Source organism: Leucobacter fengyongliangi, from assembly GCF_050971685.1.
Classification (GTDB): Bacteria; Actinomycetota; Actinomycetes; order Actinomycetales; family Microbacteriaceae; genus Leucobacter.
Genome location: NZ_JBPCEU010000001.1, coordinates 337,911 through 393,633 on the forward strand (window position 1 = coordinate 337,911; position 55,723 = coordinate 393,633).

51 protein-coding genes and 1 tRNA gene (2 of these 52 only partly in view) are annotated in these 55,723 nt (G+C 64.8%); 36 read left to right on the forward strand and 16 right to left on the reverse strand.

The window, feature by feature from the left end:
* The 4 genes from ACR0R4_RS01600 to ACR0R4_RS01615 all read left to right on the forward strand — a co-directional run.
* A protein-coding gene (locus ACR0R4_RS01600) for a substrate-binding domain-containing protein (RefSeq protein WP_433645577.1) crosses the window boundary here: on the forward strand, nt 1–359 show its 3' portion. 343 nt of this gene lie to the left of the window's left edge; only the last 359 of its 702 coding nucleotides appear in the window; its start codon lies off the left edge, out of view; its stop codon occupies nt 357–359.
* A gap of 108 nt (nt 360–467) precedes the next feature.
* The gene (locus tag ACR0R4_RS01605) at nt 468–2,462 is read left to right on the forward strand and encodes a M13 family metallopeptidase (RefSeq protein WP_433645578.1); all 1,995 of its coding nucleotides are present in this window, start codon (nt 468–470) and stop codon (nt 2,460–2,462) included.
* A 507-nt stretch (nt 2,463–2,969) separates the two neighbouring features.
* On the forward strand, nt 2,970–3,989 hold the full coding sequence (locus tag ACR0R4_RS01610; RefSeq protein ID WP_433645579.1) for a putative endonuclease domain-containing protein: 1,020 nt from the start codon (nt 2,970–2,972) through the stop codon (nt 3,987–3,989).
* Nucleotides 3,990–4,282: 293 nt separating this feature from the next.
* Nucleotides 4,283–4,888: a 1-acyl-sn-glycerol-3-phosphate acyltransferase gene (locus ACR0R4_RS01615; RefSeq protein WP_433645580.1), complete on the forward strand. Its 606-nt coding sequence runs from the start codon at nt 4,283–4,285 to the stop codon at nt 4,886–4,888.
* Between the two features lie 29 nt (nt 4,889–4,917).
* Here ACR0R4_RS01615 and ACR0R4_RS01620 read toward each other — a convergent pair whose 3' ends face one another.
* Nucleotides 4,918–5,979: a tRNA uridine(34) hydroxylase gene (locus tag ACR0R4_RS01620; RefSeq protein ID WP_433645581.1), complete on the reverse strand. Its 1,062-nt coding sequence runs from the start codon at nt 5,977–5,979 to the stop codon at nt 4,918–4,920.
* Between the two features lie 9 nt (nt 5,980–5,988).
* Nucleotides 5,989–6,771 (reverse strand): FadR/GntR family transcriptional regulator, encoded by a 783-nt coding sequence (locus tag ACR0R4_RS01625; protein ID WP_433645582.1) that lies wholly within the window; start codon nt 6,769–6,771, stop codon nt 5,989–5,991.
* Between the two features lie 223 nt (nt 6,772–6,994).
* On the opposite strand from ACR0R4_RS01625, the gene ACR0R4_RS01630 reads away from it, so the two are divergent.
* The 5 genes from ACR0R4_RS01630 (at nt 6,995) to ACR0R4_RS01650 (ending at nt 14,024) form a co-directional block, all read left to right on the forward strand.
* A complete protein-coding gene (locus ACR0R4_RS01630) occupies nt 6,995–7,555 on the forward strand; it encodes a YbhB/YbcL family Raf kinase inhibitor-like protein (RefSeq protein ID WP_433645583.1) in 561 nt (186 codons plus the stop codon).
* Between the two features lie 36 nt (nt 7,556–7,591).
* Complete coding sequence (hisC, locus tag ACR0R4_RS01635) at nt 7,592–8,653, forward strand: histidinol-phosphate transaminase (RefSeq protein WP_433645584.1); 1,062 nt, start codon at nt 7,592–7,594, stop codon at nt 8,651–8,653.
* Between the two features lie 116 nt (nt 8,654–8,769).
* On the forward strand, nt 8,770–12,597 hold the full coding sequence (locus ACR0R4_RS01640; protein ID WP_433645585.1) for an aldehyde dehydrogenase family protein: 3,828 nt from the start codon (nt 8,770–8,772) through the stop codon (nt 12,595–12,597).
* Nucleotides 12,598–12,738: 141 nt separating this feature from the next.
* A tRNA-Tyr gene (locus tag ACR0R4_RS01645) sits at nt 12,739–12,820 on the forward strand.
* 436 nt (nt 12,821–13,256) lie between these two features.
* Nucleotides 13,257–14,024, forward strand: coding sequence for a MerR family transcriptional regulator (locus ACR0R4_RS01650; protein ID WP_433645586.1), 768 nt, complete (start codon nt 13,257–13,259; stop codon nt 14,022–14,024).
* A 15-nt stretch (nt 14,025–14,039) separates the two neighbouring features.
* On the opposite strand, the gene ACR0R4_RS01655 is transcribed toward ACR0R4_RS01650, so the two are convergent.
* Nucleotides 14,040–14,369 (reverse strand): TFIIB-type zinc ribbon-containing protein, encoded by a 330-nt coding sequence (locus tag ACR0R4_RS01655; RefSeq protein ID WP_433645587.1) that lies wholly within the window; start codon nt 14,367–14,369, stop codon nt 14,040–14,042.
* A gap of 151 nt (nt 14,370–14,520) precedes the next feature.
* On the opposite strand from ACR0R4_RS01655, the gene ACR0R4_RS01660 reads away from it, so the two are divergent.
* A complete protein-coding gene (locus ACR0R4_RS01660; RefSeq protein ID WP_433645588.1) occupies nt 14,521–14,733 on the forward strand; it encodes a DUF5652 family protein in 213 nt (70 codons plus the stop codon).
* 28 nt (nt 14,734–14,761) lie between these two features.
* Here ACR0R4_RS01660 and ACR0R4_RS01665 read toward each other — a convergent pair whose 3' ends face one another.
* The gene (locus tag ACR0R4_RS01665) at nt 14,762–16,045 is read right to left on the reverse strand and encodes an NRAMP family divalent metal transporter (RefSeq protein WP_433645589.1); all 1,284 of its coding nucleotides are present in this window, start codon (nt 16,043–16,045) and stop codon (nt 14,762–14,764) included.
* A 118-nt stretch (nt 16,046–16,163) separates the two neighbouring features.
* Between ACR0R4_RS01665 and ACR0R4_RS01670 the strand changes: the two genes are divergently transcribed.
* Nucleotides 16,164–17,423, forward strand: coding sequence for a glycerate kinase (locus ACR0R4_RS01670; RefSeq protein ID WP_433645590.1), 1,260 nt, complete (start codon nt 16,164–16,166; stop codon nt 17,421–17,423).
* Between the two features lie 238 nt (nt 17,424–17,661).
* On the opposite strand, the gene ACR0R4_RS01675 is transcribed toward ACR0R4_RS01670, so the two are convergent.
* Nucleotides 17,662–18,162, reverse strand: a complete 501-nt coding sequence (locus tag ACR0R4_RS01675) for a GNAT family N-acetyltransferase (RefSeq protein ID WP_433645591.1) — start codon at nt 18,160–18,162, stop codon at nt 17,662–17,664.
* Nucleotides 18,163–18,273: 111 nt separating this feature from the next.
* On the opposite strand from ACR0R4_RS01675, the gene ACR0R4_RS01680 reads away from it, so the two are divergent.
* The 5 genes from ACR0R4_RS01680 to ACR0R4_RS01700 all read left to right on the forward strand — a co-directional run bounded on the left by ACR0R4_RS01680 (nt 18,274) and on the right by ACR0R4_RS01700 (nt 22,289).
* Complete coding sequence (locus tag ACR0R4_RS01680) at nt 18,274–19,044, forward strand: glycerophosphodiester phosphodiesterase family protein (protein ID WP_433645592.1); 771 nt, start codon at nt 18,274–18,276, stop codon at nt 19,042–19,044.
* A 171-nt stretch (nt 19,045–19,215) separates the two neighbouring features.
* Complete coding sequence (locus ACR0R4_RS01685) at nt 19,216–19,380, forward strand: hypothetical protein (protein ID WP_433645593.1); 165 nt, start codon at nt 19,216–19,218, stop codon at nt 19,378–19,380.
* 339 nt (nt 19,381–19,719) lie between these two features.
* On the forward strand, nt 19,720–20,541 hold the full coding sequence (locus tag ACR0R4_RS01690; RefSeq protein ID WP_433645594.1) for a thermonuclease family protein: 822 nt from the start codon (nt 19,720–19,722) through the stop codon (nt 20,539–20,541).
* Nucleotides 20,542–20,667: 126 nt separating this feature from the next.
* Nucleotides 20,668–21,888 carry an acetyl-CoA C-acyltransferase gene (locus tag ACR0R4_RS01695; protein WP_433645595.1) on the forward strand — a complete coding sequence of 407 codons (1,221 nt, stop codon included), beginning with the start codon at nt 20,668–20,670 and terminating at the stop codon, nt 21,886–21,888.
* Complete coding sequence (locus tag ACR0R4_RS01700; RefSeq protein WP_433645596.1) at nt 21,888–22,289, forward strand: PaaI family thioesterase; 402 nt, start codon at nt 21,888–21,890, stop codon at nt 22,287–22,289. Before ACR0R4_RS01695 ends, ACR0R4_RS01700 begins: the two co-directional genes overlap by 1 nt.
* A 69-nt stretch (nt 22,290–22,358) precedes the next feature.
* Here ACR0R4_RS01700 and ACR0R4_RS01705 read toward each other — a convergent pair whose 3' ends face one another.
* Both ACR0R4_RS01705 and ACR0R4_RS01710 read right to left on the reverse strand, forming a co-directional pair.
* On the reverse strand, nt 22,359–23,378 hold the full coding sequence (locus tag ACR0R4_RS01705; protein ID WP_433645597.1) for a dihydrodipicolinate synthase family protein: 1,020 nt from the start codon (nt 23,376–23,378) through the stop codon (nt 22,359–22,361).
* Between the two features lie 10 nt (nt 23,379–23,388).
* Nucleotides 23,389–24,402 carry an ornithine cyclodeaminase family protein gene (locus tag ACR0R4_RS01710; RefSeq protein ID WP_433645598.1) on the reverse strand — a complete coding sequence of 338 codons (1,014 nt, stop codon included), beginning with the start codon at nt 24,400–24,402 and terminating at the stop codon, nt 23,389–23,391.
* Nucleotides 24,403–24,506: 104 nt separating this feature from the next.
* Between ACR0R4_RS01710 and ACR0R4_RS01715 the strand changes: the two genes are divergently transcribed.
* The 7 genes from ACR0R4_RS01715 to ACR0R4_RS01745 all read left to right on the forward strand — a co-directional run bounded on the left by ACR0R4_RS01715 (nt 24,507) and on the right by ACR0R4_RS01745 (nt 32,193).
* A complete protein-coding gene (locus ACR0R4_RS01715; protein ID WP_433645599.1) occupies nt 24,507–25,883 on the forward strand; it encodes an aldehyde dehydrogenase family protein in 1,377 nt (458 codons plus the stop codon).
* A gap of 54 nt (nt 25,884–25,937) precedes the next feature.
* A complete protein-coding gene (locus ACR0R4_RS01720; protein ID WP_433645600.1) occupies nt 25,938–26,876 on the forward strand; it encodes a LysR family transcriptional regulator in 939 nt (312 codons plus the stop codon).
* Nucleotides 26,877–26,963: 87 nt separating this feature from the next.
* On the forward strand, nt 26,964–28,478 hold the full coding sequence (locus ACR0R4_RS01725) for a bifunctional 3-(3-hydroxy-phenyl)propionate/3-hydroxycinnamic acid hydroxylase (protein ID WP_433645601.1): 1,515 nt from the start codon (nt 26,964–26,966) through the stop codon (nt 28,476–28,478).
* Between the two features lie 9 nt (nt 28,479–28,487).
* Complete coding sequence (locus ACR0R4_RS01730) at nt 28,488–29,429, forward strand: VOC family protein (protein WP_433645602.1); 942 nt, start codon at nt 28,488–28,490, stop codon at nt 29,427–29,429.
* A gap of 31 nt (nt 29,430–29,460) precedes the next feature.
* Nucleotides 29,461–30,186, forward strand: a complete 726-nt coding sequence (locus ACR0R4_RS01735) for an ABC transporter substrate-binding protein (protein WP_433645603.1) — start codon at nt 29,461–29,463, stop codon at nt 30,184–30,186.
* Nucleotides 30,183–31,484 (forward strand): NADH:flavin oxidoreductase, encoded by a 1,302-nt coding sequence (locus ACR0R4_RS01740; protein ID WP_433645604.1) that lies wholly within the window; start codon nt 30,183–30,185, stop codon nt 31,482–31,484. The genes ACR0R4_RS01735 and ACR0R4_RS01740 overlap by 4 nt, the downstream gene beginning before the upstream one ends.
* Before the next feature lies 1 nt (nt 31,485).
* On the forward strand, nt 31,486–32,193 hold the full coding sequence (locus ACR0R4_RS01745) for an EthD domain-containing protein (RefSeq protein ID WP_433645605.1): 708 nt from the start codon (nt 31,486–31,488) through the stop codon (nt 32,191–32,193).
* Nucleotides 32,194–32,254: 61 nt separating this feature from the next.
* Here ACR0R4_RS01745 and ACR0R4_RS01750 read toward each other — a convergent pair whose 3' ends face one another.
* The 3 genes from ACR0R4_RS01750 to ACR0R4_RS01760 are packed head-to-tail and all read right to left on the reverse strand — an operon-like array spanning nt 32,255 to nt 35,744.
* Nucleotides 32,255–33,286 (reverse strand): ABC transporter permease, encoded by a 1,032-nt coding sequence (locus ACR0R4_RS01750; protein WP_433645606.1) that lies wholly within the window; start codon nt 33,284–33,286, stop codon nt 32,255–32,257.
* Nucleotides 33,283–34,242 (reverse strand): ABC transporter permease, encoded by a 960-nt coding sequence (locus ACR0R4_RS01755; RefSeq protein WP_433645607.1) that lies wholly within the window; start codon nt 34,240–34,242, stop codon nt 33,283–33,285. Before ACR0R4_RS01755 ends, ACR0R4_RS01750 begins: the two co-directional genes overlap by 4 nt.
* Nucleotides 34,239–35,744 carry a sugar ABC transporter ATP-binding protein gene (locus ACR0R4_RS01760; RefSeq protein ID WP_433645608.1) on the reverse strand — a complete coding sequence of 502 codons (1,506 nt, stop codon included), beginning with the start codon at nt 35,742–35,744 and terminating at the stop codon, nt 34,239–34,241. Before ACR0R4_RS01760 ends, ACR0R4_RS01755 begins: the two co-directional genes overlap by 4 nt.
* A gap of 125 nt (nt 35,745–35,869) precedes the next feature.
* Here ACR0R4_RS01760 and ACR0R4_RS01765 point away from each other — a divergent pair, with 125 nt between their 5' ends.
* Nucleotides 35,870–37,129: a substrate-binding domain-containing protein gene (locus ACR0R4_RS01765; RefSeq protein ID WP_433645609.1), complete on the forward strand. Its 1,260-nt coding sequence runs from the start codon at nt 35,870–35,872 to the stop codon at nt 37,127–37,129.
* 82 nt (nt 37,130–37,211) lie between these two features.
* On the forward strand, nt 37,212–38,195 hold the full coding sequence (locus ACR0R4_RS01770; RefSeq protein ID WP_433645610.1) for a helix-turn-helix domain-containing protein: 984 nt from the start codon (nt 37,212–37,214) through the stop codon (nt 38,193–38,195).
* Nucleotides 38,196–38,253: 58 nt separating this feature from the next.
* Here the strand turns inward: ACR0R4_RS01770 and ACR0R4_RS01775 are convergent, their stop codons facing one another.
* Nucleotides 38,254–39,861 (reverse strand): FAD-binding oxidoreductase, encoded by a 1,608-nt coding sequence (locus ACR0R4_RS01775; protein ID WP_433645611.1) that lies wholly within the window; start codon nt 39,859–39,861, stop codon nt 38,254–38,256.
* A 226-nt stretch (nt 39,862–40,087) separates the two neighbouring features.
* On the opposite strand from ACR0R4_RS01775, the gene ACR0R4_RS01780 reads away from it, so the two are divergent.
* The 6 genes from ACR0R4_RS01780 (at nt 40,088) to ACR0R4_RS01805 (ending at nt 46,332) form a co-directional block, all read left to right on the forward strand.
* Nucleotides 40,088–40,864, forward strand: a complete 777-nt coding sequence (locus tag ACR0R4_RS01780; protein WP_433645612.1) for an SDR family NAD(P)-dependent oxidoreductase — start codon at nt 40,088–40,090, stop codon at nt 40,862–40,864.
* A 161-nt stretch (nt 40,865–41,025) separates the two neighbouring features.
* The gene (locus ACR0R4_RS01785; protein WP_433645614.1) at nt 41,026–42,039 is read left to right on the forward strand and encodes a fumarylacetoacetate hydrolase family protein; all 1,014 of its coding nucleotides are present in this window, start codon (nt 41,026–41,028) and stop codon (nt 42,037–42,039) included.
* A complete protein-coding gene (locus ACR0R4_RS01790) occupies nt 42,036–42,644 on the forward strand; it encodes a cupin domain-containing protein (protein ID WP_433645615.1) in 609 nt (202 codons plus the stop codon). Before ACR0R4_RS01785 ends, ACR0R4_RS01790 begins: the two co-directional genes overlap by 4 nt.
* Nucleotides 42,641–44,626, forward strand: a complete 1,986-nt coding sequence (locus tag ACR0R4_RS01795) for an acetoacetate--CoA ligase (RefSeq protein ID WP_433645616.1) — start codon at nt 42,641–42,643, stop codon at nt 44,624–44,626. The genes ACR0R4_RS01790 and ACR0R4_RS01795 overlap by 4 nt, the downstream gene beginning before the upstream one ends.
* Nucleotides 44,627–44,683: 57 nt before the next feature.
* Nucleotides 44,684–45,277 (forward strand): TetR/AcrR family transcriptional regulator, encoded by a 594-nt coding sequence (locus tag ACR0R4_RS01800; protein WP_433645617.1) that lies wholly within the window; start codon nt 44,684–44,686, stop codon nt 45,275–45,277.
* Nucleotides 45,274–46,332: a fumarylacetoacetate hydrolase family protein gene (locus ACR0R4_RS01805; RefSeq protein ID WP_433645618.1), complete on the forward strand. Its 1,059-nt coding sequence runs from the start codon at nt 45,274–45,276 to the stop codon at nt 46,330–46,332. Before ACR0R4_RS01800 ends, ACR0R4_RS01805 begins: the two co-directional genes overlap by 4 nt.
* A gap of 8 nt (nt 46,333–46,340) precedes the next feature.
* Here the strand turns inward: ACR0R4_RS01805 and ACR0R4_RS01810 are convergent, their stop codons facing one another.
* Entirely contained in the window at nt 46,341–47,129 is a 789-nt protein-coding gene (locus ACR0R4_RS01810) for an isocitrate lyase/PEP mutase family protein (RefSeq protein ID WP_433645619.1), read from the reverse strand.
* A gap of 531 nt (nt 47,130–47,660) precedes the next feature.
* Here ACR0R4_RS01810 and ACR0R4_RS01815 point away from each other — a divergent pair.
* Nucleotides 47,661–48,803 (forward strand): glutamate--cysteine ligase, encoded by a 1,143-nt coding sequence (locus ACR0R4_RS01815; protein ID WP_433645642.1) that lies wholly within the window; start codon nt 47,661–47,663, stop codon nt 48,801–48,803.
* Between the two features lie 29 nt (nt 48,804–48,832).
* Here the strand turns inward: ACR0R4_RS01815 and ACR0R4_RS01820 are convergent, their stop codons facing one another.
* From ACR0R4_RS01820 to ACR0R4_RS01835, 4 genes are all read right to left on the reverse strand, one after another.
* The gene (locus tag ACR0R4_RS01820; protein ID WP_433645620.1) at nt 48,833–50,110 is read right to left on the reverse strand and encodes a Fic family protein; all 1,278 of its coding nucleotides are present in this window, start codon (nt 50,108–50,110) and stop codon (nt 48,833–48,835) included.
* A gap of 110 nt (nt 50,111–50,220) precedes the next feature.
* Nucleotides 50,221–51,453, reverse strand: a complete 1,233-nt coding sequence (locus ACR0R4_RS01825) for an aminotransferase class I/II-fold pyridoxal phosphate-dependent enzyme (protein WP_433645621.1) — start codon at nt 51,451–51,453, stop codon at nt 50,221–50,223.
* A gap of 3 nt (nt 51,454–51,456) precedes the next feature.
* Nucleotides 51,457–52,338: a PrsW family intramembrane metalloprotease gene (locus ACR0R4_RS01830; protein WP_433645622.1), complete on the reverse strand. Its 882-nt coding sequence runs from the start codon at nt 52,336–52,338 to the stop codon at nt 51,457–51,459.
* Nucleotides 52,335–52,952: a hypothetical protein gene (locus ACR0R4_RS01835; RefSeq protein WP_433645623.1), complete on the reverse strand. Its 618-nt coding sequence runs from the start codon at nt 52,950–52,952 to the stop codon at nt 52,335–52,337. Before ACR0R4_RS01835 ends, ACR0R4_RS01830 begins: the two co-directional genes overlap by 4 nt.
* 260 nt (nt 52,953–53,212) lie before the next feature.
* On the opposite strand from ACR0R4_RS01835, the gene mtnC reads away from it, so the two are divergent.
* The 4 genes from mtnC to ACR0R4_RS01855 form a co-directional block, all read left to right on the forward strand.
* Nucleotides 53,213–53,923, forward strand: coding sequence for an acireductone synthase (gene mtnC / locus ACR0R4_RS01840; RefSeq protein WP_433645624.1), 711 nt, complete (start codon nt 53,213–53,215; stop codon nt 53,921–53,923).
* Nucleotides 53,920–54,588: a methylthioribulose 1-phosphate dehydratase gene (gene mtnB / locus ACR0R4_RS01845; protein WP_433645625.1), complete on the forward strand. Its 669-nt coding sequence runs from the start codon at nt 53,920–53,922 to the stop codon at nt 54,586–54,588. The genes mtnC and mtnB overlap by 4 nt, the downstream gene beginning before the upstream one ends.
* Nucleotides 54,589–54,625: 37 nt before the next feature.
* Entirely contained in the window at nt 54,626–55,207 is a 582-nt protein-coding gene (locus ACR0R4_RS01850) for a 1,2-dihydroxy-3-keto-5-methylthiopentene dioxygenase (protein WP_433645626.1), read from the forward strand.
* Nucleotides 55,208–55,401: 194 nt separating this feature from the next.
* On the forward strand, nt 55,402–55,723 hold the 5' portion of the coding sequence (locus ACR0R4_RS01855; protein ID WP_433645627.1) for an iron chaperone. It continues 62 nt past the right edge of the window; 322 of the gene's 384 nt are visible here — the first part of the coding sequence; its start codon is at nt 55,402–55,404; the stop codon falls past the right edge of the window.

Sequence of the window (55,723 nt, forward strand, 5' to 3'; positions counted from 1 at the left end):
GCATCGGATACTCGACGGGCCCCAGCGGAACCGCGCTGGTGCAGATGATCGATGGCTGGGGGCTCGCGGGCGAAGTCGGCGATCGCCTGGTGCAGGCTCACCCCGGCATCCCCGTCGCGAAGCTGCTCGCCGACGGCGAGGTCGACCTCGGATTCCAACAGTTGAGCGAGCTCGTCGGGCAGCCGGGTGTGCGCATCCTCGGGGTGCTCCCGGCCGACTGCGCGATCGACACGGTGTTTTCGAGCTCCGTGGCGACGACCGCAGCGGATCCTGCGGCCGCGCAGGCGGTGCTCGACTTCATGGGCTCGGATGCCGCCGCGCAGATCAAGCTCGCGCACAGCTTCGGGGTGCCGCAGTAATCACGCGGGTGCGTGCGTCTCGCATGCAGCTGCGCGCGAGCATCGCTTGCACCCGCTGTCAGCGAACGCGCCGCCGCTCCGAGCGCGCCGCCCGTTAGTGTGGAACGCATGAGTGCTGACACCGTCTCCCCTGGCAATTACGGCCCCGCGGGCGTTGACCTCGCCGAACTCGACCCGGCGATCCGCCCCCAAGATGACCTGTTTCGGCACGTGAACGGGCGCTGGATCGCACGCACCGAAATTCCCTCCGACAAGGCGCGCTACGGTTCGTTCGCGGTGCTCGCCGAGAACGCCGAGGCCGCGGTGCGCGACATCATCACGGGCACCCCGGCACCCGCTGCCGGCGCCCTCGCCGAGACCGAGGCCGACAAGATCGCGGCGCTCTACGCGAGCTTCATGGACGTGGATCGCGCCGATGCGCTCGGGGCGCAGCCAATCGCGCCCGACCTCGCGCAGGCGCTCGGTGTCACTTCGATCGAGGAACTGGTACAGCTCGTCGCCGAGCGCGAGCGACAGGGCGGCTCAGGATTCGCGGGCCTCTACATCGACAATGACCCGGGCGACCCCACCCGCTACATCGTGTTCGTGATGCAGGGCGGCCTCGGGCTGCCCGACGAGTCGTATTATCGCGAGGACGAGTTCGCCGAGATTCGTGAGCAGTACCGCGCGCACATCGCGCGCATGCTGGGGCTCGCGGGGGTCGAAGGCGCGGATCGCCTCGCCGAACTCAGCTACGAGCTCGAGCGCCGCATCGCCGCAAAACACTGGGACCGCGTCGCCAGCCGCGACATCCAGAAGCTCTACAATCTCCGCACCTTCGCAGAGCTGCAGGAGCTGACCCCCGCCCTCGATTGGCGGGCCTACTTGGCCGCGGCGGGGGCACCCGAGTCGGCGTTCTCCGAGGTCGTCGTCGGGCAGCCCGACGCGATCGCGGGTCTGGCAGAGCTCCTCGTGCCCGAAGAACTCGAGGCATGGCGGGCGTGGCTCGTGTGGCAGATCGTGCGTGGATCCGCCGCCTTGCTCTCGCAGGAGATCTCTCGCGCAAACTTCGACTTCTACGGCACCGCGCTCACCGGTGCGACCGAGCAGCGCGACCGGTGGCGCCGCGGGGTCTCGTTTGTGGAGGGCTCGATGGGCGAGGCCGTGGGCAAGCTCTACGTCGAGCGTCACTTCGACGAGTCGTCGAAGGCCGAAATGGACGTGCTCGTCGGGTTTCTCGTCGAGGCGTACCGGCAGTCCATCCACGAACTGGAGTGGATGAGTGAGGCGACCAAGGCGCGCGCGCTCGAGAAGCTCGAGAAGTTCACGCCGAAGGTCGGCTACCCGGTGAAGTGGCGCGACTACTCGAGGCTCGTCGTTGACGCGGGTGACCTGCTTGGCAACTCGCGGCGCGTCGCCGAGATGGAGTTTGAGCGCGAGATCGGGAAGGTGGGCAAGCCCATCGATCGCGATGAGTGGTTCATGACCCCGCAGACCGTGAACGCGTACTACAACCCTGGCTTCAACGAGATCGTGTTCCCCGCGGCCATTTTGCAGCCGCCGTTCTTCGACGCGAACTGGGATGCTGCCGCGAACTACGGCGCGATCGGCGCCGTGATCGGCCACGAGATCGGGCACGGCTTCGACGACCAGGGGTCGCGATACGACGGCGACGGCAAGCTCACCGATTGGTGGACGGAGGCGGATCGCGCCGCGTTTGAGACCCGCACCCGTGCGCTGATCGACCAGTACAACGCGCTCTCGCCCGAGGGTGCCGACGGCAAGACGGTCAACGGCGAGCTCACGATCGGCGAAAACATCGGCGACCTGGGCGGGCTCGCGATCGCGTGGAAGGCGTACCTTTTGTCTCTTGATGGCGCCGAGCCGCCCGTCGTTGAGGGGTTGACCGGTGCCGAGCGGTTCTTCCTGGCGTGGGCGCAGGCGTGGCAGCAGAAGTCGCGGCCCGAGGAAACGGCGCGCCTACTCACGGTCGACCCGCACTCGCCGAACGAGTTCCGCTGCAATCAGATCGTCGCCAACCTCGATGCCTTCCACGAGGCGTATGGCACCAAGCCCGGCGATGCCTTGTGGATGGAGCCCGAGGCCCGCGTCTCCATCTGGTAGCCATCGTTCCGACTCGCGGGTGACGGTTGGCGGGTGGACCGCGGCGCACGGTTACGCGTCGCCGAACCCTGCGTCAGTGCCCACCTGACTCGCTCCGCGCGCCACGCTCGCAATCGGGTGGACCCCCGCGCAGGGATGCGCGCGATTCAACCCTGCGTAGGTGTCCACCGGCTCCCTCACCGAGCAGAGGGGAAGCTCGGACGTGGAGTGGCGAAACCGACCGCTGACCGACGACGCACGGGTGGTGCGGGAGTGCCCGGTCTGGTGCCGAGACGATCCGCTGGAAGCCCGCCCGGTTCATCTCCACTGAGGTGACCCAAGACTCGCCTGGCCACCGTTCCCGACGGCAAGGGCAGGCAACGCCTGCCCGCGGCAGCCTCCAGTGCGGGGTTCGCAGGCGGGTACGTTCAGGCACCACGCGAACCCCAACTCGTGCAATCCCGCTCACACGCATCCAGATGCGGGGAGAACGCGGGCCTTCTCCACAGAACGCGCAAGACCGGTTCCATGCCGCAACAACCCGATCAAGCTGGTTCGATGCCGTATCCCCGCACTCCACTCCCGCAACAACTTGGCGAGGTCTTCACGACCGAACAGGCCCAGGCGCTCGGCGTTAGCCGCGGCAGGCTGCGATGCGCTGATCTCGAGCATCCGTTCATCGGCGTGTATCGGAGGCGAAACCCCGCAGAACACGCGCGGATCAACGACCTTCCACCGCGACAGGCCTGGGCACTGCGGCAGCGACTGAAAGCGGAAGAGTTCGCCGCGATCATGCCAGCGGGCTCGTTTTTCACCGGACGAACGGCGGCGGTTCTCTGGAATCTGCCCATTCCCCCTGCACGAAGTGACGACATCGAAGTGGGCGTTCTCGCGCCGGCGCGGGCTGTCCGCAGGGCCACAGTGCGCGGGTCCCAAATCCGCCAGCATCTCGTCCAGACCACCATGCGCTTTGGTCTCCCGACCCTCACCCCCGCGAGCATCTGGGTGGTGCTTGCCCACCGCTTGGCACTCCCCGATCGTGTCGCGCTGGGCGATGCGGTCCTGAGGCACACGCGTATCCCCGGCACCGATCGACACGAAGACCCGCCGCTCGGAACACGCCAAGAACTGGCCAAACTCACTGAACTCGCCAGACCCGGGGCAACTCTGCTCCGTTGCGCGCTGCCGCTGCTCGTGACGGCTTCGGCCTCGCCGCCCGAGAGCCACCTGCGACTCCTGCTCAACGAGTGGGGGTTTCCCGAGCCCAAGCTCGACGTTGATGTGCGTGGGCCTGATGGCAGGCTGCTCGGTTGTAGCGAGCTCGCCTACCCTGAGTTTCGCGTTGCGCTCGAGTACGAGGGCGATCACCACCGTGTTCTTGTCGATCAGTGGAATCGCGATATCCAGAAGTATCACGACTACGCCGCAAACGGTTGGTCTGTGGTGCGCGTCACCGCGACACTCCAGTACCAGCAGCCACTGGTGTTGCGCGGGCGGATCCACGATGCCCTGCGCCGGGGAGGCTGGGGCGGCGAGGCCGGCGCCTGAAGGGGCACCGCGGGTGGACGCTCCCGCAGGGTTGAAGCGCGCTGAACCCCGTGTGACGGTCAACCCGTTCGCGGAAGCGGGCGTGAGCCCAGTCAAGTGGACGCTCGTGCAGGGTTGAAGAGCCCCGAACCCTGCGCGGCGGTCAACCCGGCGAGGGGGAGGGCTGGGTTTCGAGGTGGCGCTCTGCGGGTGCCGGGCTGCGGCCTGCTGGGACGACTGTCAGGGCGTGGATGAGGGCGGGGGAGTCCGGGAAGCATTAAGCGAGCCGCACCAGTGGGGCGTACGCTGGGTGGATGATCGGGGTCACAATTCGTGCGGGCATCGCGAAGGTGTTTTGGGCGCTCTCAAGGTGGCACCTCGTGCGCGAACAGCATCCGGTCGCGGGGCCCCGCATCCTCATTGGCGCCCCGCACACCTCGAACTTCGACTTCCTCCTGATGCTCGCCATCGCCTGGGATGCTCGCCTGCGCATCCACTGGCTCGGCAAGCGCGAGCTGTTCCGCGGCATCGCTGGCCCCGCGATGCGGGGCCTTGGCGGCATCCCGGTCGACCGCTCCAACGCGGCGGGCACTGTCGACGCGGTCGTGAAGCGAGCGGGTGAGACCGACCAGTTCATCCTGGTCGTGACACCCGAGGGCACGCGCAAGGGTGCTGGCTGGCGCAGCGGCTTCTACCGCATCGCCTGGGCAGCAGGGCTCCCGGTCACACTGGGATTCGCTGATGGAGCCACGAAGTCCGCCGGTCTCGGCGAGACGATCCACCTCACGGGCGACGTGGTGGCAGACATGGATCGCGTGCGCGCGTTCTATCGCGACAAGACGGGGGTGCGCCCCGAGAACCGCACGGACCCCCGCCTCGCGGACGAACAGGGGCTCACCAAGCTCCTGCGAACACAGTAACCGCGGGCCGGGTCGATCGGGCGGATCGCCTAACTTGAGGCAGCGCGGGCGACCGCCGCGGGGGAGGCGTCGGCCGATCCACCGTGTTCGTGGCATCGTTCGACCGCGTGCGCGTCGCACGCCACGAAGCGTGCCCGGCAGGCCGGATCGGCGCAGTTCGCCAGGCGGTTTGACGGCGTGTCGCATACCGCACAGCGGCCGACCACCGCGGCACCCTGCGCAAAATCGATCGATTCGCGGCCGTCGAATACCGCGAGCGATCCCTCCCACAGCCCGTCGTTGCCGAAGGCCTCGCCGTAACGCACGATGCCCCCGTCAATCTGGTAGACCTCGGTGAACCCGCGTTCGAGCATCGCCGCAGACAGCACCTCGCAGCGGATCCCGCCCGTGCAGTAGGTGACGACCGGGCGATGCTTGAGCTCGTCGAACGCCCCCCGCTCGATCTCGCCGATGAAGCCGTGCGTGGTCGCGACCTCGGGCACCACGGCCCCCTTGAATCGGCCGATCGCCGCCTCGTAAGCGTTGCGACCATCGAAGAACACGACCTCCTCGCCGCGCGAGGCGACCAGCTCGTTGACGGCCTCGGGCGACAGGTGTACCCCGCCCCCGACCACGCCGCCAGCGTCGACCTGCAACTCGTCGGCGGTGCCGAACGCGACCAACTCGTCGCGCACCTTCACGTTGAGCTTCGGGAAGTCGACGATTTGCTTCCAGGGCGCGGGGCGCCGCTTGCCGGTAAGGGTTCTGCCACTGCGCAACGGACGCTGAGTGGAACCCGCACCAACAAAACCAGCACCCGCACCAGCAGAACCAGCAGCAGCCCCCGCGCTCTCCGTCTCAGAGACAAACCCGCTGCCCGCGCTCCACTTCACCTCGAGCCCGGCAAACGGCCCGTACTCGCGCGTGCGACGCAGGTACTGCTTGCACGCGTCGAGCTCGCCGCCGACTGTGCCGTTGATGCCGTGCGGCGAGATGATGATGCGGCCGCGCAGGCCGAGCGAGGCGCACAGTTCGCGCTGCCACAGGCGCACCGCTTCGGGGTCGCTAACGGGCGCGAACGCGTAGTACAGCAAGATCTTGGGCTCAGACACCCGACAATGCTAAACCTTCTGGCTGCGTCGATCCTCGGCGCTGCGGGCCACATCAATGCGCTGCTGCGCCTCGGGGGTGCGCACGAGCGCCGGCACCACCTCGTGCTGGTCGTTCACGATCACGACGTCGTGGTCGACGTGATCCGCCATCGAATGCACCGCGTCGATGAAATCGCGGCGGCGAATCGCATCGAGCACCCGCGCGTGATCTCGCTCCATCTCGCTCGCGGTCGCGACGTTGGCGAGCCGCCCGCGGTGGGCGGGCGTGCGCAACTGATCGTTAGTGCCCGCGTACAGTGACGCGAGCAGGCGGTTTTTCGCCGCATCGAAAATCAGTCGGTGGAAGCGGCTGTCGAAGGCCGACGACTCGCCCCCGTTCATCAGCACTGGGCAACGCGTGCAGCCCTTCTCGTCGATCGCGGCCTGTTCGAGCGCCTCGAGGTCTTCGTCGGTGCGCTGCAGGGCGGCCTGCTGCGCGGCCTCGATCTCGAGCGCACGACGGTAGCTCAGAATCTCTTCCAGCGTGAAATCGCTGAGGTACTCGTTGAGCAGCGCGCTCGTGGGTGCCGCCGAGCGCACGAAGGTGCCGCGCCCGGGCAGCGTCTCGAGCATGCCGATGCTGGCGAGCGATCGCACAGCTTCGCGCACGGTGGATCGGCCAACGCCCGTCTGCTCGGCCAGCTCTGGCTCGATCGGGATTCGGCTGCCCACCGGCCACGTGCCCATGGTGATGTTGCGACGCAGATACGCGAGAGTGGCGCGGGCCCGTTCAGACCCTGTCGTAATTGCCATGTCCCACCCCAATTCGCGACTCAAACGTATCCGCGCGCTGCAGTGTGCACGGTTCCCTAAAGTATACCGAGTGGATCTATGCGTGGCGTTGCCCGGGGCCCTAGGCTGAAGTCGACCTCCTTGCGCGTCTCCCGCACGGGCTCAATTCACGAGGCAACCGGGATGGTCAGCGAAGAATACTCAGCGAACCCCGAAGTGCAGCCCGCAGAGAAGTGAGGCCCCCATGACCCATCAGAATCCCTCCCGCGGTGAGATCTATCCCTATGCCGGGATGCGACAGGTACCCGAGTTCACGCTCACGAGCAGCGACATCAGCGAGGGCGAACCGCTACCCGCGCAGGTGTTTGATGCCGTCTCCGGGGGCGAGAATCGCTCGCCGCAGCTGAGTTGGTCGGGTTTTCCCGCCGAAACCCGGAGCTTTGCGGTGACATGCTTCGACCCCGACGCGCCGACGGGATCCGGCTTCTGGCACTGGGCCGTCGCGAACATTCCGGCAGGCATCACCGCACTGCCGAGCGGCGCAGGCGACCCCGCGGCGGGGCTTTTGCCCGAGGTCGCGATCACCATGCCCAACGAAACGAGGGCACCCGAGTTCATCGGCGCCGGGCCCCCCGCGGGCACGGGGGTGCATCACTACTGGTTCGTCGTGCACGCGCTGAGTGTGGATCGCATCGACATCGACCCCCAGGCCACCCCCGCGGTGCTCGGGTTCCTGATGCGCGACGCGGTGCTCGCCCGCGGCATCCTCGTGGCGACCGGCGAATACGGCGGGGCCGCCTCGTAGCCTGACCCGCGACCCGCGAATCGGTAGAGTGTGCACATGGTTGTGCAGCGCGATGGCATCGAAAAACTTCCCGCCTACATTCAGGGCAAGGCGATCCCGAATGCGGTGAAGCTCTCGTCGAACGAGAACCCGTACCCGCCGCTCGCGTCGGTGCGCGAGGCAGTCGAAGGCCAGCTGCAGGGGTTCCACCTCTACCCCGACACGGGGGCGGTGGAGCTGATCCACCGCATTGCTGAGGGGCTGAGCGTGCGTCCCGAGCAGATCTCGGTCGGCGCGGGCTCAACCGAGGTGCTCATGCAGCTCATTCAGTCGTCGGCGGGTGAGGGCGACGAGGTGATCTTCCCGTGGCGCTCGTTTGAGGCGTACCCGATCCTCACCCAGGTTGCCGGCGCGACCCCGGTGCCCGTGCCGCTGACTGTCGACGAGCGACACGACTTCGCCGCGATGGCCGCGGCGGTGACCGAGCGCACCCGACTGATTCTCGTGTGCAGCCCCAACAACCCGACGGGCGCGGCCGTGACCGAGCGCGAGCTGGAGGAATTTCTCGCTGCGGTGCCCGCACACGTGCTCGTGGTCTTTGACGAGGCCTACGCTCACTTCAATACGGCCGACGAAAAGGCCGACGGGCTCGACTTCTTCCGCCGCCACGAGAACGTCGCCGTGCTGCACACCTTCTCGAAGGCGTACGGCCTCGCGGGCCTCCGGGTCGGGTACGCGGTGGCGCACGAAGCGGTCATCGCGAACCTCCGGCGGGTCGCACTGCCGTTCGGGGTGAGCAATCTGGCGCAGGTCGCGGCCGTCGCCTCGCTCGCGGCCGAGGCCGAGCTGCAGGAGCGCATCGACGTGATCGTGACCGAGCGTGCCCGCGTGCTCGACGCACTGCGCGAGGCCGGCTGGCATGCGCCCGATTCCTTCGCCAACTTCGTGTGGTTGCGCACGGGCGAGCGTACCCCCGAGATCGATGCCGCGCTGCAGGAGCACGGCGTGGTCGTGCGCGCGTTTGGCAGCGAGGGCGTGCGTGTCACGGTGGGCGCCCCCGAGATGAACGACCGGTTCCTCGCCGCGATCGCCGAGGTGGATCCGGCCCCAGCCGCGTAGCCGCTGCGTGCGGGGCGCGACCCAAAGATTCGCGCCGCAATCGCAACCGGGCGGCGCTGCGCCTCGCGCCCGCGTGCCCTGCTGGCACAGAGGGGGCATCGCCCTACAGTGGGCATATGGGTGTGGATCGCGACGAAGTCGACGGGGTCGCCGCTGCGGCCGAAGCCCGAGTTGAGGCGTGGCTCGCCCAGCTCGAACAGTCCGGCGCCGACCTGCTCGAGGGAGTGCGCCGCGATCCCGGGGGGTTTGCGTTCACGCGCGGGCTCCTGGAAACCATTGTTGGTTCTGCGGATCCCTTCGCCGCGGCGCTGGGCCTGCGCGAAGCCTCGCGTAACCTTCCGCCTTCGCTGCCCGCGCGAGACCGGCTCGCCATGCGGGCCGGTGGCATCGCCTCGCTCGGCTTGCCCTGGGCGGTGCTGCCGATTGCCCGGCGCTGGCTGCGCGAGCGGGTGTCGCCGCTTGTGCTCGCGGCAAAGATTCCGGGTGACGAGGGTGCCGACCTGGGTGCCGACACCGCAGATGCGCCGGAGAGAAGGCCCGAGAAGAAGCCGGAGAAGCGCGCGAGAAAGAGTGACCTGGGCGAGGCGATCGCCAGTAACCGCGAGGCCGGGCTCACCACGGTGGTTGCCCTGCGCGGCGACGACGTGCTCGGGCCGGCGGGTGTCGAAACCGCGATCCACCGATTGAAGCTGCTCGCATCGCTGCCCGAGGTAACGCATCTCGCGATCGATCCTGCCCGGGTGCTCGCGGGCGGGAGCGACTGGTCAGTGGATCGCGACGCCCAGCTCGCCGCACTCGCCCTGCGGCCCGTGCTGGAAGCGGCGACGGCACACGACACGACCGTCTCGCTGACGCCCACCGGCTACCGCGGGGCGCTCCTCGCCCCCGAGATCCTGGTGCGCGCGCTCACCGCCGCGGCCTGCGACGGCCTGCGTGCCGGAGTGACGCTGCTGGCCGAGCTGCCCGAGTCGCGCGGCATCGCCGAGCGACTGATCCGCTTTGCGCACCTGCGCGCGAAAGACGGTGGGGCGCCGCTCGAGGTCACCGTGGACATCGCCGGGATCTCGGGGCGCGAGCAAATCGCCTCGCTGGGCACCGGCCTCGCCGTACCGACGCTCGGGGGGCGCGTTGCGCAGGAGGCGCAGTGGCTCAGGCTGATGGATCTGCTGCTTGGCGCGAGCGCAAGTGGTGCCCTACGGGTGGTGGCCGCGAGCGAAGATCCGCACCTGCTGGCCGCGGCGCTGGAGCTTGCCGAACGTCGCGGGGGTGCCTACACGATCGAGCTGCAGCTGCGCGCCGGAACCGCCGACGGATTCGCTCGGGCGCTCTCCGCGGCCGGGCATCGGGTGCGCGTGCACCTGCCATTCATCCCACCGAAGGAGTTTGCCGGGGCGCTCGGCACGTTGATCGCGCTCGCCGCCGAGGCCGCAGACACCGAATCGACGCTCGCCCGACTGGCCGCGCTGGTGGAGGGGGCGAGCGATCCCGTCGACCCGCTCGAGGACGGGCGCGACGGGGTGCACCCGGCGCGAGCTCGCGGCCTGGCGGCGCTCGAAGCCGAGCGGGAGAGCCTGCGTCAGGCCCTGGAGCTGGCCTCCGAACCGTTCCCAGCCTCGCAACGCACGCAGCGGCGCGACCGAGAGTGGGATCCGAGCGAGCGCGACAGCGCCCTGTTCTACCGCCCACCCGCCGATACCGAGCGCTTCGACACGGGCGGCCTTACCGCCGCGGTGCTCGGACTCACCCGCGGATCCACCGGCCGCATCATCCTCGAGCCCGCGGGGCCATCGCTGCGGCTTCCGGTGATCTCCGAGTCGGGGTTTGCGAATGAGCCCGACACCGACGCGACCCGCCCCGAGAACCGCGAGTGGGTGCGGAGGCTGCTCGCGCAGGCCCGCGACGAGCGCACGGCCCAACTCGGCGATGACACCCCCTACGACGCAGAGGTGGATCCCGAGGCCATCATCGACCACGCACTCGCGGCGGGCGAAGCGTGGCGGGCACAGCGCCCCGCCGACCGCGCCACCCGGGTGCGCCGACTCGCGCTGGGCACCGTCGCCGCGCGTGACCGGCTCGTCGTGGCGCTCGCGAGCGAGAGCGGAGCACCCGCGCCGGTGATCGATGCCGAGATCAACGGTGCCGTCGATGCCGCGCGATACCTGGGTCAGCTCACTGCGGGCCTGGGCGCGGTACGCGGCGCCGAGTTTCAGCCCGATCCGCTCGCCCTGGTGGTGGCGGAGGCCGGGGTGCCGCTTGACGAGCGCGCGGAGGCGCTGATTGCGGTGCTGGCCGCCGGATCCACCGTGGTGTGCGTCGCCCACCCCACCGTCGCGCGGTCGACCGCGGTGCTGCTCGAAGAGTGGCAGGCCGCCGGGTTGCCGGCTGGCCTGGTGACGCTCGTGACCGCGGGCGGCGAGCGTGCGACGCGCTTCGCCGCAGACACCCGGGTGGATCGCGCCCTCGTGCTGGGCGGCAGGAGCACCGCCGAGGCGTTCGTGCGTCGTCGCCCCGACCTGCGGGTTTCGGGCCGGTTCCGCGCGCTCGGGTCGAGCCTCATCGCGCCCAGCACCGACCCGGTGGCGGCCGTGCGCGCGGTGGTGCGGTCTGGGTTTGGCGCCGGTCACGCGAGCCCGAGTCTGGCGCGCGCGCTGGTGCTGCTCGGGTCGGCGGCCCGCTCGCGCAGGCTCCGCGGGCAGCTCGAGGATGCCGTGCGCGCGCTGCGCGTGGGCGATACGGGGCGGCCGGGCGACCAGGATCCACTGATTTTTGATGTCGGGCCGCTGCCCGAGCCGGTGAGCGAGGCGGGGAGGCGAGCACTCACCGAGCTGCAGCCCGGCGAGGAGTGGCTCGTGGAGCCCGAACAGCTCGACGACGAGGGGCGTCTCTGGCAGCCTGGCGTACGCATCGGGGTGCGACGCGACTCGTCGTTCTGGGCGGATGCGGTCGGTGTGCCGGTGATCGGCGTGATCGCGGCGCGCACCGTCGACGAGGCGATCGCGCTGCAGGGCGAACTCGGGTGCGGCAGCGTGGCGGCGCTGCACGCTGGCGAGGAGAGTGAGATCGTGCCGTGGCTGGAGCGCGTGCGCGCGGCGACGCTGGTGGTGGGGCGGGCCACAACGGGTGGGCGCATCGAGCGGCTTCCGGGTGGTGGGCTCGGGCACTCGGGCATGGGGGCGCAGCCGCTGGCGGGCGGCCCGAATCGGCTGGTGACGCTCGGATCCTGGAGGCTGCGCGAGGGCACGCCCAGTGCGACGCTGCACCTGCGTGGGCTCGATCCCGAGGTGCAGATCTTGATCGAGACGGCGCAGTCGGCGCTCGACTACGAGAGTTTTGACCACGTGCGGCGGGCCGCGCTCAGCGATGCCCTCGCCTGGCGCACGACGCTGGGGCGGCTGCACGACCCGATCGGACTGGGCGTCGAGCGGAACCTACTGCGGCACTGGCCGGTGTCCACGCACGTGCGACTCGCGGAGGGTGGCGAACTCGGCGATCTGATTCGGGTGCTCGTCTCGGCGTTCACTGTCGGGGCGCCGGTATCGGTGTCGACGGGGGCGGTGCCGCCAGCTGGTATCTCTGAGTTTCTTGCCCGACAGGGCATCACCGTGTCGCTTGAGCGCGACGAGGCATGGCTCGAGCGGATCGCGGTGGCCGGGCCCGCCGGTCACGCCGGAGGCGCGGGCGGTGCTGGCGTGGTGCTGGATGACGGTTCGCCGGCGTTGCGGGTGCGCCTCATCGGTGGCGATCGCACCCGAGCGGCCGAGTGGATGGGTGGGCTCGCCCGCGTGACGCTGTGGGCCGACCACGTGACGATGGCCGGGCCGGTGGAACTGCTGGCGTTCCTGCGCGAGCAGGCGGTGTCGGTGGCCGCGCACCGGCACGGGTTGGCATCTCCGGTGGCGGGCCTCGATGAGTGGATCGAAGAGGTCAACGCGCGCGTGCGGTGAGCCGCCAGGTGGGTGGCGGATCCGCTGCGGGACTGTGTCTGCGTGTGTGTCTGCGCGACTCCCAGGTGGGTGCGGCACGCGTGATTTCCGTTCGGGCGCGCGACCCAGTAAAGTGATTCTCTGGTCGTGTAAATGACCGATGGCGGGTTACCCGAGCGGCCAAAGGGGGCTGACTGTAAATCAGCTGGCTATGCCTACGGGGGTTCGAATCCCTCACCCGCCACAGAAACGAAGGCCCGAACAACGTTGAGAAATCAACGAAGTTCGGGCCTTTTCTGTTGCTCCGCTGCCGCCCGTGGCAACAAGACGGGGTCGGGGACCCGGGATCCGCATCTCGATTCAGTTACTGAGAAGTCAAAATATGCTCGACTGCGAGCTGAACGCCAGCGGATTTCGACCTCTCGGCGCGGGGGAGGGTATTCCACTCGGCCGCGGTGAGCGTGCTGCCCGGGGGCGTCTGCCCGATCTACCCCCAATCTGCTGCGCGCCCAGCGCGCCCAGGGATGTGCCGCCAACGGTGGTCCATAGCGCGTGGAGGCCGAACTCGACCACCGTCCGCACCAGGCCCACGCCGAGTGTCGTCATCAGATCGTGGCATAACGTGGACGGGCGGCAATCGGCTTGACATTGACGCAACGTCAGCTTTTAGGCTTCTAGGCATGGAGTGGTCAATACAGCAGGTCGCGCGCTTAGCGGGTACGACGGCCCGTGCACTGCGTCACTACGGCGACCTCGGGCTGGTGCCGGCCAGCCGTATCGGCAGCAACGGCTACCGGTACTACGACGAGGCGGCGCTACAACGGCTGCAGCGCGTGTTGCTCATGCGTGAATTGGGCCTCAGCCTGGCCCAGGTGGGTGAGATCTTGTCGCGGCAACGAGACGAAATAGGGGCGCTCGAAGGGCACCTGGAAGTGCTTCGACAGCAGCAGGACCAGATCGGCCGCCAGATCGAGGCGGTTGGACACGCGATCCGCGTGCAGAAAGAAAAGGAGACGATTGTGGCCGAAAAGATGTTTGACGGGTTCAATCACGCGCAGTACCGCGAGGAGGTCGAGCAGCGGTGGGGCGAAGAAGCGGCCGAGGCCTCGGATCGGTGGTGGAAGGGGCTCGGGCGGGAGAGCAAAGAAAGCTTCCAGCAGCGGGTTGAACTGCTGAACCGTGAATGGATCACCGTCGCGAACACTCCGTGTAGCGCGCCTGAGTCAGCGGAGGCGCAGCGCGTCGCGAGTATGCACATCGAGTGGCTCAGATCAGTGCCCGGCACCCCCGCGGCCGAGGGCACAGGTGTGGGCGAGTACGTACGCAGTTTGGCTGACATGTACGTGGCCGATCCGCGCTTCTCCGTGAACTACGGGGGAGTCGAGGGCGCTCGGTTCGTGCGCGATGCGCTTCTCGCTTGGCTTGAACGTGACACCGAGGAGGAGTAAGCGCGAGCAGGGTTGCTACCCGAGAATATCGCCGAGGAAGTCGAACGGGCTTTTCTTCTTGCGGTACTTGCTGTCGCTGTCGCGGTAATCCCGGCTGTCGCGGTGCTCGCGCCGGTCGTCGTAACGAGGCTGCTGGTAGCTCGGCTGCGCAGCGGGTGCTGCCTGCTGCGCAGGCTGCGCGTAACTCGATGCCGGGATCGAAGCGGCCTCGACCTGAACACGCTCGAGGATCTTGTCGAGTTCACCTCGATCGAGCCACACGCCCCGGCACTGTGGGCAGTAGTCGATCTGGACTCCGTGGCGCTCGCTCATGAGCAGAGTGGTTCCATCTGTAGGGCAGTTCATACGCCTCAGCGTAGCCAGCCGGTGCTGGAATTTTGGTGGATGTCGTTGGAGGGGCGGCGGCCGCCGGTTTCAACCGTCGGGAATCGGCGGGTGTGTCGCGTCGAAGCGAATTCGAGCTTGTTTGCGCGGGCGAAGCGAGGAGAATGGGGTCATGGCAAAGAAACAGGAATACTTCAAGGAACACCCCGAGGCGGTTGCGCCGGCAGTTGCACTCGGCGTGTGGAGTCTGATCTGGAAGGCCTTCGCGCTCTATCGCGCTGGCTCCAACAGGTCGCCCGGGTGGTTTGTGACGCTGCTCTTGGTGAATACGGTCGGCATCCTCGAGATGCTCTACCTCTTCATCTTTGGTAAGAAGAAGCGCTAACGCGCCAGCGCGCTCAGGCGCCAGCTCGCTACGGCGCCAACACCCACAGCAGTGGCAGCAGCGCCATGGCGAGGGTTGCGATCCCGAGCAGGATCCGCGACCACAGCGGGCTCCTCCACTTGCCCAGCAGCTTCTTGTCGTTGGCGAGCCACCAGACCACCGCCATCAGGATGGGTGCCGCCAGGCCGTTCGTCACCGCAGCGATGAACAGGAACGTCATCGGGTTCAGCCCGATGAGATTGAGCGACAGCCCGATCAGGATCGAGACGAACAGCACGGCATAGAACGCCCGCGCCTGGCTCGGGCGTTTCTCGAGGCTCTCGCGCCAGCCAAAGGTCTCCGCAATGGCATACGCGCTGGCCCCGGCGAGTACGGGCACACTCAGGAGCCCCACACCCACGATGCCGACCAAGAACAGCACCCCCGCATACTCGCCAGCGATGGGCTGAAGGGCCGCGGCCGCCTGCTCCGCGGTCTGAATATCGGTGATGCCGTTCTTGTGGAGGGTCGCCGATGCCGTGATCATGATGGCCGTCATCACGATGACACCGGTGAGCATTCCGGCAAACACGTCCCCGCGCATCGCGTGAATGTGCGCGGTCGAGACGCGATAGTTCTTGATGCGGTGACGCTCTTCCACCTCCTCGGCGGACTGCCAGAAGAAGAGGTACGGCGAGATGGTGGTACCGGCCAGCGCGATGAGCATCGCGATGTCGAGCTTCGTCCAGGTGAACCCGGGGATCAGGAGATCGCGCACCACCTCGTCCCACTGCACATCCGCAACGAACAACACCGCAATATAGGCAAGCAAGGAAATGCAGAGCCAGCGCAGCACTTTCGCGTACTGATGGTAGGGCACGAATATCTCTGCCACGACAATAATCGCCGCGAAACCGACCACGCCGATGAGCTGTGGAACGGGCACCAGCAGTTGGAGCGCCGCGGCCATGGAGCCAAGATCCGCCGCGATATTGACGGTATTTGCGATGACCACCAATGCCAGACACAGGTAGAGAATCGGCCGGGGCAGGCGCTGCTTGATGATGCCGGCGAGTCCGAGCCCGGTCACCAGCGACAGCCGCGCGCACGCCTCCTGTACGGCGAATGCGAGCGGCAAAAGCACGGGAGCGCTCCATAGGAGCCGGTTTCCGGTCGCGGCACCGACCTGCGAGTAGGTGGCGATTCCCGACGGATCGTCGTCGGCGGCCCCGGTGACAATCCCCGGGCCCAACCGACGGAAATACCCCTTCCCGCGCAGTTGCTTGCGAGCAGGGTGGTGTTCCCGGCGCGGCTTTTCAATGGGTTCAGTCACGGCACCCCCTCTTGCTCTCAGCCTACGGTGAAGTCCCGTCGAACGACGGTTACACCGACATCGAACTGAGCCCTGGAACAGCGTTTGCGGCGGCTAAACGCCCCGGTACGCTGATCGCATGTCTGGAAGCGCGCGAGAGACTCACCCGCAGCACGGCGTGCCCTTGGTGGTGGTCGCGCCTGACTCGCTCAAGGGCAGTTGCACGGCCCCGGATGCTGCGCGAGCGATCGCGAGTGGTGTGCGCAGGGCTCTCGGCCAGGGCGTGCGGGTTCGGGAGCTGCCACTCGCCGACGGCGGAGAGGGCACCCTCGATGCGTTGGTCGCGGCCTGGGGCGGCACGGTTCTCGAAGTCGCCACGACCGACGCGCTTGGGCGACCCCGCACGGGTCGGGTGGGCCTCAGCGGCGGGCGGAAGGGAACGCGCCTCGCGGTGATCGAAGCGGCCGATGCCAACGGTCTTCCCGCGATAGTGGATCAGCCGCTCCGCCCCCTCGACGCCGACACTGCCGGTGTGGGCACACTGGTGCGCGCGGCGCTTGACACCGGAGCGGCGGAAATTCTGCTGTGTCTGGGCGGATCCGCTACCAGCGATGGGGGCGCAGGGATGCTGCGCGCGTTGGGTGCGCGACTGCTCGATGCATCGGGAAGCGACGTGGCGCCCGGGGCACGGGGGCTCTCGGAACTTCACGAGATCGATCTCTCGGGGCTCGACGCCCGCGCAGGGAAGGTCGTATGGCGCGTCGCTTGCGACGTGGATCACCTGCTCACTGGTGGCGGCGGCGCGGCGGCGGTGTTCGGCCCGCAGAAGGGAGCGACTCCCGAGCAGGTCGCGGTCATCGACCGGGGCCTGAGCGTCCTTTTGCGGCTGCTTGCCGAGGCTGCCGGGTATGACTTGAGTGAGTTGAGATGTCTGCCGGGGCTGGGTGCGGCGGGCGGGCTTGCGCTCGGCCCGGTCGCGCTATTCGGGGCGCAGCTCGTGCCAGGTTCCGCGCTGGTGAGTGATGCGGTCGGTCTCCCCGACGCATTGGAGCGTGCCGCGCTGGTCATTACCGCGGAGGGTCGACTCGATGCGCAGTCGCTGCAGGGGAAGGTGGTGTCGCGCGTGCTCGCCGACGCGGGGGCCCACCGTGGTGGCGCACACGCCGCCGCTGGTGCGGTGCCCAGCGCGGTGCACAGCGCGGTGCCCAGCGCGGTGCCCGTGGTTGTGCTTGCGGGTTCGGTCGAGTTGACATTCGAGGAGTGCCAGCGGGCGGGGATTGCGGCGGCGTGGTCGATCGCGCGAGGCCCGGCGACGCTGGAACAGCTGCAGGCCGATACCCCGCGCCTGCTGGCAGAAGCCGCCGCGCATCTCACCCGCCTGACGTTGGGTAAACGCTAGGTTCTCCGGCTTTCCGGCTTTCCGGCCCTCGGCCTCTCGACGGCTCCACGTCTCGACTCTTCGACTCCTTGGACTCTGTGTCGCTCGGGTAGACTGCCGCGCACGGTTCCAGCGGCGCGAAGCCTGCGCGGCAGTCCACCCGAGTCCGGCGCGCGCGTGCGCTCTCTCGACTGGACCCCTGCGCAGGGTTGAGGCGACGCGAAGCCTGCGCGTCAGTCCACCCGAGGCAGGTTCACCCTCACGTCTCGCCCGAGATCCGCTGATGCATGCCCGTCGCACCGGATGACTGGAAGCCGAGCGATTCATAGACGCCGACCGCGGCATCACTCGCAAAGAGACCGATGAAGATTTCGGCCTCCGTGGCGGGTCGTAGCAGTTCGACGAGCCGCTTCACCAGTTCGGTGGCGATCCCCTTCCCTTCATGGTCGGGGTGCACGATGACATCTTGAATGTACGCGTATTGCAGGCCGTCGCCCACAGCCCGCGCCATCCCGACGGTGCCCGCGTGGGCGTCAACGAACACCACCCCCGCCAGGGAAGCGGCAAGCGAAGCCGCGCGGAGCTGGTCGTCAAAATGTGACTGCCACCCGACTGCGGCAGCGAGTGCAGTGTGCTCGGCGGGGGTGGCCACGCGATCCACCACACCGTGCGTCGCGGTCGCTGGCTCGGTGGCTGACCCGGCACCCTGGGTGGGGGTGTTCTCGTCTTTCCTGACCTGCTGGTGGTCTGCGGCTGGCATTCGGTGGCCCCTCTCGAATCTGGCTTCACCGATAGGGTACGCTCGGGCCCGACGATCGGCACAGCGGCTGAGCGAGAATGGTGTCGACACCGTCAACGAGACAGGATCTCCATGCCCCACCCGTACCTCTTGCACGATGCCAGGCCGCGCGTGATCGCGCACCGCGGTCTCGTCACCACGGAACTCGCAGCTCAGGGCATCGCCGAGAACACCCGCGCCGCGATGACGGCGGCGGTTGCGGCGGGAGTGCACTACCTCGAGTCCGACTGCCGCATCACCAGCGATGGCGAGGTGGTGCTGTTTCACGACGTGGATCTCGCCCGGGTGTGCGGCGACTCCAGGCCCGTCTCGGCCGTCAGCGCCCCTGAACTTGCCTCGCTCTTTGCCGATCGTGGCGGTCTGCTCACCCTGCGCGAGGCGCTTGAGATGTTTCCCGAGGCGCGGTTCAACATCGATATCAAGGCGCGGGAAGTCGCCGAACCCGCGGGCCGTATTATCGCCCCGCACGCCGAGCGCGTGCTCGTGGCGAGCTTCGTCGACGGTCACCGGCGCGCGGCGCTGCAGGCGGCCCGGGCGGCGAGTGGATCGGGTGTGCGCCCGGCGGCATCTCCTGGGCGCGGAGCCCTGATCCGCACCCTTGCGGCGCTGGCGGCCGGCCAGCGAAAGGCGGCGGCCCGGGCGCTCGATGGATTCGACGCGCTGCAGATCCCCGAGAGGTACGGGCGCGTGCGCGTGCTGACCCCGCGACTCATCGATCTTGCCGAGAGCGTCGGCGTCGAGGTGCACGTGTGGACGGTGAATGACCCCGCGGAGATGGCGCGCCTCACCGGCATGGGCGTGCGCGGCATCATCACCGACCGCGCTGACCTCGCCCTCGGTTGAGCGGGTACCCTGCTCGCGACGGTGAGGGGTGCTTGAGACGTGATCACGTATCTAACGTGATTCGACCACGCGCAAAGAGGCGGACAACGAAGCCCTTGAAATCGAGGTTCGCGGAATCGAATTCCACTCTCAATTGACTCGTCCTCCGTCCCTGCCTGCGACAATCAAGCTATGAACCCCGAAACACGACAGAAGCTCGAGCAGATCCAAGGCACCGCTGCGGGTGCCTACGCACAAACGGCAACCAAGCTGCTCGACGGCAGGCTCACCTGGTCGCAGGACGAGATAGCGCAATTCATCGACGGGTACGTCAACGACCCGTACCTCACGCGATAACGTGTAAAAATTTTGCCCACTTTTTTACATGTTTCACACATGTGGTAACGGACTTGCCACATGCGGAAGCCAACTCAACGGCGCGCCATGAGTTTCTTATGAATGTCACTGGTCCGTGACAGGATGCATGAGGGCGCGCCGAACCGCGGGCGCTGCCAACGAAAGACCACGCTGTCGGGGGAGACACGGACTTGATCGAGACCAACCACGTCGCATTCATCTGGAGCATCGCCGAGCGTCTGCGCGCCTGATCCGCCTCGCTTCGACCTGCAGTTTGACCTCTAGCCTGACAGTAGCGGGACAAACAGCCGGTTAAGGGTGAAACTGCCGGTTTAGGGAATGGGAATTGGTAGGGGAATGGGGGCGGGCATGCAGGCGCGATCGCAGTGGGGGTGGGCGCGGGGCGCGGGTGCGTCGCTGCTGCTGGCCGCGGTGCTGGGGAGCATCGGCTGCACGCCTCTGACTGTTCCGGCGGGGCAGACTGGCGGGAGTTTCGACAGCTCCAACAGTACCGATGGTTCCGACGCAGCCTCACCCGGATCCCTCGCGACCGAAGCTCCCGCAGCGGGCACGCAGGCCTTCGCCACCGTGGCTCGCGTGATCGACGGTGACACGCTCGACCTCAGTACCGGCGAGCGGGTGCGGCTGATTGGCATCGACACCCCAGAGCGCGGCGACTGCGGGTACGCCGAGGCAGCCGCGTTACTCACCGAACTTGTGGCGGGCCGAGAGGTGAGCGTCACCAACCCCGCCGAGGTCGAAGACACTGATGCCTACGGGCGCCTGCTCGCATATCTCGGCGTGCCCGGCGTGCCCGGCGCGACCGTCGACGTTGGGCATGAACTCGTGGCCCGCGGCCTCGCGGTGCCGCGCTACAACTCGACCGACGGCTACGCCCTGCACCCGTTCGAGGCGGACTACGCCGCTGCGGCCGCCACAGCCACCCCGTTCACCTGTGGCACCCCCGGCGGAGTACCCGCAGCCGGGCAGTGGAGCTGTGTCTTCGATCCAACGTATGACCAGAATTGGCACAACGATGCCTGGTGCACCAACGGGGCGGAGGGCCACCGCCCTGCCCTGCGCGAATGGGATTCGCACGTCACCGAGTCGGAACTTATGGAGTCCGCGGCGGAATACGCCCGCGCACTCAACGGCGGGTAGGAACGCGCGAACCGGTACTCGGCACCAAACACCGCGTAGTTTCCTTCGGATACGAGCCAGGAGGGAGTATCCTGAGCGGTACGATACGGTGCGTATCTAAAACTCGTTCCTTGGGGGTCCAATATCGTGCTCTTACCTCTTGCGCCGCATGATGCGGTGATTGTCGCCTATCGACGAACTCCCTTCGGCCGAGCCAAAAAGGGATCATTCGTGGAGGAGCGCCCGGAGGACCTCGCGCTCGCCGCTATCCGAGCGACGCTTGCAGATGTGCCCTCGGTGGATCCAGGTGCGTTGGACGACTTCTATCTCGGAACTGCTGTTCCGGAAGGCGCGCAAGGGGACAATGCTGCTCGCCGCATTGCAATTTACGGCGGATTCGACACGCTTCCGGGTGCGACTGTGAACCGGTTCTGCGCCTCGTCAATGCAGGCATTGACCGGCGCGGCTCGAGCGGTCCGATCTGGTGACGGTGATGCGTTTCTCGTCGGTGGTATGGAATCGACCTCTACCACTCCGCCAATCTCAACGAACCTATACCCGGGGTATGAGCGTGCGGCAGCGCGCGCCGACGACTGGTCTTCCTCAGGCCGCCATTGGACGGATCCGCGGAACGAGGGTCTTGAGCCGGATGCATACATCTCTATGGGGAAGACGGCTGAGTTTGTTGCGCGCGTCACCGGCACCAGCCGCCAGGACCAGGACGAGTGGGCGCTTCTCTCGCAGCGGCGGGCTTCCGCCGCAGTTAGTGCTGGTTGGTTCAACGGAGAGATTGCTCCCTACGTTCTTGCCGATGGAAAAGTGGTCGCAGCGGATGACGGGCCCCGGCCCGGGACGACGTTAGAGGGGCTCGCTGAATTGAACCCAGCGTTTGGGGCGAGCGGCACCGTGACCGCGGGCAACGCGAGTCCGCTGAACGATGGTGCCTCGGCAATGGTGGTGGTGAGTGCAGCTAAGGCTCAGGCCTTGGGACTGACTCCACTGGCTCGCATTCTCGGTGCCGGGGCGAGTGCACTGTCGCCAGAAATCATGGGGCTTGGGCCCGTTCCTGCAAGCCGCAAGGTGCTCGACAGGCTGGGTCTCACCGTGGGCGACATCGACCTAGTTGAGCTGAACGAAGCATTCGCCGCGCAGGTCGTGCCGAGTGTGCGGCAGCTCGGGCTAGACCCCGAGCGGGTGAACGTCAATGGTGGTGCCATTGCACTCGGTCACCCATTTGGTGCGACCGGCGTTCGACTGGTTGGCACCCTGGTTCGTGCGCTGCAACATCACGATAGGACTCTCGGCCTTGCCACGCTTTGCGTGGGCGGAGGACAAGGTATGGCGCTGGTTGTTGAAAGGCTCAGCTAATGGGAGTTGTGGATCCGTTCGTGCTCGAACTGCTGGAAAATGAGCCCTCCTTCGCCTGGTTTGGCTTCGCGATCGAGGAAGCCACCCAGGGGTGTGCGACGGTCACGCTTGTTGTTGCGTCAGAGCACGTAAACGGCAACGGGATGACGCACGGCGGTGTCGTCTTCGCTGTTGCGGATCAGGCTTTCGCGATGGCGGCGAACACACGTATCCGCTATGCGGCGACGGCGGATGCACAGATCCACTACCTGGCCCCGAGTCGACTCGGGCAGCGCTTGGAAGCCGCAGCGCACGTGGAGTGGAGCGACGATCGTCGCGCCATCGTTGACGTCGTGGTGACCGCAGAGGGCACACCCATCGCGAGTTATCGCGGGATGGCTCGCGCTTCCCGCCGGGCCTGACTGTCTCGTCTGACGCAATGTGGCCCGGTTCGAGCACCAGGCCACATTGCGTTAGACGCCTCAGAGCGCTCAGGCGCGGGTGCGACCAATCACGAACTCGCTATCGGGCGAATCTGTAACCGGGAGCCCCGAGGCCTCAAGTGCGGCCCGTGCTTGCTTCATGAGGCGGTCGGGGATTCGCGGTGCGGGAGCGCGAAGTGCTCCACCGTTGAAGCCCGCGAGCCACTCTTGGTACTTCCAGCCGGTGCGGTTGATGACTGTGGTGCCCACGGAAGAACCGGTGAGGATTGCCAGGTTGGCCGCGCGAGCGGGTGACACCTGCCACCACAGCTTCATCGCCTCCTCCCAAGCGCCATTCTGCGCGAGCCCAAATGCCTTCGGGAAGTAGTCGCTCATCCAGTTTGTGTTGGAGGTGCCACTGAACTGGAAATCCATCATCGACATGAGCGGAATCGTCTCGCTCTCGATTGGGCACGAGATGATGACCTCATCACGGAAGTGGTGGTACATCTCCATGATGCCGCCGATGGTGGGGTAGCCCTGTTCTGACTTCACTGCCACGATGTTCGGGATCGTGTCCAGGATGTGACGGACGAACGGCACCGGCATACCTGCAGGGTCGATGCGTTCGAAGCCCCATGCGGGTAGACCGAAGAGCATTGCGTTCAGATCAGTGGAGTCTGCGAGCGCCTTTGTGTAGTCATACACTTCCTGATGTGAGGTTGGCCAGAACGCCGTGGGGTAGGAAATGAGGACGCTGTCGACCCCCTCCTTTTCTGCGAGCCGAAGCGCGGCAATGTTCTGCTCGAGCGTGTTGAACGCGGCGTGGAAAAACAGGTGAAAATCTGGCCCGCCAGCTTCTCGCGCTACTGCGGTAATGCGGGCGTTCTCCTCGGGCGTGACACTGAGTTCGGTCACGAGGAGGGTCCCCGCGAAGCCGAGTTCCTTGAGCTTGAGGATGTCGTGTCGGATCGCGTTCTCATTGATCTTCTCGAAGTCAGGAGTGTATGACGGCATCGTCACGGCAATGGCACCATGCCAGCGCTCCCGGGCCCATGCGCGGGCTTGATCCTTGGTGTAATCAACCATGGGTGTTCCTCTACTTCCTTGTGGTGACGATGCCGATGGGCATTTCGGTGCCGATGCCGCGTTCGCGTGCAAGATTTACTAGAGATTCGGCGACAACGATGTCTTGTAGGCCGGAGCCCGTGGACTTGTAGATGCGCAGACCGCTGTGCCGGTCGATCGGTCGCTCTCCAAGCAGCACCGCGTTCAGTGAGGCCGTCAGCGCATCGACATCGACCCCCTGCGCACGGGCGGCGAGCATGTCGCCGCTGCCATTGACTACTTCGTCGACGCCGTCGGCTACGATCACGCTCGCGCGGGCGATCAGATCGCTGGGGAGCTCTCGCTGCCCTGGCGTTGTCGAGCCAATCGAAACGACGGTTGCGTCGGCAGCGACCCACTCGGAGTTGATCGTCGGCGACTCGTCGCGGGAACGGGCTGCGCAGAGAATCAGATCCGCCCCGCGCACCGCGGCCTCTGCAGTGTCGACCGCGGTGACGGGGATGCCGAGTTCGGTACCGAACTTGGCTGCGAATGCTGCGCGGTTTTCGGCCGTGGGGCTGTAGACACGCACGGACTCGAACTGGGCAATGAGCGAGAGTGCCGAGGTGTGCGACTGTGCCTCGAAGCCAGAGCCGATGACTCCCACTGTGAGAGGTCGGTCTGGGACGAGCGTCTCAGTACCGACCGCGGTCGTGGCGGCAGTGCGCAGCCCGGTCACCCGATTTCCGTCGACCAGCGCCACCAGCTCGGCGGTCTCTTTATCGAACAGAGAAATCAGGTAGCTGACCCGCAGACCGTTGGCGAAGGAGCCATTGATCGACTTCGCGCCGAACAGACGACCGTTGGTCGGCACCGAAGGCATCACCCGCATCCATTCACGCCCGCTGTCGGCGAAGATGCGTCCGGGATTCCGCCCCTCGTCGGCAGGAGTTGCGTACGCAGATCGAATCGCCGAGATCGCACTCGGCGGGTCGGCCAGGGCTGCCACGTCATCATCGCTCAAGAACAGTAGTGGTCGGTTCGGCGGTGTCACGTTGGTGCTCATTCGTCACTCCTTTGTGTCGGGCGAATGGAATCTTTACAGACGATACGTATCGTATCTGTTTATAGTAAACTGACGCAAGACGTTCCTCGAGGAAGAGAGCCCGCATGTCGATCGCTACCATCAATCCCGCTTCTGGCAAGACTGAAATCATTATCGAACCGCATGATTCAGCGGAGGTCGAGCAGCGGATCGCAGAAGCCGCAGCCGCAGCGAAGCTGCTGCGATCCACCAGTTTCGCACAACGGGCGGAGTGGATGCGTGCCGCCGCGGACTTCATGGAGGATCAGGCAGAGGGGCTCGGGGAGCTCATCACGATCGAAATGGGAAAGCCCATCGCGCAGTCGGTCGCCGAGGTGTTGAAATCGGTGAAGGCCATGCGTTTTTACGCCGACCACTCCGAGGAATTCTTGGCTGACGTGCCCCTTGCAGATCCCCCGCTGGTTAACGCTTCCAAAGCTTGGACTCGATACGAGCCGTTGGGGGTGGTCCTGGCAGTGATGCCGTGGAACTATCCGCTCTGGCAGGTGATTCGGTTTGCTGCCCCAGCTCTCATGGCGGGCAACACCGGGCTTCTCAAGCACGCGTCGAACGTACCTCAGGCGGCGCTGTTTCTCGACACGCTCTTCGAGCGCGCAGGGTTTCCCAGGGGATCCTTTCGCACACTGCTGATTCCTGGATCTGCAGTAGGCGCAGTGATTGCCGACGAACGGGTCACCGCCGTCACTCTGACGGGGTCGGAACCCGCGGGGCGCTCGGTTGCGGCGATTGCAGGTGACCATGTCAAGAAGGCCGTACTTGAATTGGGCGGATCTGACCCTTTCATCGTGCTTCCCTCGGCTGATGTCGCCTCAGCAGCTGCGACCGCCGTGCGAGCGCGCATCAACAACAACGGCCAATCATGCATTGCAGGTAAACGTTTCATTGTGCACACTGATGTCTACGATGAATTCGCACGGGAGTTCACCCGGCAGATGTCAGCGCTGGTTGTCGGGAACCCGTTGTTGCCAGAGACAGAAGTTGGTCCGCTCGCCACCCAAGCCGGCCGACAAGACATTATCGACCTGGTCGAAGACGCACGCGAGCGCGGCGCCACCATACTGACCGGCGGCACCGTGCCAGATCTGCCGGGGTGGTACTACGCCCCGACGGTTATCGCTGATCTGCCCGACGACGCGCGCCTGGTGCAGGAGGAGGCGTTTGGTCCGGTGGCCTCGCTCTACCGGGCATCGGATACCGAAGATGCGCTGCGGATCGCAAATCAGACTTCCTTTGGCCTTTCCAGCTCGGTGTGGACAGAGGATCTGGAGGAGGAAGCTTACTTCGTGTCCCGATTGGATGCTGGCGCGGTATTCATCAACGGGATGACCGTTTCCTATCAGGAACTGCCCTTCGGGGGGATCAGGCGATCGGGCTTCGGGCGAGAACTCGCTGCTGTTGGGCAGCGTGAGTTCTGCAACCTCAAGACGGTCTGGAAGGCGTAAGCTGAACCCGCCTGCAGTGCTGGTACGGGCTGGGCGCCGCGGCAAGGGAGCACAATGGCGATCGACTACAACCTCCTGCGGCAGCTCCGTGCGTTGCTCGAAGAGCGTAGTGTGACCCGTGCCGCCGAGCGGTTGCATGTGTCGCAGCCATCAATGTCGACGGCCCTCGCCCGCCTTCGCGCGCATTACGACGATGCGCTGTTATTGCGGCGGGGCAATCAGCATGTGCTCACCCCGCTGGGTGAGCGCTTGTTGCTGGCCTTGCCTCGAGTGATCGCTGAGACCGAGCAGCTCTTTCGATTGCAATCTCGGTTTGACCCCGCGACGAGTTCTCGAACCTTTACCGTAGCGGCAGTCGATTACATGACGGCCCGGGTCGCGCCGATCCTCACTCGTATTGCCGCGCGCGAGGCGCCCAATGTGCGGTTCGACTTTCCCGCTGCGGATGGTCGACTGGTGCAGTCCTTGCCTGACATCCTGCGCACGATTGATGGCGTGATTTTGCCCCATGGTTATGTGGGTGAGCAGCCACACATCGACTTTGCGCCCGAGCCCTGGGTGTGTCTCGTTGACGCGCACTCTGACGTGCCCGTTCGGCCGTCGGTCGATGAACTCCTCACGCGACCCTGGGTGCAGACTCTGCCCGCTCGTGAGGGAATGAATCCCGCGCGACAGCAACTGCGTTTCCGCGGAATCGATCCGTCGGTGGTTGCGGCAACCCCGCATTTCTTCGTCGTTCCGTCACTCCTCCTCGGTACCGATCGGGTGGCGATGGTTCCCGAGGGTTTCGCGCGTATGGCGATCCATGCGCACCCGGGGCTGCGCATGGTTGAGCCGCCGCTTGACCTCGACCCGGTGCGGGATGCGTTCTGGTGGCACCAAGACCGCGAACTCGATGCCGAGCACATTTGGTTGCGTGGAATCGTCGAACGCGTGCGCGACGAGGTTATTCGGAATTCTGATATCGACGATACAAAATATCGTCTTTCCTGAAACCGCGTCGACAGAGATTATTGTTCCTAACTGCACCGCGGGTGCGGCCTGGAGAACATACGGGCACTGGACACATTGGAGTGTTTCATGAGCGGCATCGACGCAGACGTGATTGTAATCGGAGGCGGGCCAGTCGGTTCTACTGCGCTTGCGCTTCTCGGACAAGCGGGCCTGAAGGCCATCGGCCTGGAACGTGACCCCGAGATGTGGCCGACAGCTCGCGCGGTGCACTTCGACGGTGAGACCATGCGCACATTGCAGGCGCTCGGAGTGGCGGATGCCTTCCGCCGGGTGACCATTCCCATGAAAGACGTCGACGTGGTCAATGAGGCGGATGAAGTGCTTGTTCACGCTCCCACTGATCGGCTCGGTGACCAGGGCTGGAACGATCACATCAGTTTCCACCAGCCCGACGTTGAGGCCTTGGTGCGTGAGGTGATCGCCCAGACGCCTAACGTCGAGTTGCGCACCGGGGTCACTGCCACGAAGGTCATTTCAGATGCCGACGGCGTGGAGGTCACCGCAGTCAACGCGAATGGCGCCGAGCACGTGCTCCGTGCCCGGTGGTTGATTGCTGCCGACGGCGCGCGCTCGGAGGTGCGCAGTGCGTTGGGAATCGAGACTGATAAGTACGGTGAGGATGCCCCGTGGCTCGTAGTCGACGGAAACCTTGTCGACGCCCCAGGCTACGCGACCGATATGATTCAGTTCGCTCGGTACAGTCGGCCAGCGCTGTGGTTACGGCTACCGGGCGACCGAGTACGCATGGAATTCATGCTCGTTCCCGGGGATGATCCCGAAGAAATCGTGACACCTGCGGCAGTTGAACGAATCAGCCGCGGCATTCTCCCCGCCGACAAGTTCACTGCCGACCGTCAGGCGATCTACACCTTTCGTGGGCGAATCGCTCAGCGTTGGCGTCAGGGGAACGTATTCCTGGCCGGGGATGCTGCACACCAGGCACCACCGCTGTTCGGACAGGGCCTCTGCGCAGGCATCCGCGATGTCGCAAATCTCGCGTGGAAAATGGGGCTCGTCGCTGCGGGAAAGGCGGAGGAGGCGCTCCTCGATACCTATGAGAGTGAACGCAAACCACACGCCACATTCTGGGTTGAGACCGCCGCGAATCAGGCAGTTGGGATCCAAACCCTTGACCCAGAAGTGGCCAAGGGTCGCGACGAGTTCATCCGGGCTCACCCGGAGGCCTCCGCTGTTCCGACCTCTCCGGCGCTCGGCCCGGGACTTCACGAGGGCGGTCGTGATGAGCGTGCCGGCAAGCTCGGAATCCAGCCGATTTTAGCTGACGGGACGCGCCTTGACGACATGGTCGGCCCACACTTCCTCGTGGCTGCGGATCGCACGGTATACACGCAGCTGCCAGCGGACATCAGGGCCGTGCTCGACGACGACGAAGACACCGTTACGCTGCTCGATCCGCTCAAGATCGACCAGGTTCTCGCCGCTTCCGGCGCGAAGGCCGTGGTGATTAGACCAGACCACTACATCCTCGGTGTGGGCGACACGGCTGCTGACCTGGAGCGCTTGGTGCTGCAGATTCCTCCGATTGCCCGCGCCCGCAACCTCACCTCTGACACACGATAGGAGCCTGTCATGGCTTTCAGCCCGATCACTCACATTCGTCACTTTGACATCGCGGTACCGGATTTCGAGAAGCAGATCGAATTTTACAAGAACCATTGGGGCTTGACCGTGCAGCACGACGACGGCAATGTCGTCTACTTCGCTGCGGAAGGTTCACCGGAACAGTACGTCACGCGCGTGCGACGTTCCGAAGACAAACGACTCGATCTGGTGGCTTTCGGGGCTGCCGACCGGCAATCCGTCGACCAACTTGCTCAGCAGCTCGGCACAGCCGGGGTGCAGTTGGTGAGCGAGCCGAACGCCCTGGAGACCTTGGGCGGTGGCTACGGGTTCAGGTTCTTCGACTTGGAGGGACGCACCATCGAAGTCTCCACCGATGTCGACGTGCGCACACACCGCAAGATCGAGGAGCGTGAGGCGATTCCCGTGCGTCTTTCGCACGTTGTGCTGAACTCGAATCAGCCGGAGGCCATGCGTGCGTGGTACGAGAAGCACCTTGGTTTCCGCCTCTCTGACACACTCAACCATCCGCACGCCGGTGACCTCTTCTATTTCATGCGATGCAACACTCAGCATCACTCGATGGCAATCGCGCGTGGCCCGCACGCTTCGCTGCAGCACGCGTCGTTCGAGTTGCGCGGGCTTGACGAGTACATGCGGGGGAGCGGGCGGATGATTCGCGCCGGATACCGCAAGATCTGGGGTCCCGGCCGCCACGCGGCAGGCGACAACACCTTCACTTATTTCATCGATCCCAACGGCAACACGATGGAGATGACGACCGAGCTGGAGATGATCGATGAGGATTCCTGGCACCCGCACATCTTCGATGTGCAGGAACCTGAGACTTCGGATCAGTGGGGCACGGGAGGCGACATGGACGAGTTCATCACCAAGGAGATGTTCAACGACTCTGACAACGACCATCTCTTCGTCGCGCCGCCGGTGTGACCTCCGCAGGATCTTGCGAATCTCATATTTCGTGCCCCCTGCGCCGCTTGTTTCGGCGAGGGAGCGCGGACTTCTGGCCGGGATCGCTCTCGATGAGAGTCTTACACCTAGTAGTGCCGCGCAACTCGCTGGTCTGCTGAGCGGCGAACTCGATCTCGTGGTCACGGCCATCGACAACCTGTTCGAGTGGTCGCGAACGGGCGCGGAACTTCGTCTGCTTGGTCAGGTCGAAGCAACGACGCCACTGTCAGTGATTGCCGCACCTGGAATACGCAGCTTGGCTGAGCTCGACGGACGCACCATTGGTGTGGATGCTTACGATAACGGGTTTGCATTGGTGGCACGAGACCGGCTGCAGCGAGCTGGAGTGCGGGCGCAGTGGATCGAGGTCGGCGGGGTATCTGAGCGCTTCGAGGCCCTGGCAGGCCGGTCTATTGCCGCGACACTGCTGGGTCCGCCCTTCGAGGAGCGGGCCCGAGCGGCGGGGTTCGTCGAATTGTTCCGGGTGCAGGATGAGTTCCCCACCTTTCCGGGACAGGGATTGGTGGCTCGTGCTGATGTGCTCGGCGCCCCCGAATTTGAACACTTGTATTCTGCCCTGTGCGCCAGCGGCCTGCTACCCGTCGAGAGGGAAGGGCTGGACCTCCTGATTCGGTTTCGAAGCCGACTGGGCCTGCTGCCACCCAATTTCGACCTCTCCGCCACGCTCGTTCACGAAGACCCATCCCTTGATATCACTCGACGAGGAGCATCATGACTACTGTAAACACTGCCGAGGTTCTCGGCGCACCGCTGAAGATCAACCAGCTCACGCTCAAGAACCGGATCATTCTCGGACCGATGGCGGTGCTTCGCCCGACTGAAGACGGGCGACCCAGCGAGCAGTCGATTGCGTTCCTGAAGCGTCGCGCGAAGGGCGGTGCAGGTGCGGTCTACGTAGGCGGCTCCGTCGCCACCGCGCGCGCCTTTCGAGAGTCGCCCTTTTCGCCCAACATCAGGTACGACGACGATGCCTTCGTTCCTGATCTGAAGCGCCTGGTCGATGAGGTGCACGGCACAGGCACGGGTGTCGCCGTCTTCGCTCAGCTATTTCCCGCCTTTGGGCGCATGGGGGTCCCCCGAGAGGGGTACCCGATCTCGTCGGCTTCGCCGAAATCGGTCGATATGGGAGGGTACGGCCTGCCCGATAACCTCTATATCCCCGGCGGTCGCATCACCCCGATGCCCCAAGAAGCGACGGTGGCCGAGATCAAAGAACTCGAGCAAGCTGTTGTTGATGCGGCTCGGCGAGCGAAGCAGGCTGGCTTCGATGCCATTGAAATCGCTGCGCACATGTGCTATTTCTATTCCTCTTTTCTCTCTCCACTTTCCAACTTCCGCACCGATGAGTACGGTGGCTCCGTTGAAAATCGGGCGCGTGCGCTGAAAGATACCGTGGCCGCGGTGCGGCGTGAGGTCGGTCCAGACATCGCCCTGGGGCTCCGACTGAGTGCGAACGACCATGTTCCAGGAGGGCAGGGCCCCGAAGGCTTCGCTGCGGTAACTGCCGAGATCGCCAAGGCTGGGCTCGATTTTGTTGCACTCACCGACGGAAACTACGAGTCCATGGGGGACAACGTCAGCAGCGAATCGGGGAAGATGCTTCGCGAGCAAGAACCTCAGGTCTTCCGCGCAGCGCTGGGCCAGGAAGTTGTGCTGTTTCTGAGCGGGACACCCGATCCCGCGCAAGCTGCCGCCGCGATTGCAGACCGCACCGTCGATGCGACGATGCTTGCGCGTCAGTTGCTTGCCGATCCCGATTACCCGAACAAAGTGATCGAGGGGCGCGAGGCCGAGATCGTATGGTGCGATAACGCAAACTCGTGCATGCGCCGACTCATTCTTCAAGTTCCGGTGCAGTGCCACAAAAACCCGGAGATGGGTCGTGAGGACCCCGCGTCGAAGCGGTCGAATCCAATGCAGAATCTGATGATTTGGGCTGCAGGTAATGCGCTGCTGATGAAGTTGGCCGACAAAGCAGCACGTGCGGGCCAGAAGCGTGGAAAGGGCCACTGAGGTGGAGGCCACTTACAAGCTGACGTTGCTGCTCACTCGGCACCCAGAGCTGACACCGGACCAGTTTGCCGACGCTTGGCTCGCACTTGAGCGGCATGAACCCCTCTTAGCCTCGGGTCTCGAGCGGTACGTGTTCAATCGTGCCATCTTGGGTGACTCGCCAATCATTGGTGCCCCCGTTGCCCCATACGATGCCGTGCTTGAGACCTGGTGGCGACGCAAGAATGACGCCGCCGATTGCGTGGTTTCACGTGAGTTCGAGAGCGACTGGCTGGCCCCCCGGCTTGAATTGCTTGCGGATCGACCTGCCGCAGTGGGGGGTGAGCCGGTGCTGGTGTGGCAGCGTGATGAGACAGCGAGTACGGATCCTGTCAGGGTCATCGTGATGCCTGTTGCCCGTCGCAGCCTGCGCTTTGGTGAGTTTGTAGAACACTGGCTAGGGACCCACTCAAAGCTTGCGTTGTCGGGACCGGGTGCGCAGGAACGGTTGCTTCGCGTTGAGAATACTCCGGCAGCAGTTTCACCGCCGTCGCGCTTCGTGTCGACCAGGTACGACGGAATTGGTGCGCTCACATTTGTCTCGCCTGAGGCGCTTCGGGCCGAGTTCGGCAGCGCGTATTACGGAAATGTAATGGTTCCAGACGAGGCAAGATTTACCAATACCGAGAGTTCGGTGGCGTTCGTGGGGCAACCCATCGATCTGACATGAAATGCCGACAAGTGAGGGGGCCTGAAGCGAAATCGCTTCAGGCCCCCTCACTTGGGCGTGGTTAGAACCGGTCGCGTACCCTTCGCTCGCGCCCGTAGATTGCAACCATTCCGAGGATAATGACGCCGTAGACGATGCGCGTCTGTGCCTCGCTCAGGCCTTGGCTCACGATGATCGTTGAGAGCACCGTGAGTATGAGTGCACCCAGGGCGGTGCGGGTAAAGCCGCCCCGCACGGAACCAAAGGTCGTGCCGCCGACGAATACTGCAGCAAGTCCTGAGAACAGGTACGGGTCGCCGATCGAGATTGACCAGCCGGAACCGAATGCCGCGAGGAACATCCCCGCGATGCCGGCGAAAATTCCCGATGCGGCGAAGACTAGCGTCCAGACCAGGGAGGTACGGATACGCGTGAGGTTGGCGGCTCGTGGGTTCACACCGGTCGCGTAGAGCATGCGGCCGGCGGGTGTCTTGGCCAAAAACAGCCAGAGCAGGACGCCGAGCACGAGAACGATCACGATCACCGGGGGAATGGGCAGGCCAAAGGTGGTGCCGGTGAGCTGAGCCAACGATTTCAGCTCCTGGGGCGGTTGGCCACTGAAATCACCGTTCGCGAGGAACATCGACCCGCCAGTGAGTGCAGTGCCGACCCCGAGCGTCATCACGAGTGGCTCGACCCGATACCGGTAGCAGAGCCATCCGACGAGGGCCCCGATGCCTCCGCAGACAGCCATCACGACCACGAATGCAAGTGGCACCGACCATCCGAGTCGGCTCGTGGCGTTCCCGGCGATCATCGCCCCAAAGGTAATGTAGCCGGCGATGGCGAGGTCGAGGCCCCCGAGGATGACGACCAGCGTCTGACCCATGGCAGCCAGGGCGAGCAGCGCCGCCAGAGTAAGTACCGTTACCCCCGCAATCGGGCGCTCCAGGAAGGCGGGAACCAGCGTGATCAGCACGATAACCAGAACGACCAGGATCACCGCCTGAATGAGCGGCGTCTCGAGCGCCCAGCGCCGTGCCCGTGCTGCGGCCGTGGGCGGCGGCGCGGGGGTGTTCAGAGAGCGGGTCAGGTCGCTATAGGTGTTGGTCATGAGCTGGTCTTTCTCTGACGGGGATTGAGGAGAGTGGCGCCAAGGATCACACCCATGATGAGCACGAACCCATAGCTGAACTGCACGAGGCTCGCTTGCACACCCACTGCGGTCAACAGCTGCTGCAGGAGGTACAGCACGAGCGCGCCGAAGAACGTACCAAGTAGCCCGCCCTTGCCACCTCCGAGTGCTGTTCCGCCGAGCACGGCAGCCGCAAGGCCAAGCAGCGCATACGTGTTGGCGAGTGATGCCTGTGACGACTGGAGCAGCGCGGTGAGGGCGATCCCCGCAACGCCCGCGAACACGCCCCCGAGCGTGTAGGCGAGCGTGCGAACGACGGTGACGTGCACGCCGGACCCATACGCGGAGATGTCGCTCTCTCCGGTTGCCAGAAGATTTCTGACATATGCGGAGCGGCGGAGGAAGAACCAGGCGAGCGCGACTACGCCGATAGGGATAACAGCACCCGGCAGCCAGCCGACTGTCTTGGCCAGACCCTCAGACCAATTTGAAGGTGCTGAGATGGGGGCCTTCGAAATTGTGATTGAAAGGCCGATGAGCACGAAGAGCACGCCGGTCGACGCGACTACGGGGTGCAGGCGCACAATTGTAACGAGCAGACCGGTCGTGGTGCCGATCGCGGCAGACACGAGCAAGAGAAGGGGGATCGCGGTGTACCAGTTCCCGAGGCCCTGCGGCAGAAGCACCGCGACGAAGAAGCAGTTGATGAATGTGGCCAGCGGTCCCACGGACACGTCGATCCCGCCCGAAAGGATCGCGGGGGTTGAGGCAAACCCCACAAGCACGAATGGGGCAAGCGTGGCCAGTGTGGTGGGCAAACGGTCAGGTGAGAGGAACGACGGGCTGATGGCGAGGTTGATGGCCAGCAGCAGCACGGCAAGTGCGCAGGCGAACGCCCAGGCGTGCCGCCGCAGAAACGCGAGTGGGGAGCTCATGCGGCAACCTCCGATTCCTGGCCGAAGTAGGCGGCCACAACGGCTTCCGTGGTGAGGTGTTCACGGGAGATCTCAGCAAACAGCTCTTGGTCACGAAACACAAGGACGCGGTCGACGAGTTCTACGAGCTCGTCGACTTCGCTGGAAAGCATGACGACGCTCATGCCATCGGCACAGAGCTGCTCCAGGGTTGCGTAGATCTCTCGTTTGGTCATGATGTCCACACCGCGAGTCGGGTCATTGAGAAGCAGGACCTTCGGGTCGGTCGCGAGCCAGCGGGCGAGCATTACCTTCTGCTGGCTGCCGCCTGACAGGCTTGAGATCGGATCTTCTGGGCTACCCAGCCGTATGCTGAGGGCGGCCGTCACTTCCGCGAATCTCGCTCGCATGCGTCGGGCGCTGAGCAGCAACCCTGCGCGGTCCTGCCGCATGGTGGGGAGAGCAAAGTTCTCCCGGATCGACATCGACTCGAAGAGCGATTCCCCTCGGCGCTCTCGAGGAAGGTAGGCCACGCCGAGCTTGGCACCGTTGCCGGAATGCACGTCAATGTCCGGGCTGAGAATCCGCGTCACCGTACCTTCTCCGCCGGTGATGCCCGACAGTCGCTTCAAGAACGCATCTTGCCCATGACCCTCGAGGCCGGCAAGGCCGACGAGTTCCCCTGCCCGCACCTCCAGGTCAATGGGTGAGGCCGTTTCGGTTAGCCGCACTCCGGTCGCGCGAAGCGTTGGGTGCCCCATGCTCCGAGCGCGGTCAGCCCGTTCGTAGTGCCCGGAGGTGCCAGTCATGTCGGCAACCATTCGGGCCACCGTGATGTCGTCTCCCTTCACGGTTGAGACAGTGCGTCCTGATCTCAATACGCTCACCCGGTCGGAAATCTCTCGTACCTCGTCCATCCGGTGAGAGATGAATAGGATGCTCACCCCGGCTGCTGCGAGCCGCCTCATCTCAGCGAATAGTCGGTCGCGCGTCAGTACGTCGAGCGCTGCAGTCGATTCATCGAGCACGAGGATACTGGGGTCGCGCACCAGCGCGCGCGCGATACAGATGGCCTGCCGGTCGGAGAGCGAGAGCTGCCCTGCGGGCGCGTCGAGGTCGATGCCGTCGATCAAGCGGCCCAGCGTCTCGGCGGCTATGCGACGTTGCTCCTGGCGCGAGCGCTTCCGGGCGAAGATGCCGTCGGCACCGAGCCAGATGTTCTCCACGACGCTCTGGCTGGGGGCAGTGAGCACCTCCTGAAATACGACGGAGATGCCATGGGCCGCAGCATCGCGGGGCGAGCGAAATTCGAGACGCTGCCCATCAAGGGTGAAGCCTCCAGCATCGGGCCGGTGCACTCCACCGATGATCTTGACGAGTGTGGATTTTCCCGACCCGTTTTCTCCTAGCAGCGTGTGGATCTCGCCTGCGGGCAGGTGCAGCTGAGCGGCTACTAGCGCGCGAGTGGCACCGAACCTCTTGCTGACCTCGGTCAGGCGCAGGCCGTCAGTGTGTTCGGACATTGCGTCTCCTTGTTGCGGACGTTCTTCGTTGAGCATCTACGATTCAAGACTAGACGTATCGTATCGAATGTGTCTAGTCTGATGATGCGCAACGGTGCGCAATTCTTGAAGAGGAGAACGCAATCATGGTCAAAACCATTCGTTTCCGCCGACTTGGGCCCGTCGTAGCTTTTGCCGCGGTCGGTGCTCTGACGTTGGCTGGCTGCAGCTCGACCACGTCAGGGGGTGACGCGGGGCCGACCACCACCGATAATGCGAGCTCCGCTGCCGAGTGCGGTGTCGTTCCCAACGTGGGAGCACAAGATCCGGCCGGCTTGCTCGAGAGCCTTTCCGCGGATGTTCAGGACGGTTACAACGGATATCCATACGAATTACAGGAGTCAGCCTGGGCAGACTGGAAATCCGAGAAGACTGAGGGCTACACTGCTGCGATCGTCGGCACCTCTCCCGCTGCTCCCTTCATCGCGGTCTATCAGGAGACGCTTGCAAGTGCTCTCGAAGAGGCAGGTGTCGAGGTTGTGCTGAACGCGGCACCGAACGATCCCGGCGATGTCCCCGGTCAGCTACAGCAATTCAGCCAGGCCATATCGATGAAGCCTGACATCATCTTTTTCAACCCCGTAGCTCCGGAACCAGCTCTCGATCTCGTTACTGAAGCGCATGACGCTGGAATTCCCGTGGTATCGGTGGTGGTGCCGATCGATAGCCCCTATGCAATTTCAGTCACCTACAACGGTGTACTGCAGTCAATGGCAACGGCTTCCATGATTTTTGGTGCAATCGGCGGATCGGGTGACGTGCTCGAGGTCGCTGGCGTTCCCGGTATTCCGGTCTCGACCTTCTGGGAAGCCGGGCGGGACGAGGCGCTGAAGCTCTGCCCCGACATCAACGTGGTCGGCAATGTGGAGGGCATGTTCCAGCCGGCACTGGCTCAGCAGGCGACGGTGCAGTACCTCTCGACGAACCCTGCCGGTGTTGACGCCGTGATCCAGGGAGGCACGATGGGCTGGGCAATTCGTGATGCCTTCACCCAGTCAGGACAGCCAGTTCCGCCTATTCAAGACGTGGGGGCATCGCAAGGCATGGCGGCGTACGCAGCCGAGAACCCTGATTACCCCTACTTTGGTACCGCCACGCCCCCGATCGAGATGGCCCGGGCCGCCGCGCAGATCGGAGTGAAGGTGCTCGCTGGTGCGGGCGTAAAACTGAACCACATCATCAGCGCCTCTTACTTGGTCGACCGCTCGAATCTCTCGGACATCGTTGATCCGTCGTGGAGCATCGAAGACGGCACCGACCTTGCCCCTGAGGGTGCATACTTCGACGACCAGCAGATCGCCGAATTCTTTGCCAATCCGGAGCTTGGGCCCCAGTCGGCACGGTAGTCTCCTGGCCAGGGTGCGCCGGTTACCGGCCACCCTGGCCATTCACATTCGCCGCAGCGTCGCGTGGGATAAGGGGTCAGAAATGACGATGATACTTGACACCCGTGTGGTGTCATCAGATGTTCGCCCAGAGTATTGGTCGGCGGGTATCGCCGAGCACTTCTTCCCCGTGCGCATTGAACCTGCATCGGAACCGGTGTTCGAGGCGCGGCTGAGCGGCGGTCAGGTAGGGCCCCTGTTCGTGCGAACGATCAGTGGGCCTCCTCATCGGGTCACTCGAACTCGGCAACTGGTTGACCGTCTTGACCCCGAGTGCATCCTGATGTACCTGCCCCGCCGCGGCACCTGTCGAGTGGGGCAAGGCGATCGAATCTGCGAGTTGCGCCCCGGCGAGGTCGCGGTGCAAGACACCTCGACGCCCTCTTCGTTCGAGGCGGTTTCGGGCTTCGATGTCTCTGTGATCGCCTTTCCCAAGTGGTACATCGGAGGTGACGCGGCTGCGTTCGCTCGCCATGCGGCCGAGCGTCTGGCAGGGCCTGACAGTACGATGCTCCGTCTGTCGTCGTCGCTGCTCGTTGGCATCGGGAGGCTTGCAGAGGGCCCGCCCCCATCCAGCGCGGAGGGCGACTCCGTCGCAAACATGATGCTGGCGCTGCTCCGGGGTCTGTGCGCCGACTATGACGGCGACTCAGGCGCCAATGCCCGTGCTGTAACACTCGAGGCTCGAATGCGGCAGTACGCCCTCGCGCACCTCGCCGATCCTGAACTCGGCCCCGAGCAACTGGCCCGCGCTCACTTTGTCTCAACTCGGTATGTTCACAAACTGTTCGCCCCTTTGGGAGGCGTGTCCGGGTGGATCCGCGAGCAGCGGTTGTTCTCGGCTGCGCGGGAGTTGCGCGAGACGGACACGCCCGTGTCTGAGGTTGCCCTTCAGTATGGGTATCGCAATGCCGCCAGTTTTGCGCGGGCGTTTCGCAAGGCGCAGGGCCACTCGCCGCGAGAGTCGCGCCGCGCCAGAGAGCTGCAGCTTTTCGGGGAAGGCCGGCCCACGCAGCCTGTCGGATAGCCGAATCTGAACAACGAAGGCGGGGTGCTCGCGGCTGAGCACCCCGCCGTTTCGCGAGTTACTGTTGGGGGAAGCCAGCTGCGCGCAACCGCGAGCCCCAGATTCCAGACTTGCCCGGGGCAATGATTCCGTTGGGATCGATCAGGTCTTTCAGCTGTTCGTTGAAGCGCAGCTGAATGTGATCATTGAACCCGAATTGATCCATAGCAGTGTCGGCAAAGTATGGGTGCAAGCGGTACTCGCCGTACCCCATCTTCCCAGCAACCTCGACCATGTGCTTGGCGTGTTCGTAGGCGCGGTGCACTTGCTCGGGGTTCTTCGTGTCGAAGGGAATGACATTAATGAATGTCGTGGAACGCGCGTTGATGGGCAACATTCCCCCGAGATAGTCGAGGCCCGCTTCGTGGCAGAGTTTCTCGAAGAGATCCTGCGCTTCCTTGGCGTGCTTTGCGGTCAGCGGAATTACCGGCGAAAAGTCCACGTGGCCGCCTTCGTCGCCACCCGACCAGCCGGCCATCTTGTAGAGGTCAAGGCTGGGCACGCCGATCTGAACCCGCTCGTGCGGGTTCGGCAGCGTTTCCCACTCCTCGGCGCTGTATTTTTGACCCATGAGTTGCACGCTCGGGATCTGCAGAAAACGGGCGCGAAGTCTGGCGTAGTTGTGGTCCACGACGGCCTCGTCACCATACAGGGCGAAGCGCATCAACCACCTGCCGAGACCGAGCTCTTTCGCGATCTTGTCGATGATTTCTTCGGGCATCGGCCCAGTGCCTTCGAACCACTCGGCGCGACTCGTCAGCATTGATGCCATGATGAGCGTGTTCGAGAGTTGTGGTCGCATGTCGATGACCTTGGCGAGCATGAGTTCGCGCAGCGCATCGACGACTGCGGGCATCTGCGAGTCATCCCACACCTGGAGCCAGAGCGGCATGTACACCTCAGGCTTAGGCATGAGCCAGTAGCCCATTTTGGTGACTATGCCGTAGTTCGACTGCATAAACAGTTCCGTGGTCGTTGGGCCGAGGCCTCGCTTGTACAGCGGCCAGGTGGGGTTGTTGTCCATGCCGCCCGAACCGGTACGGTAGAGCTCTCCGTTCGGAAGCACGACCTCAAATCCGCAGTGAGCGGCTTGATCGAGTGAGTTTGGCATGTAGGTCAAGCCGTGCTCAACGGTGTTCGAGACCACCCCACCCCAGCCAATGTCGACGATCGAGGCGACGAGATCGTGGCCACCTTCCTCAATGGCATCGTGCAGGTCGAACCAGCTGACGCCTGGTTCAACCATTGCGTAGCCGAGCTCCTCATTAATTTCTACCTTATTCATCGCCAGGAAGGAGACCATGACTGCGCCGCGCACCCACGGGGCCGCGCCGCCGTAGCCATTATTCTTGCCTCGGCTGATTGGCCAGAGTGGCACGGTGTGCTCATTGGCGAGGCGAACGATTGCCTGAACTTCTTCGACGCTGGTCGGTGTGACCACGGCGGAAGGTAGGTTGGTGGCGGTGCCTGGCACCTGATACGGGTCCTGAAACTCTTTCAGCAGTTCCGGATCCGTTGAAACCTTGTCGGGGCCGATTGCGGCGGCGAACGCTGCCAGTGCGGCATCCAGGCCAGCCTCAGTCACCCCTGGGGGTGTAGGCCGGAGGGTCTTTGAGTTCTCGCTCATAGTATGTCTCTCCTTTGAGTGCATTCGACCAGCCCGTAACCGGGCGGTGCTGCAGTTCTACCCCGGCTGCATGACTCCGGTGATGTACCGTGCAGCGGGCGCACGGAGAAGTGCAGTGTCTGCACGGTTTCAGATGCGAAAACGAACAACGTGTTTGGATCGCAAGCGGGAGCCACTCCGTGAGGTGCTTGGCGGAACGAGTCAATGGCGATGAAGGGACACTGAGATGACGAATGGTCGGCTTACGGGCAAGGTGGTGCTGCTCACCGGAATCGGCAGCGGAATGGGACGAGTTACTGCTCAGCTGTTCGCGCGCGAGGGCGCGACGGTCGTAGGCTGCACGTTAAACCCCGAGCGGTCTGCTGAAACCGTGAGCCTCATTGAGGCGGAGGGAGGCGCGATCGATGCGACTGCCCCCCTAGATCTCACCGATCGAGATGCGGTGCGCCGGTGGGTCGATGGTGCTGCCGAGCGTTACGGCCGTATCGATGTGCTCTATAACAACGCCAGCGCACCGCGGTTCGCACCGTTTGCGTTGCAATCTCCAGAAGACTACGAATTCACGATCCGCAACGAACTTGATGTGGTGTGGCATGCTTCACAGCTTGCCTGGCCCCATCTGGCACAGACGCATGGCGCAATCGTGAACATCGGGTCTGGTGCCGCTCTGCAGGGGGCTCGTTCGTTGCCCCAGGCAGCGCATGCTGCGACCAAGGGGGCGGTCTTGGCCCTTACTCGGCAGTTGGCGGCCGAGGGCATTGCTGAAGGGATCCGTGTGAATTCGGTCAGCCCTGGGGTCATGGCGACTCCGCCGGTGCTGGGGATGTACTCGGAATTTGGCGAACACGCCCCGGTCGCGCCCATCGTCGCTCGCACGCTGACCGGAAGGCCTGGTGATCCGCTCGCGGTTGCGTATGCGGGCCTGTACCTCGCCTCCGACGAATCAGCGTGGGTCACCGGGATCGACATTTCTGTTGACGGTGGCGCCAGTAACACCATGTGAGTTGTGGTTTGCGCGCAGTAGGCCCCGGAGAATTCGCGTACCTCGCAATTCTCCGGGGCCTCCTGCGTGCACCTATTCATGTGGCGCAAGAAGGTGCTTGCAATTCGATACTAAACGTGTCGTATACTTGGCCTAAATCCGTGAACCAAAGGAGGTCCACCATGAAGCTGGGACGCATCGTCGCCGACGGTCTGGACGGACGCGAGATCCGCGTCGTCGTGGCACAACCCGAGCAAGCGCGAGTGATTGATCTGAAAAAGGCGTACGCGCTCGTGCTTCAACGGGGAGGCGCGAGCGTGGACGGCGCGCGGCACCTGGCTCATGCCACGTTCAGAGACCTCACACAGGGCATCTCAGCGGGTGACTTCTTTCTCGAAGCTGCGCAGCATGCGCTCGAGGCGGCTGATGATGCGGCTGCACCAATCGATGAGGTGTGCTGGACGGCTGCGATCAAGCCGCCAGTGATACGAGACTCATTGACCTTCAACGGTCACATCAAGAATTTCTTCGGCAAGGTGATGAAGTCGATTCCGTCCCGCGAGGTCTACGAGCGACCGGGGTACTTCAAGGGCACGACATCAACGATCTACGGGCATGACGAGGTGATCCCTTACCCGAGCTTCACCGAGAAGCTCGACTATGAACTCGAGATCGGCTACATCATCGGCAAGCCCGGCCGAAACCTCACACCCGAGAACGCGTGGGACCACGTCTTCGGCGTCACAATCTTCAACGACTGGAGCTTGCGCGACGTGCAAAAACTTGAATCTCCGATCGGTATGGGTGCACAGCACTCGAAGGACTTCGCATATGGCATCGGTCCCTGGATCGTGACCCGCGACGAGTTGCCCTCGGTGCTGGGACTCACCGGTCAGGTACGGGTCAATGGTGAAGTCTGGTCGAACACTAAGGTTGAGGATTTCATCTGGACCCCCGAGGAGACCATCGCCTATGCGTCCGAGCTCAACGGGATTCAGCCCGGCGACCTGATCGGCTCGGGTACCATGGCCTTTGGCGCGGGCGTGGAACTCGGTAAATTCCTGCAGCCGGGCGACGTACTCGAGCTCGATCTTGAGGGAGTCGGCACGCTGCGGAACCGCATCTCCACAGAAAAAGAGTCTCCCGCGTGGTGGCCTACCCCGCAGCCCTTTCCCTTTGAGGAGGGGACGGCATGAGTGAACGCAAGCCGGTGCGGCGAATTGTCACGGGCCATGACGACTCGGGTAAGGCCGTTATCCTCTTCGACGATGCGGATGCCCCGAACAGTTTCGCCTCAGAGTCGATTGCGGGCTTCGGCGCGACAGTTGTCTGGTACACCCCGAACGGGGTAGTCGATCACGTCTCCGACGTGGATCCTGCGCCCCGAGGAGCGCAGATCGATTTCCCTGGAGTGGGAGAGACCGTTGTACGTATCGCCGATTTTCCGCCAGACAAGGTGTACCCGCAGAACGCGGGGGACGCGGTATTCGATGAGATCGGGGCGCAGGAGGAACGGGAAGCGGGCAGTGAACACAGTAGTGGCAAACACTTCTGGTTTCACCGCACTGAGTCAATCGACTATGCCGTTGTGCTTGAAGGTGAAATCACCTTGCTCGTTGATGACGGCGAGGTGACGTTGCGGCCCGGTGATGTGGCGATACAGCGCGCCACCGCTCACGCCTGGTCCAATCGAACCGATACCGTTGCCCGGGTGATGTTCGTGCTCATTGGTACCGAGCCAATCTCTCCAGCCGAGATTGCTGCTCAACGCGTCAAGGCTGAAACTGGAGTTTCGGAGTGATCACCAACCTCAACGCGGGCGAGGGGGAAATCATTTGGCGCACTGACGACCGCCCGATCAAGGTTCCTAACACCGAACGATTCGCCGAGTTCGTGCGAGGTCGAGGAATACCGTTGGAAGAGGGGTACCGGGCGCTGTGGGAATGGAGCGTGTCTGAACCCGACTCGTTCTGGGCAGAGTTTATTGATTTCGCGGGCATTCAGCTGGGCGGCGTTGCGGGATCGGTGCGGAACGGCGTCCCGATGCCGAACACGCGCTGGTTTCCAGGTCGAACCCTGAACTTCGCTCAGCACTTGCTTGAGGGGCGGGAGGGCGTCGCGCTCGTCGCCGTCGCTGAAGGCGAGGAACCGCGCGAGGTGACGTTCACGGATCTGCGGGGGCAGGTGGGGGCGTTGGCGGCACGGTTGCGAGCGCTCGGGGTTGCACCGGGTGATCGCGTGGTCGCGGTGCTGCCAAATGTGCCCGCCGCGGTCGTCGCTCTGCTGGCCACAGTCTCTATTGGGGCGATCTGGTCCGTGTGCTCGCCAGAGTTCGGCCCCGGTGCCATCACGTCACGCTTCAACCAACTTCAGCCGAAGGTGGTTATCGCTGCCCCCGGGTACCGACTCGCGGGAGAAGATCGCGACCGCAGCGCGGAGACGTCCGAGGTGATCGCCACACTTCCCAGCGTCGAGCATGTGATCTGGGTCACCGGCCATGCAACCGCCGTGACGCCACCCGCACTGGCGGTGTCGTCCAGCTTCTGGGATGATGTCGTGCGGGAACCAGCCGCGCCCGTTTACGAGAGCGTCGAGTTCAGCCACCCACTGTGGGTGCTCTTTTCCTCCGGCACGACGGGCATTCCCAAGGGCATCGTGCATGGTCACGGTGGCGCGCTGCTTGAAGAAATGAAGCTGTTGTTATTCGGCGGCGATGTTCAACCGGGTGACCGGTTCTTTTCCGTCGCATCGACGAGTTGGGTCGTCTGGAATACGCTCATCAGTGCGATTGGCGTGGGCGCGGTCGCGGTGTTGGCGGATGGGAACCCGACTTACCCCTCGCTCGACAGGGTGTGGGAGGTGGTCGCGCAGACGGGCACGGCTGTGCTCGGTGTGGGGGCGAGCTTCGTGCACGCGTGCGCCAAGACCAATCTCGAGCCTAGCCGTCAGCACGACCTTTCCGCACTGCGAACCGTACAGGTGACGGGTTCGCCACTTTCCGTCGACGGATTCCGCTGGATCTACCAGCACGTCGGGGATGTGTGGTTGGCATCGATGAGCGGGGGCACCGATATTGTCGGTTGCTTCGTGGGCGGCGCCGTCACGGAGCCGGTGCGCGTCGGCTACATTCAGGTGCCTGCGCTGGGTGTCTGTGTCGAATCATGGGATACCGAAGGCGCACCCACCCAGGGCAAGGGGGAGCTCGTTGTTACCGCACCGATGCCGTCGATGCCGCTGTATCTCTGGGGCGACGAGGACGGTTCTCGCTATCAAGCTAGCTACTTCGACACCTATCCCGGCGTGTGGCGGCACGGGGATTTCATTGAAATCGGCGATCGCGGTATTCGAATCCTCGGCCGCTCCGACTCGACACTGAATCGCAATGGCATCAGGCTCGGTTCAGCCGACATCTATGCGGTGGTTGAATCGTTGCCCGAAATCGCTGAGGCCATGGTCATCGGTGCCGAAATCGGCGACGAGGGCTACTATATGCCGCTGTTTGTGCGGTTACAGAAGGGTGTGAGTGAGAGCGATGCGCGTGCGGCCGTCGTCGCTGCCATCCGAAACCAGCTCTCCGCCCGGTACCTCCCAGATGAACTTGTCGTGATGCGAGGGATTCCGCACACTCGCACCGGTAAGAAGCTTGAAGTGCCGGTAAAACGGCTCATCCAGGGGTGTGAGCTGAGCGAGGTCGTTGAGATCGGGTCTGTTGATGACCCCGATGTCTTGCGTGAATACGCGGCCTTCGCTGCGCAGAAACAGTCTGGCCTGGCACGTCGCTGATCCGCTGCGTCATTGACGACGTATCGTATCGAGTGGGAGCAACTGAGAGGGCATGACATGGCGGTTAGAAGTGAGCACAGTAGGCAGGCAATCCTGCAATCGACGATGAAACTCATCGATGAGCGCGAACCGGATTCGGTATCGGTGCAGCAGCTGTCGATCGAGCGGATCGCCCGTGAGGCTGGTGTCAGCAAGACAACGATCTATCGCTGGTGGCCAAACAAGGCCGCGGTCATCATCGACACGTTCTTAGAGAATCACATTCTTGCTACTCCTATCCGGGAGGATCTTCCGGCTATCGATGCATTGCGAGAGCATGTGGTTTCTCTCGCAGCGGTGTATGACGGTCACGAGGGCCGCCTCATGGCCCAGCTGATCGCGGAATGTCAGTACGATCCGGCAACGCTGGAAGAGTTCAAGAAACATTTCTGGTATCCGCGGCGCCGTGAGGTGAGCCGACTGGTCGCGCGTGCGATCGCAGAGGGCGCGCTTCGCAGCGACTACGAGCCGAGTGAGATCGCTGACCGACTGTACTCACCGATCTACTTCCGCCTGCTGTTTCAAGAGGGGTCGCTTGGGGCAGAAGCAATGCGGGCGGGGTTCAATCTCGCACTTGTTGGGATGTCGGCGGATGTCCAGGATGGCGCATGATCGGCGAGTCCTCGCAAGTTGTGATGACCCGCCAATCGGGCAGGTTTGCACTCGGCACGTTCGCGGCAGAAGGCGAAACATTTCCTGGTTTTGTGCATGACGACACCGTCTACGGCACACGCTCGGTGATTCCCGAGGCACACTCGACTGTCGACCTGCTCGCAGATTGGCAGACCAATCTCGACAGGTTGGAGGCAGTCGTCTTTGACTCGGAGAGGCTCGCGAAGCTGCCCCACTGGCCGCTCGATCAGGTTCGTGTGCTTCCGCCTATGGACCCGGTAGGAACAAGCTTCGCTGCTGGGGTGAACTACCGTGAGCACATCGTGCAGATGAGTGTGGCACACAAACTCGGGCGGCCCGGAGCCACCGATGAGGAGTTGCGAGTCGAAGCTGCCGCGGAGAACGATGAGCGAAGCCGACAGGGCGATCCGTACATTTGGACCGGAATTCCTTCGGCGGTCTGCGGTGCCTACGACGATCTCTTGCTGCCAGATGTGGGCGACCAGATCGATTGGGAGTTAGAACTCGGTGTTGTAATCGGAAGCCTGGCCCATCGGGTCAAGCCCGAAGATGCCTTCGAGTACGTCGCGGGCTACACAATTGTGAACGACATCACTTCGCGATCACTTGTTCCCCGTACCGATATTGCAAAGATCGGTACGGACTGGTTTCGTGCAAAGAATCAACCCACTTTCTTCCCAACTGGTCCTTTTCTGATCCCTGCTCGCTTTGTTTCGGATCCGTCCTCCCTCCGCATTCAACTCCGACTTAATGGCGATTTGATGCAAGATGCGACGACCGAAGATTTACTTTTCGATATTCCGAGCCTCATTGCGTATGCGTCTTCGATCGCGATTCTGCGTCCAGGAGATCTGCTGCTCACAGGATCCCCAGCCGGCAACGGTTCACACTGGGGACGGTTTCTTCGCCCGGGCGACGTCATGGAAGGAACGATCACTGGGCTCGGGACCCAGCGAACAGTGGTTCGGGCACCAAGTGGGCAACTGCCCCCGTGGCAGCTCTCGCGGGAGGGTCTCCAGGCGGACAGCCGGTGAGAACCCCGCTAGTTCAGCTTCTCGGTGTCTGACGGGATCGCACCGCCCGCGTAGAGCGAATCGGCCAGACGCTTGAGCGAGGTGAGCGCGACGTTCTGCGTCATCGGGCCGTAGCTGATGCGCGCGACACCGAGCGCTTCGTACTCGGCTGCGGTCAGCGCCCCCGGCAGCCCGATCACGCTGATCTTGCGCATGCCGATGCCCGCGACGAGTTCGCGAGTGGTGTCGGCATCGAGCACGCCGGGCACAAATACGCAGGTCGCGCCCAGGTCGAGATACGCGCGCCCGCGGTCGATCGCCGCGGCGACCGATTGCTCAGTGGATCTCCCCTCCGCCCGCACGAACGCGTCAGTGCGGGCGTTCAACACGAGCTCCACACCCTCGTCGGCGGCCCCGGCGAGTACCGCCGAGACCCGCGCCTTCGCCACATCGAGCGGCTCCATGCGATCCTCGACGTTGAGTCCGACGACCCCGGCAGCGACGACCCGCCGCACGTTCTCGCGCACCTGCACGAGGTCTTCGGGGTCGCCCCCGAAGCCGGCATCGAGGTCGGCAGACACGGGCAGGGAGGTCGCGTTGACGATTCGCTCGAGCGCAGCGAGTAACAACTCGAACGGAATGTGCTGCCCATCGGGGTAGCCGTGGCTGGCCGCGATGCTGTGGCCGGCGGTCGCGATAGCGCGTGTCTGGGGGTTTTCGGCGACCACCTTCGTGGTGATGGCATCCCAGACATTCACCAGGCGAAGGATCTCGGGGGCATCGTGCAGGGCCTTCAGGGTGTGTGCGTGATCAGTCATGTGGCCGAGGCTACGCCAGTCTGGTCGCGATTGACAGGGGGTGGACGCTCGGCCCGATCCTCGTTATGCAGACAGTGGCGCGTGAATCGCGATCAACCTCACTTTCAACCGGCAGTTTGAGGTTTTGCAGGCTGAAATCTCGCGAATCTGCCGGGTGAAGGTGAATCTGCCGGTTGGAGGGTTGGAGGGTTGGAGGGTTGGAGGGTTGGAGGGTTGGAGGGCTGGTGGGCTGGTGGGCTGGTGGGTTGGAGGGGCCAGAGCCAGAGCCAGAACCGGGGCCAGAGCCAGGGCCAGCGGTAGAGGTGGAGCGAGGGGCATGGCCAGGCCACGGGGTGGACGACTGCGCAGGGTTGGCGGGCGGTCAACCCCGCGCGGTGGTCCACTTGTCGGGAAAGACGAGGCTGCGCCGCCCTTGTCAAGGGGCCGCCGACGGGCGCATGCTGGAGGGAGACTGTCTTCGGTGGCGCCCACGATCCACACGCGTAGCATCTGCTCGGCGCACGGCGGAGGGGAGGTGCGGTGGTGGCTGACATGCAACGGTTGATCGGCGTCGAAGAAGAGCTGCTGATCGTGGATCCGCATTCCGGTCGCACCATGCCCCTCGGCGATCGCTTAGTCGCCAACGCCGAGGCCTCGCGAACCGGCCCCGCGCGCAGCCGCGCGTCGCTGCAGAAGGTGTCTCCCCCCGCTGGGATCGTGCTGGAGCACGAGGCAAAGCTCGAACAGATTGAGTCGATCCTTCCCCCGCTGCTCGCCCTCGACGAGGTGGGACATGCAATCCTCGCCGGTCGAAAATTGGCGGATCTGGCGGCTCGCACTCTGGGAGCGCGAGTCACGGCACTGGCTACAAGCGTGGTGCCGGGATCCACCCACCTCACCGAGAACCCCAGGTACGAAACGATCGGCGAGCTCTTCGGCCTCACGATGAAGGAGCAGCTGACATGCGGAATGCACGTCCATGTCACGGTGCGTGACAAGGACGAGGGGGTGGCCGTACTCGACCGGATCCGCCCGTGGCTGCACGTGCTGCTCGCACTCAGTGCGAACTCACCCATGTGGGCGGGAATCGATACCGGCTACGCCAGCTACCGCTATCAGGCGTGGATGCGATGGCCGAGCGCAGGCTCGTACGACCGCTTTGGGTCTTCCCAGGAGTATCGACAACTGGTGCGGGCGCTCGTGACGAGCGGGGTGATCCTCGACCCCGGCATGGTGTACTTCGACGCTCGGCTGTCGACGCACCATCCCACCGTTGAGATCCGCGCTCCCGATGTGTGCCTGAACCCCGAGCATGCAGTGGGCATCGCGGGACTCGCCCGTGCGCTCGTCACCACGGCGGCCGCCGAAGCGCAGGCAGGCCGTGCGCCAGACCCGTTCCCCACCTCGCTCATGCGGCTCGCGATGTGGTCGGCGAGCCGGTATGGGGTGAATGAGACCCTTTGGGATCCGAACTCTCGAGGGCCTCGCGAAGCTCGAGTGGTGGTTGACGCGCTGCTGCGTTACGTCGGCGTCGCGCTGCGCAACTCCGGAGACGAGGAGCGGGTGCGGGCCGCAACGACGAGCATCCTCGAGTCTGGTACCGGCTCTGAGGTGCAGTGCCAGACGTTGACGCGCACCGGGTCGCTTGCCGAGGTGGTCGCTGAGGCGATCCGTCGCACGCACCCGGGGGCGTAAAGTTCGCGCGCCCGGTCGTCGCGCGAACTTTAGGGTCTCAGGTCGCCTACTTTCCCGCGGTCAACGGGCGGCGGCCCGAGGCGCGGCGGATTGCCGAGCGTGTCGCCCCCACCAACTCGATTGCTTCGCTCGGTGAGTGCCACCAGAGCGAGGTGTCGATCTGCGCTCCAGCAGACGAGTCGACCCTTCTGATCCTTCGTCCGGCCGAGAATCCCCGCCGCGTGCAACTCGAGGAGCGCGCGATGTGCGGCGGCCGGCGATGCAAGGAGCCGCGACGCGGCAGACTCCACAGTCAACACCGGTTCGTTGGCGAGAATCTCGAGAATCTTCCAGACGAGTGCATCGCTTCTCGGCCTCGCAGGCGACAGGCCCTGTCTACCCCGATGGGTGACCAGTTCCTCGGCGAGGCGTGCGTCAAGCGCGGTCACGTCCTCCACAAGCCGCACCGCGTTGTTCGCGGCCGCCTCGGCGGCCTCTGCGAAAGCGATCACCCAGTCGTCAAGTGCGGGTGGATCCTGCCGGAAGCCGGTCAACCCGGCGATATAGGAACCTGTGTTCCCCGCGAAGACGGTGCTGATCGGAATGAGTACGTGCCGCACAGCGTCAGCTCGGCGCAGAACCGTGTGGATCAGCGCTCGCCCGGTGCGCCCATTCCCGTCTACAAAGGGGTGGATCGTCTCAAACTGTGCGTGCGCGAGTGCGGCCCGCACGATCGGGTTGCCGTCCGTCGCGGTGACGAATGCCGCGAGGTCGGCGACCAGTCGCGGCACCTCGGCATGGGGCGGGGGCACGAACTCCGCCCGCAGCGGGCTCCACCCTGATCCGCCCACCCAGTTTTGCTCTTCGCGCAGGCCCCGGGCGAGACGAGGCTCGATGACGTGCTGCAGTTCCTCGAAGTCCGAGGTCGTGACCGGTCGCGAACGATCGACGAGTTTGACGATCGCGGTCTCCGTCGCTCTGACGTTGGCCACGACGTCAAGTGCCGCCCGGGATCCGTGATGCAGCACTTCCGCGATCGCGAGCTTCTTTGGGGTGACCCGATTGCCCTCGATCCAGGAGGAGGAGATACTTTCGGACCGGATCAACAGGTGGTTGAGGAACGCGCCTCGCTCGCCAATTCTCTCGTCGGCGCGCGCAAGCACTGCCAGGGCATCGGACGCGGCAGATTCGGCGGCAGCAGAGAGCCGAGGCAGACGAGTGCCGAGCTCATCTGGCACGAACGCCAGGTACGTGCCTGGCGTACGATCCTTACGGCCGAGACCCGCGTCGTCGCGTGGGTTCCATACCTGTTCGATCCACTCTGGCATGTCGTCTCCTAGCCGAGGCCGTGGAGTAACTATATCTCGCTTAACGCAGTTAAGTGAGAAATAGGTTGGATGAGCAGGTGCGAGTGTTGACTCTCAGCGCAGTCAGGGATTCAGCCTGAGGCTGAGCCCCGGGTCAGCGACTGGCGTAGCCGGTGGATCGCCTCCCGCAGCGTCGCCTCGTCTTTCACAAACGTGAAGCGCACCCAGTTCGCGAGTTCGCGCGCGGTCGTGGATCCCTCGAGGCAGAACGCCGACACCGGCACGCACGCCACTCCCGCCCAGGCGGGCAGCGCCCGCGCAAACGCGGCCCCGTCGGGCACCTCCGCGGAGAGGAACGGTGTCGCGTCGGCGCACACGAAGTAGGTGCCGCCCGGCTGACCGACCGCGAAACCGATGTCGGCGAGGGCCGAGCTCAGCAGGTCGCGGCGGTCGGCGAGGGAGTCGCGAAGCGCGCGAATGTCGACATCGCCCTCGGTGAGCGCCCGCGCGATCGCCGGCTGAAACGGGGCCCCGCCCGCGTAGGTCAAGAACTGTTTGATCGTCGCCACCGCGTCGATGAGCGGCGCCGGGCCCGAGATCCACCCGATCTTCCAGCCGGTGAGCGAGAAGGTCTTGCCCGCCGACGAGATGGTGAGGGTGCGCTCGGCCATGCCGGGCAGCGACGCGAGCGGGGTGTGCACCAGGCCGTCAAACGTGAGGTGTTCGTAGACCTCGTCGGTCACGACGACCGCGTCGACCCGCACGGCCGCCGCGCCGATCGCTTCGAGTTCGTCGCGCGAAAGCACCGTGCCCGTCGGGTTGTGCGGAGTGTTCACCAGGATCACCCGGGTGTTCGCGGTGACGGCCGTTTCGAGGGCTGCCGCGTCGAGCCGAAACCCGCCCGCACTCGGCACGAGCGGCACCGTGACGTGCCTCGCCCCAGCCATCGCGATCGCGGCCGCGTGCGCATCGTAGAACGGTTCGAGCGTGACGACCTCATCGCCGGGGCCGCACAGCGCGAGCATCGCTGCGGCAATCGCTTCGGTCGCCCCTGCGGTGACGAGCACCTCGGAATCCGGATCCACTGTGATGCCGTAGTGCTGGGCTTGGTGCGCCGCGATCGCCTCGCGCAACGCGGGAATGCCGCGCCCCGGCGGGTACTGATTCGCGCCACTGTGGATCGCGTTGGCCGCTGCCTGGCGGATCCACTCGGGGCCGTCGCTGTCTGGAAACCCCTGCCCGAGGTTCGCCGCGTCATGCTGCGTCGCGAGCGCCGTCATCTCGGCGAAAATTGTCGGCCTGGCGTTGCCGTCTGAGGAGGCGAGGCCCGCTGCCCGGGCTACCGATTGCCATCTGAGAGTCACGCCTCACAGTGTAGAGGTGCCGCCACAGCATTCCCGGTCGGAGCGTCGGCCCCACCTGACCGCCGCGATGAACAGCGCGATCGACCCGGCGTACGAAGCCACCATGATCGCGACCTGCAGCACCTCGCTGGTGAAGAGCCCGGGCGAATCCCAGAGGGCGTGCATGAGCATCGGACCGAAGAGCGCCGGTGCCAATACCCACCAGCGCCCTCCGAGTCCGCGCTGCCGCCGCGACATACAGTAGGCGAGCGCGGCCCCCGCGACGGCCGTCCACAGGGCGTGCAGCCCAAACCCGAAGATCGAGCGCAGAAGCCCGACGTAGAGGGTCTGGGCGAGATCTTCCGAGCGGAGCGTGTACATCAGCGTCTCAAGCAGTTCGAATCCCATGCCGACGAAGAATCCGTAGACCACCCCATCCATGACCGTGATGCGTGCGCGAGACGCGAGCGTCAGCACCGCGAGCACGCCCAGTAGGCGAGAAACATCCTCGGTAATCGGAGCGGAAATCACCGTGGAGAAGGTTGACAACCCGAGGGCCGCGAGCCCGTTGCTGAAGAGGGCGCTGAGGAGCATGGCGGATCCCACCGCAACCGTCATGCCCCACACCAGGGCGAAGATCCGCAGCGACGCGGGTTGACGCCGCACGCGGGGGAGGGCCCGCACGACGAGCCACAGGATGAGGCCCTGCACGCCGACCACGAGTGTGGCTGCGACGAGGCCCGTTCCCGAGATGCCTCCAAGAAACAGGGGCAGCAGTGTGATCGCCGCCGACGGGATGATAAGCGCCAGCGCGAACCAGAACATTGGCTGCCGGGGCTGCCACACCGTGAGGCCGTGCGGGGCGGGGGCCTGCCCGATGCTTGCTGCTGGGGTCGCCGCGCTCATGACGAGACCTCCGCGCTGCGCAAAAGATCGAGCACCGACTCGGGTGTGTCGAGAGTCGACTGCCCGGGCTGGAAATTTAGGGTGAGGAGGAGGCAATCGGCGGGCTGATCGGTCGTGCACGCCACGATGCTGCGGGTGACGGAATCTCCCGCGCTCAGGTCGTATTGGATGCTGCTTGCGGTGAGCGCGCCCTCGAGCTCGACGGGAAGCACTGGCACGACCAATGCCCCGACCGGTGAGGTGTCGCGCAGCAGCTCGGGCCCGCCTGCCACCCCGGGGAAGACGCTCGCACGCATCGTGGTCGCCCCGCTCGGGTCTGTCGCCACGAAGGCACTGGTATCGGCGGGGTCGGTGACCCGGATCCACCCCTCGGGAGCGATGAATTGCGTGGACACCACCCGGTCGCCGTCGTTCGCCGTCAACGCGACGCGCTCGTAGACACCGATCGTGCCTTCGAGTCGCGTCGGTAGCAGCACCATGAGCGCGATCGGCACGATCGCGAGGGCGGTCGAGACGATGACCATGGCCCACACCGGGGCCCACATGGGCCGGTCGCTGCGGAAGGGCGGTGGGGCTTCCTGGCCCTCGAGCGTGGCGTGGTGCGTATCAGTCATACCGAAAATACTAGACCTAGTCCATGTTTATTGTGTCTTCCTTTGAGCAAACACGCCGGGGTGGATCGCGGAGGCGGGTTTGCCGCGGCGAATGTGCGGTGGTGGATCGGCGCCGAGCGCAACGGAGCGAAGCTCAAGGCAACTGGAGGCAGCCCGATGCAACCTGGCGTAACGCGGGTACACTCGCGGCTGCATCGCTGCTAACGTGGCGGGGCACGCCCAGCCACCGATTGGGCAACCGAACGACTTGAGGGGGATGCATGCCGGACGCGATCCAGATCAGCGCAGACGTCGTCGTCGTCGATCTCGAGGGCACAACGAGCGCCGCCGGGTTCATCCTCGGCGACCTCTACGACTACGCCCGGCCACGACTCGAGGCAGTACTGGGCCGCGACGACGACACCGTGCGCGTGGCGCGTGCCGCTGTGCTCGCCGAAGCGGGCCTGCCCGAGACCGCGACTGATGCCGAGGTGGCCGCTGCCCTTCACGCGCTCATGGATGCCGACGTGAAGTCGACCCCACTGAAGACGCTCCAGGGCATCATCTGGGCCGAGGGCTTCGCTGCCGGCGAGATCACCTCTCACTTCTTTGAGGACGTGCCGCCGCGGTTGCGCCACTGGCACGACCAGGGGGTGCGGATCGCCGTCTACTCCTCCGGCTCCGTCGCCTCGCAGCAGCCCTGGTTTCGGCACGCACCGCAGGGCGACCTCTCGGGTCTCGTCACTGCCTGGTTCGACACCGTCAATGCCGGGCCAAAGAAGGAACCCGCCTCGTACGCCGCAATTGCGCAGGCGTTGGAGGTGGATCCGGCCCGCCTCCTCTTCCTCACCGATCATCCCGACGAGGTGTTGGCTGCCGTCGCCGCAGGCTGGCAGGTCGTCGCGCTCGACCGCGCGGGCGAGCCCTGGGCGGGTGCAGAATTCGTCGCGCCGGCGGTTACGGGCTTTGACCAGATCGAGGTGCAGCCATGACCACGCTGCTTGTTGAAGCCACACCCGCGCACACGCTCAATATCGACCCCGCGCGCGTCCGTGACGCCGGACGCGCGCTCGCTGCCGAGGCTGACCGTTTCTCGGGCTACGGCTGGATGCGCGGCACGGCGGGCAATCTCTCGGTGGTGCTGGAGCGCGATCCACTGTTACTCGCCGTCACCGCATCTGGGCTCGAGAAGTCGGAACTGACCGAGCGCGACGTGGTCCTCGTCGATGCCGCGGGTGCCGCGGTCGATCCCGCAGACCCGCGCCCGCCGTCAGCAGAGGCCGGGCTGCATGCGCATATCGCTGCGCGCACCGGCGCCGGGGCGGTCTTCCACGTGCACGCGCTCGACCCGGTGATCGCGGGCGCGCGCTGGCCCGGCGGCGTCGAACTGCGCGACCTCGAGATGCTGAAGGGCATCGGGCACCCCGCGCACGACGCGACCGTGCGCATTCCGGTCATCGCGAACCACCAAGACATGACGGTCGAGGCGGAGCGCTTCGACGAGGTGTATGTGCCAGGCTCCGCCGCTATGCCCGAGGTGCCGGTCCTCATTGTCGCCGGCCACGGCATGTATGCCTGGGGCGCCGACGTGCCTGCCGCTCGCCGCCACCTCGAGATCGCCGAGTGGTTGCTGCGCTTTACCGTCGCCACGCGCTGAGCCTCGATCCACCCCCACCACCTGCCAAGGAGCCGAAATGACCCTGCTGACCGTCTGGAACGACACCGACCCCGCCACCCCCGTGCTGGAGACCACCGACGAGGCCGAGATTCGTGCGTCGCTCGGCACACTGGGCGCGCGCTTCTCACGCTGGGAGGTGCAGGATGTCGCGGCCGATGCGACCCTCGACGAGATCCTTGGCGCGTACGAGGAAGAGGTCGAGGCCGTGAAGCAGAGCGAGGGCTACACCCTCGTCGACATCGTCGGGCTCACACCCGGGCAAGAAAACTACGACGAGCTGAAGGTCGTCTCGCGCCAGAAGTTCCTCTCGGAGCATCGTCACGATGATGACGAGGATCGATACTTCGCGCGCGGGGCCGGCGTGTTCTACCTGCACGTTGACGGTAAGGTGCACGCGCTCTACTGCGAGCCGGGCGACCTGGTGTCGGTGCCCGCCAACACGACGCACTGGTTCGACATGGGCACGAACCCCGAGTTCGTGTCGATCCGCTTCTTCCACGACGACGACGGGTGGATCGGCCACTTCACCGGCAACCCAATCGCCGAGGTCTTCCCGACGTTCGACGACCTGCACGCGCGCCGGGCACAGCTCGCTTAGGGATAGTTACGTCGGCTCGTGCGGCGGGGCCCAGCGGGTGTCGCCGCGCGCAGCCGTGGGTCTGTTACCTGCTGGTCGTTGACATAGGGAATTGACAAGCGAATACTGAAGAGGCCGGGGGGCGCCCATGAAAGGGAGGCGCGTGACCCAACCTCCCATCCCAGTCAGAGCAGATCAGGGAACGGACCGAGCAGATGACCGAACACGAAGCACCGCAGACCGTTGACGAGTACATTGCCACGTGCGACGTCCTCGCCCAGCCGAAGCTGCGGCAGTTGCGCAAGATCATCCGCGAGGCAGAGCCGACCCTGACCGAGCGGATCAGCTGGCGCATGCCGACCTATCGGCTCAATCGCGATGTGATCCACTTTGCGGCCAACCGGCGACACGTGGGGGTGTACCCGGGGCCCGAGGCTATCGAACACTTTGCCGACAGGCTGACCGAATACCGCACCTCAAAGGGTGCGATCCAGATCCCGTACGACCGCGAGCTTGATGCGGAACTCCTGGCGGATC

Excerpts from the sequence above, each read along its gene's own strand:
- ACR0R4_RS01655 (WP_433645587.1), bottom strand. The coding sequence starts at position 14,369 with ATGAACTGCCCTACAGATGGAACCACTCTGCTCATGAGCGAGCGCCAC.
- ACR0R4_RS01850 (WP_433645626.1), top strand. The coding sequence starts at position 54,626 with ATGACCCTGCTGACCGTCTGGAACGACACCGACCCCGCCACCCCCGTG.
- ACR0R4_RS01700 (WP_433645596.1), top strand. The coding sequence starts at position 21,888 with ATGGGAGTTGTGGATCCGTTCGTGCTCGAACTGCTGGAAAATGAGCCC.
- ACR0R4_RS01760 (WP_433645608.1), bottom strand. The coding sequence starts at position 35,744 with ATGTCCGAACACACTGACGGCCTGCGCCTGACCGAGGTCAGCAAGAGG.
- ACR0R4_RS01680 (WP_433645592.1), top strand. The coding sequence starts at position 18,274 with ATGCCCCACCCGTACCTCTTGCACGATGCCAGGCCGCGCGTGATCGCG.
- ACR0R4_RS01730 (WP_433645602.1), top strand. The coding sequence starts at position 28,488 with ATGGCTTTCAGCCCGATCACTCACATTCGTCACTTTGACATCGCGGTA.
- ACR0R4_RS01780 (WP_433645612.1), top strand. The coding sequence starts at position 40,088 with ATGACGAATGGTCGGCTTACGGGCAAGGTGGTGCTGCTCACCGGAATC.
- ACR0R4_RS01685 (WP_433645593.1), top strand. The coding sequence starts at position 19,216 with ATGAACCCCGAAACACGACAGAAGCTCGAGCAGATCCAAGGCACCGCT.
- ACR0R4_RS01810 (WP_433645619.1), bottom strand. The coding sequence starts at position 47,129 with ATGACTGATCACGCACACACCCTGAAGGCCCTGCACGATGCCCCCGAG.
- ACR0R4_RS01755 (WP_433645607.1), bottom strand. The coding sequence starts at position 34,242 with ATGAGCTCCCCACTCGCGTTTCTGCGGCGGCACGCCTGGGCGTTCGCC.
- ACR0R4_RS01675 (WP_433645591.1), bottom strand. The coding sequence starts at position 18,162 with ATGCCAGCCGCAGACCACCAGCAGGTCAGGAAAGACGAGAACACCCCC.
- ACR0R4_RS01640 (WP_433645585.1), top strand. The coding sequence starts at position 8,770 with ATGGGTGTGGATCGCGACGAAGTCGACGGGGTCGCCGCTGCGGCCGAA.
- ACR0R4_RS01630 (WP_433645583.1), top strand. The coding sequence starts at position 6,995 with ATGACCCATCAGAATCCCTCCCGCGGTGAGATCTATCCCTATGCCGGG.
- ACR0R4_RS01830 (WP_433645622.1), bottom strand. The coding sequence starts at position 52,338 with ATGAGCGCGGCGACCCCAGCAGCAAGCATCGGGCAGGCCCCCGCCCCG.
- ACR0R4_RS01615 (WP_433645580.1), top strand. The coding sequence starts at position 4,283 with ATGATCGGGGTCACAATTCGTGCGGGCATCGCGAAGGTGTTTTGGGCG.
- ACR0R4_RS01625 (WP_433645582.1), bottom strand. The coding sequence starts at position 6,771 with ATGGCAATTACGACAGGGTCTGAACGGGCCCGCGCCACTCTCGCGTAT.
- ACR0R4_RS01790 (WP_433645615.1), top strand. The coding sequence starts at position 42,036 with ATGAGTGAACGCAAGCCGGTGCGGCGAATTGTCACGGGCCATGACGAC.
- mtnC (WP_433645624.1), top strand. The coding sequence starts at position 53,213 with ATGCCGGACGCGATCCAGATCAGCGCAGACGTCGTCGTCGTCGATCTC.
- ACR0R4_RS01605 (WP_433645578.1), top strand. The coding sequence starts at position 468 with ATGAGTGCTGACACCGTCTCCCCTGGCAATTACGGCCCCGCGGGCGTT.
- ACR0R4_RS01705 (WP_433645597.1), bottom strand. The coding sequence starts at position 23,378 with ATGGTTGATTACACCAAGGATCAAGCCCGCGCATGGGCCCGGGAGCGC.
- ACR0R4_RS01740 (WP_433645604.1), top strand. The coding sequence starts at position 30,183 with ATGACTACTGTAAACACTGCCGAGGTTCTCGGCGCACCGCTGAAGATC.
- ACR0R4_RS01610 (WP_433645579.1), top strand. The coding sequence starts at position 2,970 with ATGCCGCAACAACCCGATCAAGCTGGTTCGATGCCGTATCCCCGCACT.
- ACR0R4_RS01800 (WP_433645617.1), top strand. The coding sequence starts at position 44,684 with ATGGCGGTTAGAAGTGAGCACAGTAGGCAGGCAATCCTGCAATCGACG.
- ACR0R4_RS01820 (WP_433645620.1), bottom strand. The coding sequence starts at position 50,110 with ATGCCAGAGTGGATCGAACAGGTATGGAACCCACGCGACGACGCGGGT.
- ACR0R4_RS01775 (WP_433645611.1), bottom strand. The coding sequence starts at position 39,861 with ATGAGCGAGAACTCAAAGACCCTCCGGCCTACACCCCCAGGGGTGACT.
- ACR0R4_RS01750 (WP_433645606.1), bottom strand. The coding sequence starts at position 33,286 with ATGACCAACACCTATAGCGACCTGACCCGCTCTCTGAACACCCCCGCG.
- ACR0R4_RS01650 (WP_433645586.1), top strand. The coding sequence starts at position 13,257 with ATGGAGTGGTCAATACAGCAGGTCGCGCGCTTAGCGGGTACGACGGCC.
- ACR0R4_RS01710 (WP_433645598.1), bottom strand. The coding sequence starts at position 24,402 with ATGAGCACCAACGTGACACCGCCGAACCGACCACTACTGTTCTTGAGC.
- ACR0R4_RS01715 (WP_433645599.1), top strand. The coding sequence starts at position 24,507 with ATGTCGATCGCTACCATCAATCCCGCTTCTGGCAAGACTGAAATCATT.
- ACR0R4_RS01690 (WP_433645594.1), top strand. The coding sequence starts at position 19,720 with ATGGGAATTGGTAGGGGAATGGGGGCGGGCATGCAGGCGCGATCGCAG.
- ACR0R4_RS01720 (WP_433645600.1), top strand. The coding sequence starts at position 25,938 with ATGGCGATCGACTACAACCTCCTGCGGCAGCTCCGTGCGTTGCTCGAA.
- mtnB (WP_433645625.1), top strand. The coding sequence starts at position 53,920 with ATGACCACGCTGCTTGTTGAAGCCACACCCGCGCACACGCTCAATATC.
- ACR0R4_RS01765 (WP_433645609.1), top strand. The coding sequence starts at position 35,870 with ATGGTCAAAACCATTCGTTTCCGCCGACTTGGGCCCGTCGTAGCTTTT.
- ACR0R4_RS01660 (WP_433645588.1), top strand. The coding sequence starts at position 14,521 with ATGGCAAAGAAACAGGAATACTTCAAGGAACACCCCGAGGCGGTTGCG.
- ACR0R4_RS01770 (WP_433645610.1), top strand. The coding sequence starts at position 37,212 with ATGACGATGATACTTGACACCCGTGTGGTGTCATCAGATGTTCGCCCA.
- ACR0R4_RS01785 (WP_433645614.1), top strand. The coding sequence starts at position 41,026 with ATGAAGCTGGGACGCATCGTCGCCGACGGTCTGGACGGACGCGAGATC.
- ACR0R4_RS01835 (WP_433645623.1), bottom strand. The coding sequence starts at position 52,952 with ATGACTGATACGCACCACGCCACGCTCGAGGGCCAGGAAGCCCCACCG.
- ACR0R4_RS01670 (WP_433645590.1), top strand. The coding sequence starts at position 16,164 with ATGTCTGGAAGCGCGCGAGAGACTCACCCGCAGCACGGCGTGCCCTTG.
- ACR0R4_RS01815 (WP_433645642.1), top strand. The coding sequence starts at position 47,661 with ATGCAACGGTTGATCGGCGTCGAAGAAGAGCTGCTGATCGTGGATCCG.
- ACR0R4_RS01725 (WP_433645601.1), top strand. The coding sequence starts at position 26,964 with ATGAGCGGCATCGACGCAGACGTGATTGTAATCGGAGGCGGGCCAGTC.
- ACR0R4_RS01805 (WP_433645618.1), top strand. The coding sequence starts at position 45,274 with ATGATCGGCGAGTCCTCGCAAGTTGTGATGACCCGCCAATCGGGCAGG.
- hisC (WP_433645584.1), top strand. The coding sequence starts at position 7,592 with ATGGTTGTGCAGCGCGATGGCATCGAAAAACTTCCCGCCTACATTCAG.